At 61.4% G+C, this 57,540-nt stretch carries 55 protein-coding genes and 4 tRNA genes (1 of these 59 only partly in view); 53 read left to right on the top strand and 6 right to left on the bottom strand.

Features of this window, described 5'->3' with window-relative positions:
- The 15 genes from DXX99_RS07975 to DXX99_RS07905 form a co-directional block, all read left to right on the top strand.
- On the top strand, positions 1–121 hold the final stretch of the coding sequence (locus DXX99_RS07975) for a hypothetical protein (RefSeq protein ID WP_115792967.1). Its footprint begins 665 nt before the window's first position; only the last 121 of its 786 coding nucleotides appear in the window; the start codon falls outside the window, past its left edge; the stop codon is at positions 119–121.
- Between the two features lie 3 nt (positions 122–124).
- Entirely contained in the window at positions 125–688 is a 564-nt protein-coding gene (locus DXX99_RS07970; protein WP_115792966.1) for a hypothetical protein, read from the top strand.
- A gap of 125 nt (positions 689–813) precedes the next feature.
- Complete coding sequence (locus tag DXX99_RS07965; protein WP_134642972.1) at positions 814–1,155, top strand: hypothetical protein; 342 nt, start codon at positions 814–816, stop codon at positions 1,153–1,155.
- A gap of 77 nt (positions 1,156–1,232) precedes the next feature.
- Positions 1,233–1,493 (top strand): hypothetical protein, encoded by a 261-nt coding sequence (locus DXX99_RS07960; RefSeq protein WP_134642971.1) that lies wholly within the window; start codon positions 1,233–1,235, stop codon positions 1,491–1,493.
- Positions 1,494–1,800: 307 nt separating this feature from the next.
- Positions 1,801–2,988: a copper amine oxidase N-terminal domain-containing protein gene (locus DXX99_RS07955; protein WP_165847775.1), complete on the top strand. Its 1,188-nt coding sequence runs from the start codon at positions 1,801–1,803 to the stop codon at positions 2,986–2,988.
- Positions 2,989–3,094: 106 nt separating this feature from the next.
- Complete coding sequence (locus tag DXX99_RS07950) at positions 3,095–4,999, top strand: hypothetical protein (RefSeq protein ID WP_134642970.1); 1,905 nt, start codon at positions 3,095–3,097, stop codon at positions 4,997–4,999.
- Positions 5,000–5,026: 27 nt separating this feature from the next.
- Positions 5,027–7,852 (top strand): hypothetical protein, encoded by a 2,826-nt coding sequence (locus DXX99_RS07945; protein WP_115792962.1) that lies wholly within the window; start codon positions 5,027–5,029, stop codon positions 7,850–7,852.
- A 130-nt stretch (positions 7,853–7,982) separates the two neighbouring features.
- Positions 7,983–9,557, top strand: coding sequence for a stalk domain-containing protein (locus DXX99_RS07940; RefSeq protein ID WP_115792961.1), 1,575 nt, complete (start codon positions 7,983–7,985; stop codon positions 9,555–9,557).
- A 170-nt stretch (positions 9,558–9,727) separates the two neighbouring features.
- A complete protein-coding gene (locus DXX99_RS07935) occupies positions 9,728–11,137 on the top strand; it encodes a stalk domain-containing protein (RefSeq protein ID WP_115792960.1) in 1,410 nt (469 codons plus the stop codon).
- 129 nt (positions 11,138–11,266) lie between these two features.
- On the top strand, positions 11,267–12,037 hold the full coding sequence (locus DXX99_RS07930; protein ID WP_134642969.1) for a hypothetical protein: 771 nt from the start codon (positions 11,267–11,269) through the stop codon (positions 12,035–12,037).
- A 33-nt stretch (positions 12,038–12,070) separates the two neighbouring features.
- On the top strand, positions 12,071–12,286 hold the full coding sequence (locus tag DXX99_RS07925; protein ID WP_115792958.1) for a hypothetical protein: 216 nt from the start codon (positions 12,071–12,073) through the stop codon (positions 12,284–12,286).
- A gap of 181 nt (positions 12,287–12,467) precedes the next feature.
- On the top strand, positions 12,468–13,085 hold the full coding sequence (locus DXX99_RS07920) for a hypothetical protein (protein WP_134642968.1): 618 nt from the start codon (positions 12,468–12,470) through the stop codon (positions 13,083–13,085).
- Positions 13,082–13,666, top strand: a complete 585-nt coding sequence (locus DXX99_RS07915; RefSeq protein WP_134642967.1) for a hypothetical protein — start codon at positions 13,082–13,084, stop codon at positions 13,664–13,666. The genes DXX99_RS07920 and DXX99_RS07915 overlap by 4 nt, the downstream gene beginning before the upstream one ends.
- Before the next feature lie 26 nt (positions 13,667–13,692).
- Positions 13,693–13,977 (top strand): DUF6922 domain-containing protein, encoded by a 285-nt coding sequence (locus DXX99_RS07910; RefSeq protein ID WP_115792955.1) that lies wholly within the window; start codon positions 13,693–13,695, stop codon positions 13,975–13,977.
- Positions 13,944–14,678, top strand: a complete 735-nt coding sequence (locus DXX99_RS07905) for a nucleotidyl transferase AbiEii/AbiGii toxin family protein (protein WP_240610872.1) — start codon at positions 13,944–13,946, stop codon at positions 14,676–14,678. The genes DXX99_RS07910 and DXX99_RS07905 overlap by 34 nt, the downstream gene beginning before the upstream one ends.
- A gap of 507 nt (positions 14,679–15,185) precedes the next feature.
- Here DXX99_RS07905 and DXX99_RS07895 read toward each other — a convergent pair.
- Complete coding sequence (locus DXX99_RS07895) at positions 15,186–15,458, bottom strand: hypothetical protein (protein WP_240610871.1); 273 nt, start codon at positions 15,456–15,458, stop codon at positions 15,186–15,188.
- A 72-nt stretch (positions 15,459–15,530) separates the two neighbouring features.
- Between DXX99_RS07895 and DXX99_RS07890 the strand changes: the two genes are divergently transcribed.
- From DXX99_RS07890 to DXX99_RS07820, 15 genes are all read left to right on the top strand, one after another.
- Positions 15,531–16,001, top strand: a complete 471-nt coding sequence (locus DXX99_RS07890) for a PDDEXK-like family protein (RefSeq protein WP_115792953.1) — start codon at positions 15,531–15,533, stop codon at positions 15,999–16,001.
- A 413-nt stretch (positions 16,002–16,414) separates the two neighbouring features.
- Complete coding sequence (locus tag DXX99_RS07885) at positions 16,415–17,641, top strand: DNA cytosine methyltransferase (RefSeq protein WP_205664670.1); 1,227 nt, start codon at positions 16,415–16,417, stop codon at positions 17,639–17,641.
- The gene (locus DXX99_RS07880; protein WP_165847774.1) at positions 17,638–18,384 is read left to right on the top strand and encodes an HhH-GPD family protein; all 747 of its coding nucleotides are present in this window, start codon (positions 17,638–17,640) and stop codon (positions 18,382–18,384) included. Before DXX99_RS07885 ends, DXX99_RS07880 begins: the two co-directional genes overlap by 4 nt.
- Complete coding sequence (locus tag DXX99_RS07875) at positions 18,368–19,294, top strand: PmeII family type II restriction endonuclease (protein ID WP_165847773.1); 927 nt, start codon at positions 18,368–18,370, stop codon at positions 19,292–19,294. Before DXX99_RS07880 ends, DXX99_RS07875 begins: the two co-directional genes overlap by 17 nt.
- A gap of 44 nt (positions 19,295–19,338) precedes the next feature.
- Complete coding sequence (locus DXX99_RS07870) at positions 19,339–19,878, top strand: hypothetical protein (protein ID WP_115792949.1); 540 nt, start codon at positions 19,339–19,341, stop codon at positions 19,876–19,878.
- 457 nt (positions 19,879–20,335) lie between these two features.
- A complete protein-coding gene (locus DXX99_RS07865; protein ID WP_115792948.1) occupies positions 20,336–20,548 on the top strand; it encodes a hypothetical protein in 213 nt (70 codons plus the stop codon).
- Between the two features lie 733 nt (positions 20,549–21,281).
- The gene (locus DXX99_RS11935; RefSeq protein ID WP_240610870.1) at positions 21,282–22,103 is read left to right on the top strand and encodes a thermonuclease family protein; all 822 of its coding nucleotides are present in this window, start codon (positions 21,282–21,284) and stop codon (positions 22,101–22,103) included.
- Positions 22,104–22,155: 52 nt separating this feature from the next.
- Positions 22,156–25,488, top strand: coding sequence for a type ISP restriction/modification enzyme (locus tag DXX99_RS07855; protein ID WP_115792946.1), 3,333 nt, complete (start codon positions 22,156–22,158; stop codon positions 25,486–25,488).
- A 333-nt stretch (positions 25,489–25,821) separates the two neighbouring features.
- Positions 25,822–25,953, top strand: a complete 132-nt coding sequence (locus tag DXX99_RS12025; protein ID WP_276308336.1) for a hypothetical protein — start codon at positions 25,822–25,824, stop codon at positions 25,951–25,953.
- A 320-nt stretch (positions 25,954–26,273) separates the two neighbouring features.
- Positions 26,274–26,459, top strand: a complete 186-nt coding sequence (locus DXX99_RS07845; RefSeq protein ID WP_115792944.1) for a helix-turn-helix domain-containing protein — start codon at positions 26,274–26,276, stop codon at positions 26,457–26,459.
- A gap of 125 nt (positions 26,460–26,584) precedes the next feature.
- Complete coding sequence (locus DXX99_RS07840; protein ID WP_240610869.1) at positions 26,585–27,712, top strand: tyrosine-type recombinase/integrase; 1,128 nt, start codon at positions 26,585–26,587, stop codon at positions 27,710–27,712.
- Between the two features lie 47 nt (positions 27,713–27,759).
- On the top strand, positions 27,760–29,892 hold the full coding sequence (locus DXX99_RS07835) for a RelA/SpoT family protein (RefSeq protein ID WP_115792981.1): 2,133 nt from the start codon (positions 27,760–27,762) through the stop codon (positions 29,890–29,892).
- Positions 29,893–29,896: 4 nt separating this feature from the next.
- The gene (gene dtd, locus DXX99_RS07830) at positions 29,897–30,343 is read left to right on the top strand and encodes a D-aminoacyl-tRNA deacylase (RefSeq protein WP_115792942.1); all 447 of its coding nucleotides are present in this window, start codon (positions 29,897–29,899) and stop codon (positions 30,341–30,343) included.
- Complete coding sequence (locus DXX99_RS07825) at positions 30,340–30,975, top strand: MBL fold metallo-hydrolase (RefSeq protein ID WP_115792941.1); 636 nt, start codon at positions 30,340–30,342, stop codon at positions 30,973–30,975. Before dtd ends, DXX99_RS07825 begins: the two co-directional genes overlap by 4 nt.
- The gene (locus DXX99_RS07820; protein ID WP_115792940.1) at positions 30,975–31,457 is read left to right on the top strand and encodes a flavin reductase family protein; all 483 of its coding nucleotides are present in this window, start codon (positions 30,975–30,977) and stop codon (positions 31,455–31,457) included. The genes DXX99_RS07825 and DXX99_RS07820 overlap by 1 nt, the downstream gene beginning before the upstream one ends.
- A 2-nt stretch (positions 31,458–31,459) precedes the next feature.
- Here the strand turns inward: DXX99_RS07820 and DXX99_RS07815 are convergent, their stop codons facing one another.
- From DXX99_RS07815 to DXX99_RS07805, 3 genes are read right to left on the bottom strand one after another with little or no spacing between them, the layout of a single operon-like run.
- Positions 31,460–33,367: a GltB/FmdC/FwdC-like GXGXG domain-containing protein gene (locus DXX99_RS07815; RefSeq protein WP_115792939.1), complete on the bottom strand. Its 1,908-nt coding sequence runs from the start codon at positions 33,365–33,367 to the stop codon at positions 31,460–31,462.
- A gap of 16 nt (positions 33,368–33,383) precedes the next feature.
- Positions 33,384–35,030, bottom strand: a complete 1,647-nt coding sequence (locus DXX99_RS07810; RefSeq protein ID WP_115792938.1) for a glutamate synthase-related protein — start codon at positions 35,028–35,030, stop codon at positions 33,384–33,386.
- Complete coding sequence (locus DXX99_RS07805; protein WP_115792937.1) at positions 34,994–36,124, bottom strand: class II glutamine amidotransferase domain-containing protein; 1,131 nt, start codon at positions 36,122–36,124, stop codon at positions 34,994–34,996. Before DXX99_RS07805 ends, DXX99_RS07810 begins: the two co-directional genes overlap by 37 nt.
- Before the next feature lie 185 nt (positions 36,125–36,309).
- On the opposite strand from DXX99_RS07805, the gene glnA reads away from it, so the two are divergent.
- Positions 36,310–37,644, top strand: coding sequence for a type I glutamate--ammonia ligase (glnA, locus tag DXX99_RS07800; RefSeq protein WP_115792936.1), 1,335 nt, complete (start codon positions 36,310–36,312; stop codon positions 37,642–37,644).
- Between the two features lie 94 nt (positions 37,645–37,738).
- The gene (locus tag DXX99_RS07795; protein WP_115792935.1) at positions 37,739–39,019 is read left to right on the top strand and encodes a double-cubane-cluster-containing anaerobic reductase; all 1,281 of its coding nucleotides are present in this window, start codon (positions 37,739–37,741) and stop codon (positions 39,017–39,019) included.
- Here DXX99_RS07795 and DXX99_RS07790 read toward each other — a convergent pair.
- Positions 39,016–39,852, bottom strand: coding sequence for an aminotransferase class IV (locus tag DXX99_RS07790; RefSeq protein ID WP_165847772.1), 837 nt, complete (start codon positions 39,850–39,852; stop codon positions 39,016–39,018). The genes DXX99_RS07795 and DXX99_RS07790 overlap by 4 nt on opposite strands.
- Entirely contained in the window at positions 39,819–41,315 is a 1,497-nt protein-coding gene (pabB, locus tag DXX99_RS07785; protein WP_115792933.1) for an aminodeoxychorismate synthase component I, read from the bottom strand. The genes DXX99_RS07790 and pabB overlap by 34 nt, the downstream gene beginning before the upstream one ends.
- A gap of 87 nt (positions 41,316–41,402) precedes the next feature.
- On the opposite strand from pabB, the gene DXX99_RS07780 reads away from it, so the two are divergent.
- The 21 genes from DXX99_RS07780 to DXX99_RS07680 all read left to right on the top strand — a co-directional run.
- Entirely contained in the window at positions 41,403–42,410 is a 1,008-nt protein-coding gene (locus DXX99_RS07780) for a sulfite exporter TauE/SafE family protein (RefSeq protein ID WP_240610868.1), read from the top strand.
- Between the two features lies 1 nt (position 42,411).
- Entirely contained in the window at positions 42,412–43,107 is a 696-nt protein-coding gene (locus tag DXX99_RS07775; protein ID WP_115792932.1) for an endonuclease III domain-containing protein, read from the top strand.
- Between the two features lie 41 nt (positions 43,108–43,148).
- Positions 43,149–43,676 (top strand): macro domain-containing protein, encoded by a 528-nt coding sequence (locus DXX99_RS07770; RefSeq protein ID WP_115792979.1) that lies wholly within the window; start codon positions 43,149–43,151, stop codon positions 43,674–43,676.
- 3 nt (positions 43,677–43,679) lie between these two features.
- The gene (locus DXX99_RS07765) at positions 43,680–45,830 is read left to right on the top strand and encodes a transglycosylase domain-containing protein (protein ID WP_115792931.1); all 2,151 of its coding nucleotides are present in this window, start codon (positions 43,680–43,682) and stop codon (positions 45,828–45,830) included.
- Positions 45,823–47,154 carry a DNA repair protein RadA gene (gene radA / locus DXX99_RS07760; RefSeq protein WP_115792930.1) on the top strand — a complete coding sequence of 444 codons (1,332 nt, stop codon included), beginning with the start codon at positions 45,823–45,825 and terminating at the stop codon, positions 47,152–47,154. The genes DXX99_RS07765 and radA overlap by 8 nt, the downstream gene beginning before the upstream one ends.
- A 22-nt stretch (positions 47,155–47,176) precedes the next feature.
- Positions 47,177–48,235 (top strand): DNA integrity scanning diadenylate cyclase DisA, encoded by a 1,059-nt coding sequence (gene disA / locus DXX99_RS07755; RefSeq protein ID WP_115792929.1) that lies wholly within the window; start codon positions 47,177–47,179, stop codon positions 48,233–48,235.
- A gap of 116 nt (positions 48,236–48,351) precedes the next feature.
- The gene (locus DXX99_RS07750; protein ID WP_115792928.1) at positions 48,352–48,831 is read left to right on the top strand and encodes a CarD family transcriptional regulator; all 480 of its coding nucleotides are present in this window, start codon (positions 48,352–48,354) and stop codon (positions 48,829–48,831) included.
- Between the two features lie 168 nt (positions 48,832–48,999).
- Positions 49,000–50,109, top strand: a complete 1,110-nt coding sequence (locus DXX99_RS07745) for a PIN/TRAM domain-containing protein (RefSeq protein WP_115792927.1) — start codon at positions 49,000–49,002, stop codon at positions 50,107–50,109.
- Positions 50,096–51,262, top strand: a complete 1,167-nt coding sequence (ispD, locus tag DXX99_RS12020) for a 2-C-methyl-D-erythritol 4-phosphate cytidylyltransferase (protein WP_115792926.1) — start codon at positions 50,096–50,098, stop codon at positions 51,260–51,262. The genes DXX99_RS07745 and ispD overlap by 14 nt, the downstream gene beginning before the upstream one ends.
- 68 nt (positions 51,263–51,330) lie before the next feature.
- A complete protein-coding gene (gene cysE / locus DXX99_RS07735) occupies positions 51,331–51,972 on the top strand; it encodes a serine O-acetyltransferase (protein WP_240610874.1) in 642 nt (213 codons plus the stop codon).
- Complete coding sequence (gene cysS, locus DXX99_RS07730; protein WP_165847779.1) at positions 51,972–53,393, top strand: cysteine--tRNA ligase; 1,422 nt, start codon at positions 51,972–51,974, stop codon at positions 53,391–53,393. The genes cysE and cysS overlap by 1 nt, the downstream gene beginning before the upstream one ends.
- A gap of 17 nt (positions 53,394–53,410) precedes the next feature.
- Positions 53,411–54,082: an FAD-dependent thymidylate synthase gene (gene thyX, locus DXX99_RS07725; RefSeq protein WP_115792923.1), complete on the top strand. Its 672-nt coding sequence runs from the start codon at positions 53,411–53,413 to the stop codon at positions 54,080–54,082.
- Positions 54,075–54,842, top strand: a complete 768-nt coding sequence (gene rlmB / locus DXX99_RS07720; RefSeq protein WP_115792922.1) for a 23S rRNA (guanosine(2251)-2'-O)-methyltransferase RlmB — start codon at positions 54,075–54,077, stop codon at positions 54,840–54,842. Before thyX ends, rlmB begins: the two co-directional genes overlap by 8 nt.
- A complete protein-coding gene (locus tag DXX99_RS07715) occupies positions 54,820–55,311 on the top strand; it encodes an NYN domain-containing protein (RefSeq protein ID WP_115792921.1) in 492 nt (163 codons plus the stop codon). Before rlmB ends, DXX99_RS07715 begins: the two co-directional genes overlap by 23 nt.
- A gap of 122 nt (positions 55,312–55,433) precedes the next feature.
- Positions 55,434–56,081, top strand: coding sequence for an RNA polymerase sporulation sigma factor SigH (gene sigH / locus DXX99_RS07710; protein WP_115792920.1), 648 nt, complete (start codon positions 55,434–55,436; stop codon positions 56,079–56,081).
- A gap of 48 nt (positions 56,082–56,129) precedes the next feature.
- A tRNA-Thr gene (locus DXX99_RS07705) sits at positions 56,130–56,205 on the top strand.
- Complete coding sequence (locus DXX99_RS07700; RefSeq protein ID WP_240610867.1) at positions 56,176–56,529, top strand: MoaD/ThiS family protein; 354 nt, start codon at positions 56,176–56,178, stop codon at positions 56,527–56,529. The genes DXX99_RS07705 and DXX99_RS07700 overlap by 30 nt, the downstream gene beginning before the upstream one ends.
- Positions 56,530–56,539: 10 nt before the next feature.
- A tRNA-Met gene (locus tag DXX99_RS07695) sits at positions 56,540–56,616 on the top strand.
- Between the two features lie 5 nt (positions 56,617–56,621).
- A tRNA-Thr gene (locus DXX99_RS07690) sits at positions 56,622–56,696 on the top strand.
- A 2-nt stretch (positions 56,697–56,698) separates the two neighbouring features.
- Positions 56,699–56,775, top strand: a tRNA-Met gene (locus DXX99_RS07685).
- Between the two features lie 154 nt (positions 56,776–56,929).
- Positions 56,930–57,540: GTP-binding protein (locus DXX99_RS07680; protein WP_115792919.1), on the top strand; the 611-nt coding region annotated here is incomplete at its 3' end.

Below are 57,540 nucleotides of genomic sequence, written 5' to 3'. Positions count from 1 at the left end.
GCAGGGGCTAGTAGCCTACCGGCAGGAGCTGCGGCGGAAGAGGGAGCGGGTGCGCTCCAGCCCCCTCTGGCGGTTGGCGGCCCGCGTCCTGGGGTGGCAACGAGGGAAAGGCAGGTGGTAGCGGTTGAGCGGGAAGAGAGCCTGGTGGCTGGCGTCCCTGCCCTGCCTGGGGGCGCTCCTGCCCCCGGCGGCCTGGGCCGTGGCCGAGCGCCTGGCCCGCCCGCACTGGGGTCCCGGGTGGTGGGCGCTGCCCGCTTCGTGCGGCCTGGGCCTGTGCCTCGGCCTGGCCCTGGCTGCCCCGGCGGCCAGGGCGCTCAGGCGGGCGGCGGCCAGCCGCGCGGAGACGGATTTACCCCGTCCGGGAGGGGCGGCGGGGAGGGAGGAGAGGCCCGACGTCGCCTCCCTGGTCTCCGAGCTCCGGGCGGCCCTGGACTCCCTGGCGGCGGAGAGGGAAGATGAACTCTCGCGGCTCAGGGAAGCGTCCGGGGACGCCCTGGCTTGCCTGGGAGAGGCCATCGTGAAGCTCGACGCGGCGAGGCACCTGGTCCTCTCGGCGGGCGTGGGGCTCCGCGAGGCCCTGGGCGGGGACACCGCCCGCCCGGCCCCGGCGGGCGGGAGTGCTGTGCAGGAAAACTCTGAAAGCGAGGGGGTCGGTGAAGGAGCATGCGCAGGGGAGTGCTTGTCCTGACCGTCCTGGCGGCGTTCCTCTTCGGCTGCGGCGCGGGGTTCGGCGGCGGCTACTGGCGCTACGTCTACGCGCCGCAGAAGGAGATGCGGGAGCTGGCGAGGAAGCAGCAGGAGGAACTGAACAGGATGGTCCGCCACGGCGAAGTGCAGGAAGTCAGGCCGGACAGCCTGAAGGTCAAGGTGGAGAAGGGCGGCGGGGACGTGGGCAAGGAGGTCACCGCCCGGACCACCGAGTTCACCTCGGTGCAGGTCGGCATGGGCTTCGTCAACCGCCCCGGGGAGAAGGTGGACCTGACGAGGTACTTCAGGCCCGGGGACAGGGTGGACATGCTCTACAGGGACGGCCAGGCCCTGGCCCTGCACCGGGACCTGAGGCCGGGCGAGCAGGAGCCCAGGCCGCCCGCAGCGCCCGGGCCGCAGGCGCCGGGCCCGCAGCAGCCCCAGCCGCAGGGCCAGGGCGGGCAGTAGTAGCAGAGGGGGCCGGGTGTTGGAACCCGGTCCCCCTTCTTTCTTTCGGAAGCTAGCGGGAAAGGCTGGTGCCTTCCTTGGAGTGGTGGGCAATCAAAGGTTTCCTCTCGGTCTTCGGCTTTGCGGCGTTCGCCGCGCTCAAGGCCTCCCTCATGGTGCGGGCGGCACGGGCCTTGGACCGGAGGGGCGCGGGCCTGCCCCGGCGGGCGCTGGCGTGGGCGGCGCTGGCGCTCTGCGGCGCGGGCCTGGCGTTCGACCTGGCGTGCGCCCTGCTCTTTGCGGCCGCCGTGGGGCTGGCACTGCTGGCCCGCCTTGCGCTGAGCATGGGGGTGCGTTAAAGAGCGAGCGGGCGGCAGGGGCAGGGAGAGGAAGGAGACTGCCAGGTTTTGCCGCCCTCCCCCTGTTTTCGGGGGGGACCAGGTTTCCCAGTTGTTGCTATCCCTGCCGCCGGTGTGCTACGATGAAGAGGTAAGTTAAGGTTAAAAGGTAAGGGAAGGTCAAAAAGGAAAGGCAGGTGGTGCGGGGCGGAGAGGTAGGCCGGTTTGGACACCGTTTTCCCGCACGCGTTTGCACAGGCCGGGCCGAACAGCCCGGGTAGTGGTGTTTTTGCGGCTTAAGATTAAGAAAGGTGAGGAGGTGGGTTCCGTGAAGAAGCCTCTGCTGTTTGCCCTCTTTTCCGCGCTCGTCTTAACCCTTTCTGCTTCTGCCCTCCCCGCCCTCGCGGGCACGGTGGCCGAGCCGGTCGCAAAGTTCGTGATCGACCAGCGTACCTACTGGGTGAGGGGCGAGCCCAGGCAGATGGACGTGGCGCCTTTTATCGAGAACGGGCGGACCTACGTCCCCGTCCGCTATCTCGGCTACGCGCTGGGGGTGCCGGAGAGTGGCATCGGCTGGGACCAGGCGGAGAGGAAGGCCACTCTTACCAAAGACGGTACCACCGTCGAACTGGTGGTGGGGCAGAGTTCCTACCGGGTCAACGGCCAGGAGAGGGGCATGGACGTCGCCCCTCTCCTGAAAGACGGGCGCGTGTTCCTGCCCGCCCGCTTCGTCGCGGAGGCCCTGGGTTACAAAGTGACCTGGGAGCCCTACTTCCGGCAGGTGGTCGTCCTGACGCCGGGGTACGAGGTTAGCATGGACCAGGCCAGGGCCGGGACCCTCCAGCCCCCGCCCGGGGCGGTGGCCCCCACCGGCTTCATCGACCGGTACGGCTACTCCTGGGGCTTCCCGTACCAGGCCAAGCGGATCGACTTCAGGATAGGCAGCCGCTATGCCACCGTCACCCGCCCGGACGGGAGCACCTACCAGCTCGACCTGGGGACGGAGTGCGTGGTGGTGACGAAGCCGATAACTGACCGGAGCATCATCCGCAAGTACCCGGAGGTCTACCCGGAGGGCACCTATGTAGTGATGCCTGAAGATAGCGAGTACACCACTGCCTTCTACATCCCCTTCATCCCCGTAGCCAGGGCCTTCGGCGTGCCGGAGCAAAATATCGTATGGGACGGGGAGCACCTGGCGGTGTTCGGGTACTACGGGGACGTGCGGAACTACTGCGTAATGACCCCGGGGAGCAAGGAAATCGTCTGCCTGGTGGTCCCATCAAAGGCTGACCCTAATGGGAAAGGCCCGGTGGTGGGAACCGGTCATCTGTACTTCCCGCTCTCCGTGAAGGACGGGGTGCCGATGCTGGGAGTAAACTCAGTCAATGATTTCTCGGCCTTGCTCTTTGCTCCCATGGGAGCCCCCGGTCTGATTAACGCTACGGGAGGGGGTAGCTTTGACTACGAAACGGGAACAGCTTTTATACTAGTCAAAGGACCTGCAAGGCAATAGCGGTCTGGGATATTAGGCCAAGCTGTAGCAGGCGCTGGGTTCGGGCCCAGCGCTTTTCTTTTTTAGGAAACCCCTTGCTAAAATTCTGTCGGAGGAGGTCGAAAAAGTGCTGTGGATAGCGAGGAGGACACTAGCCACAATTCTCGCCCTGTTGGTCTGTCTGGTTGTTTTAGTACCAGGCTCCTCTTCCTGGGCAGCAGACCCACAATGGACCGACCCATCAACACGCCCCACACCCCCCCTCTACGCCGGGCGGGAGTACACGCGCCAGCACTACGTGGAGTTCTACTACTCCGAGGACCTGGGGAAGACCTACAAGCCCCTCCCCGGCAGCCCGGGCTGGTGTTCGGTGTTTGATAAACCCGGCGAGTACCTGGGCTACACGGCGGTGGGGCCGGAGGACGAGGCCTTCGGCAGGCTCGACAAGTGGCTTGAAATGCTGGGCGTGCCGCAGAGCGGGGGCTACTACATCGTCTCCCCCGCTTACTGGAACACCGCTTCCTTCCCCGTGGCCCAGTACAGGCCGATCCCCAAGCCGGTGGCGCCCGACCCCGGCTCCGAGTGCCTGAAGCTCCCCGTGTCGGTGGTCCAGGACCCCACCGGCCTTGACCAGGGAGATACCGTCCAGGACCCCAAGTGCTTCAAGAACGGGGACGCTTCCGACCCCGGCTTCGTTGCGGGCGGGTACGACAGCTCCGGCAACGGCTGGAGGTGGTCCTGCACCCAGTCCGCCTGGGGCGGGAACCCGGCCGCCGAGGGCAGGCCCCCCATCCAACTGACGAAGGACTACATTTCGCTCATGTGGCAGGCCAGGGAGACCACCTGGGCGCAGATAAAGTTCAGCTACCGGTACAACCTGGTGGCGGTGGGCGTGGCTAAGGACGCCAGCGGGAAGGACACCTACGTCGCCACGTTCTACAACGAGTCGCCCTTCACCGTGAGGGGGGCCACCTTGCGGGCCTACGTGGTGCAGGACGGGAAGTGGCAGCTGGTGGCCAGCACCAGGACGGACATCGGCCCCCTGCCGCGCTCCGACGGGCAGGGGAACTTCCTGCCGGTGTACATCGCCCCCAGCTACGGCCCCGGCGTGACCGGCGGCCCCCCGCAGAGCATCGATTCAAATGTGATTAAGTGGACCTTCGAGGTCCCGCCCCCGGCCGGGGAGTACAGGCTGGCGGTCTCGGTGAACCTGGCCTTCACCGAGAGCGGCACGATGGTGCCCGAACCGATGGTCACCGTGCCCGCCTACAGGAACACCACCTACGGCGAGCCGCTGACGGGCACCAAGATGGAGGTGGCCTGCGATCCCTATGTAGCCCAGATACACGGGCGCAGCGCCTCTGACCCCTACGCCGACAACTGGGTGGAGCAGGGCTTCGTGGGCGTCACCCCGCCCCCCGGCGGCGGTGGAGGAGGGGAACTCAAGAGGGACGACCTCGCGGTGACGGGCGTGCAGGTCCTCGACGCCGCGACGGGGCAGCCCGTCTCCAGCCCCCAGCCGGCCCAGAACCTGAAGGTGAGGGCCTCCTTCGCCTCGTCCTTCGACGTGGGGGGCTGGGCGAAGATCAGGCTCTACAAGTACCAGGCGGAGTTCGGGCGGCTCGACGAGGTCCGGAGCGAGAGCGTCTACTTCGAGCCGCGCGGCGCCTGCACCAGGGAGTGGGACATCGGCAACGTCGGGACCGGCCAGTACAAGTTCATAGCCACCATCGACCTCTACAACACCGGCAACGACCCCTCGACCGGGTGGAAGCCGGAGAAGTTCGACGGGAAGTACGAGGAGAGCACCTACGACAACAACAAGAGGGAGGCGGGCGTCACCGGGACGGAGGGCACGCCGAGGGAGCCGTCCCCCGTGCAGAGAAGCCAGTCCGTGTGGTACCCGCCGCTGACCTGGAAGGAGAGGCCGATCTACGAGGAGTACACCGAGCCCGTGTACGGCTGGAAGAAGGTACCCTTCTCCAGGGAGAAGGTGGAAGAGGGCAAGCCTGCGGTGCGGCTGGTAGAGTAGCCTTTTTCGGAAAGGAGGTCGATCGGGTTGAAGGGATTAAAGTCGATCGGGTTGGAGGGATTGAAATTGAAAGGGAGGAGAAAGGCGTTCGCCGTGCTGCTGCTGGCCAGCCTGGTGCTCTCCCTGTCCGCCTTCCCCTCCCCGCTGCCCGCCGCCGGGGAGCAGCGGCAGTGGGCCGAGCTGGTGACCGGTGTGGACGGGGCGGGCAACGTCGTCAAGACCAGGGTCTACGGGTACTACGCCGAGGCCAACGGGACCCAGGTCTTCGTCGTCTGCGACCCGCGGACGGGCGAGGAGACCGGCGAGGCCTACGTGCCGGGGGCCAAGGTCGGGGAGAGGAAGGCCAAGAAGCTCGTCGGCTACGAGAGGAAGCAAGACCTCGACTGGGACCACCCGAAGGAGGTCAAACCGGTCAGCGTGACCCTCATGGCACCGAACGTCCCAACGGGCTGGGAGTGGGACTTGGAGCACTACAAGCAGACGGGGAACCTCTGGAAGAAGAGCGGTTACCAGTTCGGCTGGCCGATGGACTACTCCTACGCCAGGCTGGTGCCGGGCTCCGACCCGGACTACTGGCTGGTGGTCGCCGCCGTGCAGAACCCCAACCCGTTCCCGGTGGAAGCGGAGCTCTATACCAGCATAGATGGGTGGAGGTCTACCTGGTGGGGCTTAGAAAGGGAAATCCGCTACCAGGGCAGGATCCCCCTGGGGCCCAACGAGACGAAGTACGTGCTCCTGAACAGGGGGCGCCAGGGCTTCGTCTTGGCAGACAGGGCCCCGACGGCGAACCGTGGGGTGTGGTGCCCGGGCTTCTCGAGCGCACGCTACCAGACCTACATTACCTCGGTCAACGACCCCGAGTACCCCGGCCTGCTGAGGACGGGGGACAAGCAGGGCTTCTATGTGCCCTACGTCACGTGGAGCGGCACAAACCCGGTGGTTCTGCCTCTCATCCCGATGCGGCTGGCCTTTTGGTTCTGCTGCACCGGGATAGACCGCAGGGGGTGGGTGGGCTGGGGCTACTGCACCCCAGGTTACAGGGGCTGGCCCGAAGTCTACGGGCACGCCGAACACGACCCAGCAACGGGGGAGTGGTCTATCCGGTTTGAATTTTCCTACTACTCGGACAAGCCCCAGTGGATGTCAGATGAGGAGTGGCAGCGGCACCTCGCCCTGCTCAGGGACAATGCCACGACCACCCTCAGGAGGCTCTTCCAGACTTGGTATCCAAAGGTGCCTTTTTGGTGCAGCTGGTGGAGCCCTAGAGAGGAGTTAATCGCAGATGCAAAGACAGGGGAGACCTTCGGATCACAGGATAAAGGGTCTTATGAAAAGATCAGCAGGCTCGATTTCTATGTGAGATTCTGCGCGCTGGAACCCGAACCCCCGCGCATGCCCCCGCCGGGGATAAACGTGCGCTACGGCGGCTGGCGGTATACCACCGAGGGTGCGTGGAGTGACGGGTTCGACCTCCCCGCGCCGGTGCTGGTCGGCTTCAGGGCGGGCGACTACCGCTGGCAGGACGAGGAAGCCCCCGAGTTTAACTTCACACACTACAGTGTGCAGTGCCGCGGTGGCGACACGGACTCGGCGGTGGTGCCCAGGGGGACCGCCATGCCCCCGTACGTGACGCGGACCGACCCGCGCTACTACGACCCCGAGGGGTGGATGTACTGGCTGCCCGTGCTCCGGGCGGAGCCCGTCTTCACGGACAAGTTCACTTTCGTGGCCACCCAAGGGAATGCGGGTTACCTGAAGAAGGAAGCCATACCGGGCTACCTCCTGTTTGTCGATGCCGAGGGGAGGCCCGTTCCGAGCATCGTCAACCGCCCCACCGGGGCGCGGGCCGAATGGGAGGGTGTGGCCTACCTGAGCGAAGAGAACCAGTGGGGGAACCTGTGGCGGGTCCGGCGGTCCTGGTCCTGGGACCCCGGCTACGGCTGGCGGCTCCTGGGCGAGCAGAGGGAGCCCGTGTACCCGTCCTGGTGGAACTCCCGGCAGGCGGGCAAGGCCACCTGGCGGGTGACCCTCGAGTACGACCAGGCCGTGCAGGTCGCAAACCCCATGGACGTCCCCGTGGCATATGGGTCTTCGTGGAGTTGGCGGGAGGATAAGCCTGCCGGGGCGCCGCGGTTCTACTGGCCCGGGGCCGAAGGGCTGAGGGCGGCCCTGGCTCCCCTCTCGGCGTGGGAAGGGGGAAGCCCCACTCTCGCTGCGGGCATCGACCCCGTGATTCCCGCGGCGGGAGTCGTGAGGGTCGGGGCGAAGGAGACCGCTTGGGTGGCCTCTGCCCACAAGGCTGCCATCGCCTCGTTCAAACGGAACTCCTGGAACCCGCTTGAAGACGAGAGGGCGGTGCTTGCCGCCCTCGAGTCCCAGGCCCTCCGCGGGCAACTCTCTGCACCCGGGGAGGCGGCCTTCGTGGACGGGTGCCACTTCGCCATAACCCCCACGTTCAAGCCCGGTTCGCCTGGGGTAATCAGCGGTGCCAAGAGGGTCCTCGTCCACCAGCGCTACAAGTGGGACAGCGAGTGGCAGTGGTACGTGTGGGACGAGCTTAGGGCGGACGTCTACGGCTTCCCCTCTTACTGGCAGGGCGGCTGGTGGGACCGCGACAACCTGACCCTCTGCTCCTACACCTCTTGCGGGTACAACCCGACGTCCGGCCTGGTGGTCCGGGCGGGCGACGAGGCGTTCGCGGCGGCGCTGCTCCGTACCCGGTCGGAGTCTTCCATCTGGGTCCGCCCCCTCGGCGGTATGTGGAACCCCTACGAGACGAGGGTCACCGGGCCGTGGCGCGTCTTCGACTCCGGAACTGGCCGGTTGCTGCCGCCCCCCTATCCCAGGGACTAGGAGGGGCCGGGGGCACGGGAACAGATTTCCCCGTGCCCCTCTTTTTTCCAACCCTGCGGCAGGAAAACCAGGCCTCCCACCGAATATTCTTCCTAGCACAACAAACCAAGGCCAGAGGGGGGAGACTTCCTTGTTCCTGCGGGGAAAGCCGGTTCTGGTCGCCGTGTTGCTGGTCCTGTTCTCCCTGGTGGCGGGGTCCGGTGCTGCCCCCGCCGGTGCCGGGGAGGGTCCGGCCTTCCGGGAGGTGTTGAAGGGGCGGGTCACCGGGCTCTGGGTGTCGCCCGGCTTCGCCCGGGACGGTACGGTTTTCGCCGCTGTCGAACCATGGCCGGGGGCAGGGGCTTCCCTGTACCGCAGCACGGACGGCGGCGTGACCTGGACCGAGGTGAAGTGGCTCATCGACAACACCTACCGGGAGCCGGGGGAAGTAGCCTCCGTCCACGACCTGGTGTTCCTCCCCGGTGGCGCGCTGCTGCTGTCCGGCACCCTCAGCTCCGGCAGGGAGTTCCTCTGCCGCAGCGCGGACGGCGGCACCCGGTGGGAGACGGTCGGGGAGTGGGAAGCGTCCGGGACCGGCCCCGGCGCACTACTCGACCTGGAAGCCACCGGCGGTAGCCTGCTCGGGACCTTCAAGCTGCCGCGGCAGGACCTGACCGTGCTCAGGGTCTCCCACGACGGCGGGAAGACCTGGGGCGATGTGCGTTCGGGCGCGGCTGGTTACGATGGGGGTTTGGTCGCCTTCGGGCCGGACACCTGGGCCGCCGTACTGGATGGCGGTAAGGTGGCCGTCACGCTCGACGGGGGCAAGACCTGGCGCGATGCGGGCATCCAACTGTCCGGCGCGCCTGTAGGAGAGCCGCGTGTACCCGGCCAGCCCGTCCAGATAGCCTGGGGCCGCATTGCGGGCTGTACCGGGCCTGACGGTGCGAAGACTGCGGTCGCGTGCGGCCCGGGGGCAACGGCCCAGGTCTTCGTCTCGCGGGACCTGTTGCGCTGGGAGCGGGTCGACCAGACCCGTTTCGCCAGCAGGGCGCTCTGCGTGGCCGTTGCCCCCGGCGGGCTGATCTTCGCGGGCACACCGGACGGCTGCGTGCTGGCCTCCGAGGACTACGGCGCTACCTGGAAGCCCCTCACCGGCAGCCTCTCCGGCGAGGTGCTCGACATCGGGTACGCCCCGACCGGGGGCTCCGTGGTGGTGCCCGCGGCGGCCGAGTCCGGGCTGTACCGGCTGGAGTACCAGGGGCAACCGGCCGGCGGGGCTGCGGAACAGCAGCCGGCGAGCGAGGAGAAGGGGCAGCCTTCCGGGGGCACCCCGGCCCCGCCCGTGGCCAGGTTCGTCATCGGGCAGGCCTCCTGCTGGGCGGGCGGCAAGGAGCTTAACATGGACGTGGCGCCCTTCATCGAGGACGGGCGGACCTACGTCCCCGTCCGCTACCTCGGCTACGCCCTGGGCGTGCCGAAGGAAGGGATCAAGTGGGACCAGGCCCTCCGAAAGGCCACCCTCACCAAGGACGGCGCCACCGTCGAGCTGGTGGTGGGGGAGCCCACCGTCTGGGTGAACGGCCAGGCCAGGCAGGTGGATGTCGCCCCGCTCCTGAAGGGCGGGCGCGTGTTCCTGCCCGCCCGCTTCGTCGCGGAGGCCTTCGGCTACAGAGTGGACTGGGACCCGGAGAAGCAAGAGGTGAGCGTTTCGGTTAAGACGTGATACCTTCTCCCCGAAACTGCTTTCTTTGAGGTTGCCCCATGGCCCGGCAGACCCACGCCGGGCCTTCCTCTTTCCCAGGGGTGGCCTTTCGCTGGCCGGAGAGGTGGCAGGAAACCCGGTGTGGCCGGGCGAATTTCCTCGGGAAAAACCCATTCCGGAGGTGGCAGTGCGTGGGAAAAAAGGCGAGATTCCTCCTCCAAGGGAGTGTTTTGCTGGTGCTCCTTCTCCTCTTGCCCCCCGGTTTCGCCGGGGCGCAGCCGGTGGAGTGCGTGGAGCGCGTGGTGTGCGGGAAGAAGCTCTACCTGGTGAGGGTGGACGCCACCGACCCCCGCGTGCAGGTCTTCCCGGTCCTGGCGCAGGGGCGCACGGGCAGGGCCGAGAGCCTGGCCTCCATGGCCGGGAGGGCGGGCGCGGTGGCGGCGGTCAACGGCACCTTCTTCAACGCCTACTCCGATTTAACTTCCTGGGGGGCGCTCGCCGACGCCGGGCGCGTCTACCGGCTAGGCTCCGGCTCCGGCGCCCTGAGCCTGGGGCCGGGGGGGCTCGTGGAGGTGGCCCGCCCCGACTCGCACGTGGAGGGGCGGATCGATGGCAAGGACGACTGGAAGCACTGGTGGTACGCCTGGGATGTAAACTGCAACTTTGAAGACCCGGAGGCGATAGTGGTCTTCACCCCGCAGTTCGGCCAGGAGATGCGGGCTCCCACGGCGGCGACGGTGGTGGTGCGCAACGGCGTGGTGGTGGGAGTGGGGAGCGGGCCCTGCCCCGTCCCGGAGGACGGGTACGTCATAGGGTTCGGCCCGGCGGCAGCGGGCAAGTACCTCGACCGCTTCTACCCCGGTGCCAGGGTGGAGTGGTGGCCGGTGTGGGAGGAAAAGGGGGGTGGGAAGCTTAACTGGGCCGGCAGGACGGTGGTCCAGGGAGGCCCCCTCCTCCTGAAGGACGGGGAGGTGGCCCTCGATGAAGAACTCGACGGTCTCTGCCGGGAGCCAAAGTTTTCCTGCCCCGGCTCCTGGAGCTTCATCGGCTCCGACTCTGAGGGGAGGCTGGTGCTGGGGTCGGTACTGGGGGCGGCTTCCCTGTGGGACATGGCCCGCGTCCTGCAACAGGCAGGGCTTAAAGACGCCGTCTGCCTCGACGGCAACGCTTCCTGCGGGCTGTGGTACAGGGGGCGCTACCTGGTGGCCCCGGGGCGGGAGCTCTCCAACTGCGTGGCCGTCCGGCTGGCCGACCCCTGGGTGGGCGTGTACGTGGAGGGGAGCGAGCTGGCTTCCGACGCCCGCCCCTTCGTGTGGGGAGGCAGGACGCTGGTCCCCGTGCGCCCGCTGGCCCGGGCTGCCGGCTGGCAGGTGGACTGGGACGGGCAGAAGGTCACCCTCCGGTCGGGCGGCAGGACGGTGACCCTCACCCCCGGCTCCCCCGAAGCCCTGGTGGACGGGAGGAGCGTCGGCCTGGACGTGCCCGCGGCCCTGGTCCCGCCGGGGCGCCTCTTCGTGCCCCTGCGCTTTGTGGCCGAGAGCCTGGGCTTTGCAGTGGAGTGGCAGGAGGGGAAGGTGGAGCTCCGCCGTGCCGGGGCGTGACAGCTCCCCCGGGAGCTGCCGCACCGGGAAGAGGAGACGCCCGGCCCGAGGAAAAGGGCCGGGCGTTTTTCCTTTTTCTTTCCGGGGGTGGTCTGCTTGGCCTTCCGGTCACTGAAAAGCTGGCCGCTGTTGCTTTTCGTGTCTCTCGCCCTGCTCCTCCTGCACCCGGGCGGAGCGCGGGCATCGGTGGTGGAGTCCGCCTACGGCCCCATCATCTACGCCTGGTCGGACGCCGTGGCAGTAGTGGGAGACAGGGTGCTGCCGGAGCTCTCCGTGGTACGCCCCTCTCCGGAAACGCTCTCCACCGCAGAAAACGGGCGGTGGGCCTCCGACGCCGACGCGGGGGCGTGGTCCCCGGGAGTAGTGGAAAGGACCGACGCCCTGTTCGGGGAGCTGGCCTCCCTGGGGGTCCCCAGAGAGGCCCTGGGGGGCCTGCGGGCCTGCGTCCTGCCCGCCTTCTCCCTGAGGCTCCCCGGCCAGGCGTGCGGCTCCGCCTGGGGCGCCGCGGGGGCCTACTTCCCCGGCACCGGCCCGCCCCTGGTGGCCGTGGCCGGGCTGGGCCTGGACCCGGAGCGCGTGCTCCTGCACGAAATCGGGCACTGCCTGGCCGACAGGCTCCTGGGCACGGCGGGCTACGACTGGAGTTGCATCAACGGGAAGGGCAGGGAGTACCTGCAACTGCGGGGCTACCCGGCTTCGAGGCCCCTCGGCCTGCGGGGGCAGGTGGGGCTCCCCCACGACTGCCGGGTTGCCGAGTGGTTCGCAGAGGACTTCCTAGCCTGGTACGCCTCCCGCACCGGGAGGGCGTGGGGCGTTTTCTCTTGGGACCCGGAGTACCGGGCGCCGGGCGAAGAGGTCTTCGCCTGGTTCGACGGGCTCTTCGCCCGGCGGCGGTGGTAAAATGTTTTCAGCGGCAGTCTTGGGGGAAAAACCGTGAAGGTGGTTGGCAAGAGAAACCCGGAGGAGGCGCCCCCCTTCGCGGAGTACTGGGGCGGCTTCGTGGAACTCGCCCTGGCGCTCAGCGGCGGCGGTTTCCCCGTGCCGCGCGGGGTGTGGCGCTTTTCCACCTACGAGGAGGAGAAGGAGTGGGAAGACCGGATGCTGTTGGGGGAGGCCCCAGGAGCAGGCCCCCAACGAAAGAAGACCTGAAGGAAACCCGCCGCCGCTTCCGGGAGTTAGGCGTGCGGTATGTGCTGGTCGGGGGGCTGGTTTGCCCGGAGAGGTGGCCTCCCTTCTACCCCGACCCGGTGTAGCGGGGGAGAGACGGCAGTCCCTCTTCTAGCCACGGTAGCCTTCGTTTCGGTAAAATACGAAACGAAGGGGATTTTTTATGGGGAGAACCGAAATGACGGCGAAGGAGCAGGTGTGGAGGCACGTGCTGGCAGAATCGCGGGAGCGGGGGAGGGCGGAGTTCCGGCAGAAGGACGTGGCGGGGGAGCTGGGCCTCTCCGTCTCCACGGTGCACGCCGCGCTGGAGGTGCCCCGGAGGGCGGGCGCCGTGGAGGTGTGGGGGAGGGGCTTCCGCCTGGTGGACTGGCGGAAGCTGCTGACCGTCTGGGCCGTGTTCCGGAACCTGGAGAAGGACGTCGTCTGGGAGGCGCGGCTCAGGTACCCGGCGGACAGGGTGGAGGGGGACATGGTGCCGCAGGCCCGGTTCTCCGGGGCCTCCGCCTTCAAGTTCCGGTACGGCTACGCCCCGGCGGACTACGACGAGGTGCTGGTCTACCTGGAGGAAGAGCACCTGCCGGAGCTGGAGGGGAGGTTCCGAGTCCACATCCGACCGGCGGGGGAGACGCTCCTGCGCGTCCTGCGGCCCGACCCCCGCCTGCCCCGCAGGGTCCCGCCGGAGCAGGTGTACGTGGACCTGTGGCAGTCGCACCCCTGGTGGACGGCGGAGTTCCTGCGGTACCTGGAGGAGGAACTCGGAAAGGAGCGTGCGGGGCGTTGAGCGAGATGTATCATGACGAAATCGTGGAAAGGAGCTGGAGGACGCTCCTGGAGTTGCGGAAGAGGTACGATTTCGTCCTGATCGGGGGCTGGGCGGCCTGGGTGTACACGCAAAAGGAGAAATCAAAGGATATCGACATCGTAGTCGATTTCCCCGAGTTGGCGAAAATGAGGCGGGAACTTTTTCCTTCCAGAAACGGGCGTCTTAAGAGATATGAAGTCAATGTGGATGGTTTTGATGTAGACATCTATGTTCCGTACTTTTCCACCACGCTCTTCCTGCCCCCGGAGTTCGTGATCCGCAACGCCGTACTCCGGGGCGGTTTCCGCGTCCCCGAGGTGGAAGTCCTTTTCCTCTTGAAGTACGGGGCATGGAAGGAAAGGAAGCAGTCCCTCAAGGGAGAGAAGGACTACCGCGACTTGCTCTCCCTCGCTCCCCTGGTGGACCGGGAACGCTTGATGCGGCTGGTGCGGGAGCACGGGAAAGCAGGGGCACCGGAGATTGCCCGGGACATTTCCACACTCTTGAAGTATCCCGGGCATCCTCCAAAAGGGAGACGTCCCCGCTGTCCCAAACTCTGAACGGCGTCCGGGAGGGGTGGGGCAGTATGGCTCCTGTGCCGGAGCGCTTTAGGACCATCTTCTGGGACGTCCGGCCCGGGGACCTGGACGTCAGGGAGCACAAGAAGTTCATCATAGAGCGGGTGCTGGAGTTCGGCGACGAGGACGCCTACCGGTGGATGTTCGCCACCTACACGGACGAGGAGATCGTGGAGGTGGCGAAGGCCAGCAGGCGGATCTCCCCGCGCACCGCCACCATGCTGGCCAACTTCTACAAGGTCCCGGAGGAGGAGTTCGCTTGTTTGCGGAATGCGTCTCGCCCGAGGCCCTAGAGATTTTGAGAACTCTGGGAAAAAGAGAAGTCCTCTGGTCTGCGGGGTTCTACCTGGCGGGCGGCACGGGCCTCGCACTGCAGCTCGGCCACCGGATATCGGAGGACCTGGATTTCTTTTCCGAACGAGACTTCGACCCGGAGGCCACAGCCCACAAAATCGCCGGGATCCTGCCGGTGCAGGTCCAGAGCGTTTCAGAAGGCACACTCCACCTGATTTGCAACAAGACGAGGGTAAGCTTGCTGCACTATCCTTACAAAGTAGTCTTTCCTTTCCTCTGCTTTGAAGGTTGTCCGGTGGCCGACTACCGGGACATCGCGGCAATGAAGCTCTTTGCCGTGGGGCAGCGCGGGTTCAGGAAGGACTTTGTCGACCTCTACTTTTCCCTCTGCAAGTCCCTGAGCCTGGACGAGTTGAAACAGATTATCGACCGGAAATGTGTCAATGTGCGCTACAACTGGGTCCATCTGGTCAGGAGTCTCGGTTACTTCGCCGATGCCGAAAAAGACCCCATGCCCGAGCTGGTGACCCCGCATGGGCCCCGGAAAATGACCCTGGAGGAGTGGGAGGAAGTAAAACGCTTCTTTCTGGGGCTCCAGGAGAAAGCCCTTTCCGAAATGCGACACCATGGGGTTTGCCCGAAAGGGGTAGAGGCTTCGAAAAGGCCAGAAGGAAAAAAATCTCGCCGGAAAAAGCTCTAGCTGAAACCCGCTGGCTCGAAGACGGGCCGTCCTCCCGGTCCTTGTCCCGTCCTGGCGGTCCGGCCCCGGGGCCGGGTTTTTTCTTCTTTTTGGATGAGGGAGGTCTGGTTCAAGAAGGTTTGGTAGACTTGTGGCAGGCGTTGGAAAATTGTGACCCCCAAAAGGGTGGCCTTATGCATTTTGCCCGGCTCTGCGCGGCCCGGCGGATGCAGGATACCCCTGCGGGTGCTGACCAGGCGGGGGGAAGGTCCCCGCCCGCACCCCGCTGGATGCCCTGCTCTACGAGAACGGCAGGCGCGAAAGGCACGAGGCCGTGCCCGGCCCGGTGGCAGACCCGGAGGAGGAGGTGGAGCTCCGGGAGGCGCTGGAAGGGCCGTGGCCGGGCTGACGGCCCAGGAAAGGCTGGTCCTGGGGCTGAGAGCAAAAGGCATCGCTATCTCCAAAAAGCTGGGCAACGCCTGGCAGAAGGCAAAGTGGTAGGGAGTACCTGCTGGAGAAGTGCGGCCGTCAGCGTTCCGACCGTTTGCGGCCAAGGCCCAGGCGCGAAGCTACCTCCCCGGTTGACAGGAGCCTTCCCTCCGGGGCCCCCAGTTGCCCCGCCAGCCGTCGGGCAGCCAGCGCGGTAAGGTAAAGTTCTTCCGCTTCTTCTTCGGATGGCTCTTCTTTCAGGCACTGCCGGATGCTTTCGGCCAATCGCCGGAATTCCCGTTCAAGGGCTTCGTATTCTTTCGCGAATTCCGGGTCCCGGACCAGGTGGCCTTTGATTCCCTTCCAGTCCAAACGGTTTCCCCCCGGTTGAGCGGTTTTTTTTTTGATTGTACCACACGCCAGAATTGCGAGGGGTGGTTTTCTGTGGGTAGGAACTACAGGCGCGGCTACCTGGCGGAACTGAGGGCAAAGGGGGAGCTGGAGAAGGAGGGCTACCTGGTGCTCAGGACCGCCGGGAGCAAGGGCCCGTTCGACCTGGTGGCCGTCCGGAAAGACGGGGTGCGGCTCATCCAGGTCAAGCGGTGCAGGGACGGGGACGGCATCAGGCCCGGCGACCTGCGGGCGCTGGGGGCGCTCCCCGTGCCGCCCGGCACCACGAAGGAGCTCTGGGTCTGGCGGGACGGGGAGGGCTTCGTGCGGAGGGAAACTCTGGGCGGCGGGGACCACAGTGTCCCCACCCTGGCGGAGTCCCTGGAGAGGTGCGCCGTCCTGGAGTGCGTGCCGAGGCTCCGGGAAGGCGGCGGGGAGGAGGGGGCACTCGTGGCCTGCGGCACGGCGGACTGCCCCCTGGAGCGGGCGCGGCGGGCTTTGGGTGCAAAGGGGCCACGCGCGTGACCCTCTCCGGGGACCCCGGGGGCCCCGGGCCGGGAGCCCGGGGCTTCTTCTTTTTCCGGAAACCGTGTGGGGAGAGGGCGGTCCGGACTGACCGAGCTAGCGTGCATTATAAGCTTTTTAGCGAAGCACGGGGTCAAGGCCCGGCGCATCACCGGGGAGCTCTACGAGATCGTGACCCCCGCCGGGGCCTTCTTACGGTACAGCCCCAGGCAGGCGAAGCAGGGGCCCCATGCCTCCCTCGCTTTCTTGGTGGCCTCCTGCCCTATGCGGGCGGGCAGGGCGGTGCCAACCGATAACAAGGACTGCCCTTTTTTTGTGGATAAAGGGGTAGGAATCCAGGGGAAAAGGGGCGAATATAGCTGTAGCTGTAGATGCCGGACGGGTCACCGTCCAGATTAAGGAGGTGGGTGCCTGTGGGTCTCCCCGTAGTAAGCCTCTTCACCGGGGCCGGTGGGCTCGACCTGGGGATGGAGCGAGCGGGGTTCGAGACCCGGGTCGCCGTCGAGGTGGCCCCGTACTGCCAGGAGACCCTGGCCCTAAACAGGGCCAGGGGCTACTGGCCCCACCTGCGGGCCGTGTTCGGCGACATAAGGGAGGTCAGGCCCGCCGAACTGCTGCGGGCAGCCGGGCTCGCCCCGGGGGAGGCGTTCCTGGTGACCGGGGGGCCCCCCTGCCAGGCGTTCAGCACCGCCGGGAAGAGGCTCTCCGTACAGGACCCGCGGGGGGGCCTCCTGTTCAGCTACATCGAGGTGGTAAGGGCGGTCCGGCCGCGCTTCTTCGTCTTCGAGAACGTGAGGGGCATCCTGTCGGCGGCCATAAGGCACCGCCCCCTGGCCGAGCGTGGGGACAAGTCCCGCCCGCTGGCCCCAGAGGAGGAGCTCGGCTCCCTGCTGCGGCGGGTAGTCCTCCCCCTCCTGCGGGAGGGACTGGGTTACGAGGTGGTCTACGGGGTGCTCAACGCCGCTGACTACGGTGTCCCCCAGGACAGGCAGCGCGTGTTCTTCATAGGGAGCAGGGACTGGGAGCTCGGGAGCAGCGGGTACCTGGAACACGGGGCTGAGATGCCCATAGCCCTACTGTTCCCCCCGACGCACAGCAGGGACGGTTCCGGCGGGCTCCCGAGGTGGCGGACGCTAGCGGACGCCCTGGAGGGGCTGGAGGACAGGGAGCCCGAGTACATACCCTATAGCCCGGCGCGGGCGGCCGTATTCGCCCTCGTCCCGCCGGGGTGCAACTGGCGGTACCTGCGCGACAGGTACGGCGAGGAGTTCGCACAGAGGGTGCTCGGGGGAGCCTACAGGTCTTCCGGGGGGCGGGTCGGGTTCTGGCGGAGGCTGGCCTGGGACAGGCCGTGCCCGACGCTGGTGGCCAACCCCGTCCAGAAGGGCACAGGCCTCTGCCACCCGGAGGAGACGCGGCCGCTGAGCGTGCGGGAGTACGCGAGGGTCCAGCAGTTCCCCGACGACTACGTCTTCGCTGGCACCACGGCACAGAAGTACACCCAGATAGGGAACGCCGTGCCGGTCGGCCTGGCCGAGTACCTGGGCCGCAGGCTGAGGGAACTGGCCGAGGGGACCCACCCGGTGCGGGCACGGCGGGGTGGCGCGCAGGGGTGGGTGCAGGGGGTGCTGTTCGCGTGAGCGGGACACCGCCCGTCCCCCGGGGGGAGGTGCCCGCCAGGCTCCTGGCCTGGTGGGAGGGGCACCGCAGGCACTTCCCGTGGCGGGAGCCCGGCCTCTCCCCCTTCGCCGTCCTGCTGGCGGAAGTCCTGCTGAAGCGGACCACGGCCACCGCCGCCGCACGCGTGTACCCCGTCCTCCTCGCCAGGTACCCCAATGCCCACGCGCTCGCCTCTGCACCCCCAGGGGAGTTAGAGGTGATCCTCTCGGGAGTGGGACTGCAGCGGCAGAGGGCACGGGGCCTGAAGGAGATGGCCTCCTACCTCTGCGCCAACGCGGGCGGGGAGGTGCCCCGGGACTTGGGGGAGTTGCTGAGGGTACCCCACATCGGCCCGTACACGGCGCGGGCCGTCCTGGTATTCGCCTTTGGTGAGCCCCTGGGCCTGGTGGACTCGAACACCGTCCGCGTCTTCCAGAGGCTCTTTGGGGGTACGGCCCCGCAGGGCAGGGGTCTCCGGGCATACCAGGGCCTCGCCGACTCCCTGGTGCCCCCCGATAGGCCGAGGGAGTACAACTGGGCATTCATGGACTTTGCGGCCCTCGTCTGCCGCCCCGGGGCGCCACAGTGCGGTACCTGTCCCCTCGGGCACGTCTGCGCCACCCGTACGGCGGCACCAGGCGGTAGCCCTGACCAGCGGGGGTTGTGCGGGGGAGACCGGCCCCCACACGGCGGGAGGGATCAGGAGAGTGGCTACAGGGATTGACCGGGTGTTCCTGGAGGAGCTGTTGCGGGACGTAAAGGGGATCAGCAAGGCATCGGCCAGGCGGTTGGTCGAGGCATACCCCTCCCTGGTACACGTCCTCAAGGATTCCGAGGAAGTGGTAAAGCAAAAGGTGGGACAGTTGAGTCTGAGGCGGGTACGGGACATCCGCAGGTTCCTCACCGGGAGAGTGGGCCTCGACCCGGACCTCCCCGATGCCGAGAACACCGAGAGGCTACGCCAGTACCTCATAAGGCGGGAGCTGAGGGCGATAGCGGAGAAAAAGTACGAACTCCTCGGCAGTATTAAGTTCGAGGAGCTGAGTTTTAACCCGTTCCTCCTGCGGCTACTCGGGCTGAAGACCCCGAATGAGATAGCCGAGTTTATGGTGGCAGAGAGGGTAGAGCGCAGTCTCGTGACCTCGTACGGGACCCACATCCAGAGGATCGCCCAGATAGTGGCCGGGCGCGGCACTGGGGTGGAGGGGGCTGACGTGTGCAAGGAGGAGGGGGGCAGGAGGTACTACATACAGGTCAAGGCGGGCCCCTACACGGTGAACAAGGACATCTCGAAACAGGTGAGCGACTTACTCACGAGTGCCACACGCCGGAACTCCGGGTCGGCCGCACTGCTGGGCATGACCTACGGCAGCAAGGAAAAGGTCAGTTCCATCGTGCGCCGGTACTCCAGGGTCGATTGGCTCGTCGGGCGGGAGTTCTGGGGCTTCATCTCGGGCGACCCTGACTATGCCTCCAAGCTGTTCAAACTCGCGGCCGAGGTGGCCGCAGAAGTGCAGAGGGAGAAGGGGCCGTTCCCGATCAGGGAGAAAGTCCGGGAGATCGCTGGGAGGATCAGGGAAGAGTACGGGAAAGGCAGGCAGATGTGGGAGAAGTTGTTCGACGACAACATGTGACCCGTGTCCGCGGAACTGCGGGTATCGGGGCAGGGGGGGTTCTAGTGGCTATACACGACACGGAGGACAAGGAGTGGTGGGTGATCTACGGGGAAAAGTTGGAGTACAAGTTCATTAGGGTAGTAGCACCGAGGATCGGGCTGCTCGCCGTTAGGAATCCGGAAAAAGAGCGCGACCCAAAGGCCCCCGACCTCTTGATCGATGAGGACTACAAACTGGCAGACCTCAAGACGCAGCACACCCCCTTCTTCCGGGCGGGTGAACTCTACCGGATCGACCCCCGGTACGCTGTCACGTTCAACAGGAGCGACTATGAGTACTACCGTGACAAGTATCCAGGTGTCCATGTCATCTTTTGGGTGGACTGGCAGGAGACGGAAAAGTCGATCGGGGGGAGGCTCTACCGCGTGGAACCGCTTACTGGCGTGTGGCGCTGCACTCTGGATCACATCGGGGCAATGGTCAGGGCAGGCAAGGCCCCACTACACGAGTACGAGCGGCGGAGGGGCGATGACAGGGGCAACGCAAGGGACAGTTATGTACTCGACCTACGGGAGATGATCTGTCTGTGGCGTCGGCCCTGAGAGCGTTGCGGGAGATCCGGTGAAGCTACGGAAAGAAATCCTGTAGCTGAAGCTACTTACCAGCCCTGGTGGGCCGGAGAGGCCAAGCTCAGGCACGAAGGGTTGAGACTGGCGGCCCTCCGTAACGGGAGCAAAGGGGCCACGCGCGTGACTCCTTACGAGGACCCCAGGGACCCCGGGCCAGAAGCCCGGGGTCTTTTTTTTTGGAACTGTGCAGGGAGAGGGCGGTCCGGACTGACCGGACTGGCGCGCGCCACGAGCTCCCTGGCGGGGCACGGGGCCGAGGCCCGGCGCGTCGCCGGGGGGTTCTACGAGATCGTGACTCCTGCCGAGTCTTTCTTCACCACGGCGGAGAAGCTGCTGGAGGCGTTCGGCGGCGTGGAGACCGCAGACACCGGCTGGGGCTGGCTTTCCCGCCTGGAAGCCTTGAAGAATGCGAACGGGAAGGAGGGAAACCTTGAACTTACAGGAAGTGTTCGGTTTCCTGAAAGAAAGGGGCTACAGGGTCAGGCCCTGCGTGGGCAACGGCTGGTACGAGATAGCTTCCCCGGACCCGGAAGAGGGGGAGGTGCTGGTAAAAGAGAAGGACCTGCTCGCGGCGTTTAGAGCTGGCGAGCCGGAGCGGTTCTGGGAGTGGCTGAGGAAAACACGGCTTTGTAGGGAGCCATAAGTGAGGAAGCTTGTTGTTTGCTGGGATACTCTTCCCAACCGGAGAAGCTGAAGACTTTCCGGGCGCCTGAGACTCAGCCTTCTCCGGTTAGTGTTTAAAAAGGAGCACGGGGCACTGCCGGTCGGCACGTAGCCTTCCGGTTGCCCCGTACTCCCCCATGGATTTCGGCGGCACCGTTCCTCCCACGCCAGGCAAAACCAGACGAGACTCCGGTTTTCAACCCAGGTGGTGCAGGTTCATCGCTCCCTTCCTTGCCGGGGAACGGCTCCGGGAGCTCCCCGGGAACGGAACGGCCGGCCCCCGCCGGACGACCATGTAGGACACCGGCCTCTGGTGCAGAGTTTACAGGAATCGGTTTTGCCGGTCAACTACCAGAAGGAAACACCGGATTCCGTACTCTCATCCGAGAAAGTCCGGTAAATTGGTTAGCTGCTAACAACCCTGATGGTGCCATTAGAAGCTAATCTCCGCCGGGGGCTGCTTTTCCTGCTTCCCCGGCAGGAAAAACCGGGAGTCTGAAAATGGCGGTGTCCTGCTTCGCGCTGCTCCTGGCTTGTCTGATGGTCCTGTCGGTATTCCTTTCCTACCTGGAGGATTGAGAGAACGGTTACCAACCCGGCCACCTCCAGGTGTCGGGTAGCTGGTACCTGAGGCAGCAGGTTTTGCCGGGGAAAAGAGGAAGAGGGCGATGCAGGGGAGAATAGATTCTCAAAAATCCCAGGGGGTGGCACCCTTGCGGGGTAACTCGAGCTGGCAAAGTTTTGCCTGCCTGCTGTTACTGGTTTTCGCCTTCTTCCTGCTCGCGGGCTGCGGCGGGCAACCCCAGGCCACTCCGAGCAAGGACCAGACGGCCCAGGCAGTTCGAGAGCAGCCCGCTAGCCAGGCGTCCTCTCAGACCGGTTCGCCGGAGCAGTCGGCCAAAGCGGGGATCCGGGTGGTTGAGGCCCTGGTCACCTCCGTCTCCGACGGCGACACGGTGCACGTGAAGCTCGACGGCCGGGACGAGCGGGTGCGGATGATCGGCGTCAACTGCCCGGAAGTAAGCCACCCCGACCTGGGCATAAAGGAGCAGCCCTACGGCCGGAAAGCCAAGGAGTACACCACGAAGCAGCTCCTGGGAAAGAAGGTCTGGCTGGAGTTCGACATCCAGCAGAGAGACAAGTACGGCAGGCTTTTGGCCTACGTGTGGCTTGAACTGCCTGCTTCCGGCTCCGAGGATGAGGTCCGGGCTAAAATGTTCAATGCCCGGCTCCTGCTGGACGGGTACGCCCAGGTCATGACCGTGCCTCCGAACGTGAAGTATTCCGACCTGTTTGTCAAGTTCCAGCGGGAGGCGAGGGAGCAGGGGAAGGGGCTGTGGGGCCTGGCTCCGGCCGCACCTTCGACCGGTAAAGGCGGGGAGACCGGGTACATCGGCAACGCCAGGAGTAAAGTTTTTCACCGTCCGGACTGCGAGTGGGCGCAGAAGATAGCCCCGCACAACCGGGTGGAGTTCGGGAGCAGGGAGGAGGCCCTGGAGGCGGGGTACAGGCCGTGCAAGGTGTGCAATCCGTAAGGAAGTTACTGTATCGGTTCTCCTGGTCTCGGGCAGGAAAAGTTCTAGAGGAATGCCTTGGGTAAAAGAAGGTGTTGTGAGCGGTGCCCGCACGGATGGTCAGGCAAAACCGCGAAATAAAAGAACTCTTCCGGGCGAAAATCCGGAAAAGATCGGGCGAGGGGTGGTGACGGTGGGTATACCTCTGAACGAGACGTGCAAGGAGTACTTGAAAAAACTGCGGGAAATCGTAGCGATCCCGCAGGCGACGTGTGAGCAGTCTCTGTATTCAGTCCTTGAGGAAATGCTGCGGACGGTTGCTGAGCAGTTGGGGCACCACGTTCAGATCATCTCCGAACCCAAACGTGTTAAGGTGGGCAAACCCGATTTCACTGTGATCCGCGGTGGCCTGCCCATTGGCTATATAGAAGCAGAACCTTTTGGGGCGAACCTTGATGCGCTTTCGGGTCGTGCTAGAGAACAGAACGAGCGTTTCGCTAAGAACCTGGACAACTTCCTCCAAACGAACTTTCTAGAGTTTCGCTTGTTTCTCGATGGCGAACTAGTTAACAGGGCTGTTTTGCCTACACCACCCCCAAAAGGAATTATCTCCGTGACAGACCGGGAGGTCGACCAGCTTAAGCTGCTTCTCAATCGTTTTTTTGAAGGGCAACTTCCTGCTACAAGTACACCGAAGGAGCTAGCCGTTCACCTTGCCCGTCGCACCCGCCAACTCCGCAACGAGATTCTAGAGGCCCTCGTGGGAGAAGACACCACCGAGTTACACGAGATCTACGAGGCTTTCAAAGAAGTCTTATTACCCGACCTGGACAAAAAGGAATTTGCCGACCTGTATGCCCAAACGATAACTTACGGCCTGTTTGCTGCGCGCTGCACAGTGAAGGACGGTAACGAATTTACCCGCTCGGTGGCTGCCGATCTCATTCCCAAGACAAATCCCTTTCTGCGCAAACTGTTCCAGCACGTTGCTGCTCACGATCTGGATGAGCGCATTGCCTGGATCGCCGACGACATAACAGCTTTCCTGAGACGTGTTGAGATAACACCGATCCTGCGCGATTTTGGTAAGCGCACAGGCAAAGAAGACCCCGTTGTACACTTTTACGAAACTTTCCTGGCAGAGTATGATCCTGAAATTCGCGAGATTCGAGGTGTTTACTATACCCCTGAACCTGTCATCAACTATATTGTCCGTTCGGTTGACTACCTGCTCAAAACCCGTCTCGACAGGCCCGCAGGCCTGGTAGACGGATCGGTACTAGTTCTCGATCCCGCCTGCGGAACGGGTGGCTTTTTATCCGCCGTTATCGACCTGGTACAGAAGAAGGTAGCAGAGATTTACGGCAAGGGCATCTGGAAGGACTACGTGAAGGACAAGCTTCTTCCGCGCCTTTTTGGATTCGAGCTAATGGTTGCTCCCTACGCCATTGCGCACCTCAAACTTGGTTTGCAGCTCCAGGAGACGGGGTGCGACTTTCAAGGCGGCCAGCGCATTAGGATCTATCTGACCAACACTCTCGAAGAAGCCATCCGGCGTTCCGAACTGCTCTTTGGTAAGTTTATTACTGTTGAAGCGAGCGAAGCCGCTGCCGTAAAACGGGACAAACCCATTCTGGTTGTTGTTGGCAATCCACCGTACTCGGGGCATTCTGCCAACCGCAGCTGGAAGTGGGTGACACGCGATGATAGGCAGGTAAAAGAGCCGACCTGGATTGGTAGATTGGTAGAAGACTACAAGTACCTTGACGGCAAGCCGCTGGGAGAAAGGAACCCTAAGTGGTTACAAGACGATTACGTCAAGTTTATCCGGTTTGCCCAGTGGCGTATTGACCAGACGGGCGAAGGTATTGTCGGGTTCATCACCAACCACGCCTACCTAGACAACCCGACCTTCCGAGGGATGCGCTGGCATTTGATGCAGAGCTTTAGCGAGCTTTACATACTCAACTTACATGGCAATGCCCGTAAGAAGGAAAAAGCTCCGGACGGGAGCAAAGACGAGAACGTTTTCGATATCCAGCAAGGTGTTGCCATTCTTCTTGCGGTAAAAAAGCGCGAGAAGCAGACGGGCTGTAGAGTCTTTTACGCCGATCTGTGGGGAAGCCGGGATAGCAAGTATCAGAAACTAAACGAAGCGCTCATAAGCACAACGGAGTGGACGGAACTGAAACCCCAGCCGCCGTTCTACCTTTTCACACCGTTGAAAGGGGAAAACCTCAAGGACGATTGGGAAAGGTACTGGAGTATTGCCGATATTTTCTTCCGCTACAGCGTGGGCATCGTCACGGCACGCGATAAGCTGACCATCCATTTTGCCCCCGATGAGGTATGGGAAACAGTTGTTGACTTCGTTAGTCTCGAACCTGAGGTGGCACGAGCAAAATTCAGCCTGGGGAGTGATGCTCGCGACTGGAGGATAGAAAAAGCACAGGAAGACTTGCGAAGAATGGGCGTCCCGAACGTGAAAGCTAGACAGCACATCATTCCCTTACTTTATCGTCCTTTTGACATTCGCTTCACTTTCTTTACGGGGAAATCGCGCGGTTTTCACTGTTATCCTAGAACCGAAGTAATGCAGCACATGCTGGTTGGAGAGAATGTAGCTCTTCTGGTTCCACGGCGCGTAGAATATGCCGGGGAATGGCGGCACGTATTTGTGACCAACACGGTTTCAGAACATGTTGCGGTATCGCTCAAAACTATCGACTATCACTTTCCTCTCTACCTTTTTCATGCCAGCGGCCACTTAGACGACCTTCTTGCTTACTCAAACTCTGTGATACACAGAGGACGGCAGCCGAACCTAAAACCGTCCTTTTTACAAAAGTTAGCAGAAACTCTTCAATTACCACAAGAAGAGCCATACGGCCTTCCCGAGACGATCGCTGCCGAAGACATTTTAGGCTACATTTACGCCATCCTGCACAGCACCGTTTATAGAGAACAGTACTCCGAGTTCCTGCGATTGGACTTTCCCCGGATTCCTCTAACGGGCGACCTCGATCTTTTCCGTGATCTGGCAGAGCTAGGTAAGCAGCTAGTTGCACTGCACCTACTTGACGAAAAAGCAGCGCCCGTCCTGCAAAATCCTATTTGTAAGTTCCCTGTTCCCGACAGCAACAGGGTGGAGCTGGTGCGATACAACGGAGCAGAAAAACGAGTTCTCATCAACGACACACAGTTCTTCGAGAACGTGCCGGAAGAAGCGTGGGAGTTCTGGGTTGGCAGTTACCAGGTCTGCAAGAGGTGGCTTGAGGAGCGCGAAAGAAGAGTGCTGACGTTGGATGAGATTTTAAGATACCAGCGCATCGTAACTGCCATTGTTGAAACAACACGCTTGATGGAAGCCATCGATGAGCGAATTCCTTCATTCCCGCTACCTTAGCCTGGCCCTTTTTCTCTACCTGACTAGCCAGACTTTTTTGCCCCGGATCCCGCCCGGTACCGGGGACGGGTTTCCCACTTCGCCTGGGCAGCCGGGCAGGACTGTGACCGTGGTCAGGCGTCACAGCCGGGTGTGACGCCCGTCACACTTTCGCCCGGTCGGGGCCGGGAAGACCGGTTCCCGGCCTTTTTTTTTTCTTCAGGAGCGCCAGGGAAAGGAGGGAAGGAGCGTGCGCCTGTCGCCTGGAGAGCGGGAAGTGATCGTCCGCTGGAGCGAGGACCGGGAGGAGGGGCTGAGCGTCTACACCGCCTCCCCCGGCTCGCCCGGCAGCTCGTGAGGAAGGGGCTCGCCCCCGCCCACGAGTACGCCGACGGGGACGGGGCCTACGCCTGGGAGTTCGAGCTGCCGCGCACCAGGGAAGGGTGGCTGGCACTCAGGTCGGCGCTAAACTGCGTCTTCCGCTGACTTTCCGGTTGACGAAATCCGGAGCTTTTCCGAGCAACAGTGAAAACCAAAGAGAAAGGAGAACCACACATTCACTTTTTCGCCCTTTGCCCCGCTTAACCGGACGAAACGGCTAAAATCAAGTCCTGGACTTTCGAAAATTGTACGTTCTGGAAGGGCAAAGAGGTGGGGGGATAATCTATATATCCCCCACCTTTTTGCCCCAGGCCTGAAAAACACCCCTGGAGCAAATACCGGAAGACGCGCTTAAAAACAGGCTCTCTCTCCGCCTACCCCAACGGGTATTTTCAGATCTCACGCGAAAAAAGGGGGTGAGCGGCTTGGCCTTGCCGGACATGCTCACCGTCAAGGAAGTGGCGAAGCTCCTGCGAATGCCCACCAAGACAGTCTTCGAGCACTGCCGCACTGGGAAGATACCCTGCGTCAAGATCGGTAGGACGGTGAGGGTGCCGAAGAAGCTGCTGCTGGAGAGGCTGGGCCTGAAGGAAGAGTTCTTCTCCTCCTGAAGGGAAGGGCCGCCGCGGGGTAGAAAACTTACCTTGCCCCGCGCGGCCCTTCACCTTTTTTCGGGAGGTGAAGTGCCCTGCGCGGCCACATAAGAAGACGTGGGAAAGACTCCTGGCAAATAGTAATGTACCTTGGCAAGTCGGAAGACGGCAGGAAGCTCTACCGCTCCCAGACCGTCCACGGCTCCAGGCAGGACGCCGAGAGGGTCCTGGCGGAGCTGCTGGTGAAGGCCCACCGGGGAGAGCTTGGCCGGGCGCCGAGGGGCCTGACGGTGGCCGGGCTTTTGGACGCCTGGCTGGAGGCCCACAGGCGGGCGTGGAGGCCCGGCACGCTGAGCCTGAGGCGGACGGCGGCGAGCGCGTGGAAGAAGCTCATCGGCCACGTCGAGGCGGAGAAGCTGGGGCCCGCCGACGTGGAGATCGCCCTGGCGGAGATCGGGGAAAGGTACGCGCCCGGGACGGCGCGCATCTTCTTCGCGGCGCTGAGGCAGGCGCTGAAGTGGGGCAGGAAGAGGAAGCTGATCTACCAGGACCCGACCGAGGGAGTACCCGCCCCCAGGGAGGAAGGGAAGGAAAGGCTCCCCTGGTCTGAAGAGGAAGTCCGGCGCTTCCTGGAGTACCTGGAAGCGTGCGGGGAGAGGAAGGCGTACAAGGCGCTCTTCCGGCTCCTGCTGGCGACCGGCATGAGGCTCGGGGAGGCCCAGGCGCTCAGGTGGCAGGACGTGGACTTCAGGGCGGGGACGGTCCACGTCAGGCGCACCTACTCCCACGCCGGCAGGTGCTTCCACGAGCCCAAGACGAAGCACTCCAGGCGGAAGGTGGCGGTCGACCCGGAGACCATGCTCTGGCTCAGAGAGGTGAAAAAGGAGCAGGCCGAGGAGAGGCTGAAGGCGGGGGGAGAGTGGGCCGACAGGGAGGGCCTGGTCTTCACCTCCAGGAAGGGCGGGGTGCTGAAGCAGGAGACGGTCTGGCACGTGTTCAGGCGGCTCTGCCGGGGGGCGGGCGTGAGGACGATACGCGTGCACGACCTGCGGCACACCCACGCCAGCCTGCTCCTGCGGCAGAACGTGCACCCGAAGGTGGTGCAGGAGCGCCTGGGCCACTCTTCGGTCAAGGTCACGCTGGACCTCTACTCGCACCTCCTACCGGACGCCCAGGAGCCCGCCGTGAGGGCGGTGGAGCGGGTCCTGGACCGCCGGATTGACAGGAGATTGACAGGGGGGACCGGGAAGCCAGGAGAAAAAGGGAACTGAGGGGCACTCAGGCTTCAACTGTGATATAATTGACCCTGGTGGGAGCTATGAAGCTCTATGAGGAATTGCTGGCGCAAGTTAAGGCCTACAATCCAGGGGTAAATGAGGCTTTGCTCAGGAAAGCTTTCGATTTTGCCCGAGCCAAGCACGAGGGGCAGCGGCGTTTTTCCGGTGAGCCCTTTCTTTCCCATCCGGTGGCGGTGGCCTGTATCTTGGCGGAGCTGGAGCTGGACACGGAGACTATAGTGGCAGGACTTTTGCACGACGTAGTAGAGGATACCGGAACCACTTTAGAGGAAATAACGCGCGAGTTCGGGGCGGAGATAGCTGTTCTGGTGGACGGAGTCACTAAGCTTTCTCGCCTGCAGTTTCGCTCCCAGGAGGAGCAGCAGGCGGAAAACCTCCGGAAGATGTTCGTGGCCATGGCCAAAGATGTGCGGGTGGTGCTCATCAAGCTGGCCGACCGGCTGCACAACCTCAGGACTCTGCAGTACCTCCCGCCGGAAAAGCAGCGGGCCATAGCCAAAGAGACCCTGGAGATCTTTGCTCCCCTGGCGCACCGCCTGGGGATTTATCGTCTGAAGTGGGAGTTGGAGGATCTGGCTTTTCGCTACCTGGAGCCCGAGCGCTATCGCGAACTGGCAGCCAGGGTGGCCAAGACGCGGGCGGCGCGGGAGGAGTACACCCGGCAAGTGATCGCCATCCTGCAGAAGCGCTTGGAAGAGGCGGGGATAAAAGCAGAGCTTATGGGCCGTCCCAAGAACCTCTACAGCATCTATCAGAAGATGCTGCGCGACGGCAAGGAGTACAGCGAGATTTACGACCGCACTGGCATACGGGCGCTGGTGGAGACGGTGCGGGACTGCTACGCCGTCCTGGGAGTGGTGCATACCCTCTGGAAGCCGGTACCGGGACGCTTTAAAGACTACATAGCCATGCCCAAAGAGAACATGTACCAGTCCTTGCACACCACCGTGATCGGGCCTCAGGGAGAGCCGGTGGAAGTGCAGATCCGGACTTACGAGATGCACCGGACGGCCGAGTACGGCATCGCCGCCCACTGGCGCTACAAAGAAGGGCAGACGCGCGACAAGGAGCTGGAGGCCAAGTTCGCCTGGCTCCGCGAGCTCTTAGAGTGGGTCCAGGAGATGCGGGACGCGCGGGAGTTCATGGAGCGGCTGAAGATCGATGTCTTCTCCGACGTAGTCTTCGTCTTCACCCCCAAGGGGGACGTGGTAGAGCTCCCTGCGGGGGCCGTTCCCCTGGACTTCGCCTACCGCATCCACACCGAGGTGGGGCACCGCTACAAAGGGGCCAAGGTGAACGGACGGCTGGTACCCCTGGACTACCAACTCAAGACGGGGGATATAGTGGAGATCATCACCGGCCCCAAGCCCAATCCCAGCCGTGACTGGCTCAACGTGGTGCGCACCTCGCAGGCCCGCTCCCGCATCCGGCAGTGGTTCAAGCGGGAGTTCCGGGAGGAAGCTAAGGTACTGGGGCGGGATCTCTTGGAGAAGGAAGCCCGCCGGCTGGGCCTGCCCCTAGAGGAACTAAAGGAGGAGAAGCTTTTGGAGCAGGCCCGCCGCTTCAACCTCCAGACTGTAGAGGACCTTTACGTGGCTCTGGCCCAGGGTGCGGTCACTCCTTCTTCCGTCCTTCGCGCGGACCTTAAGGAGAAAGAGAAGGCCACTCCCCCAGCCGAAACCCGAGCCAAGAGGCGCTCCAACGGGCACTGCCCCGGAGTGCGAGTGGTAGGAGCAGACAACGTCCTGGTGCGCCTGGCTCACTGCTGTCACCCCATACCCGGCGACCCCATCATCGGCTACATCACCCGGGGAAGGGGGATTTCGGTCCACCACCGCGACTGCCGTAACGTGGCGGTGTGGCAGGAAAAAGAAAAAGAGCGGCTGGTGGAAGTGTTCTGGGAAGAAGGGGTGGAGACGCCTTTTGATGTGCGCCTGGAGATTTCGGCGGTAGATCGGGCGGGGCTTTTGGGAGACGTCATGGAGGTCCTGGCCGACATGAAGATCAGCGCCTCCTGGGTAGAAGCGCGAGGGAATAGGCGCACGGCCACCATCGAGTTTACCGCCCGCGTGCGCAACAAAGAGCAACTCGACTACCTCATGCGGAAAATTTCCCGGGTGAAAGACGTATTTGAGGTGCGACGGGTGGTGTGAAGCTTTGCGGGCGCTGGTGCAGCGGGTGGCGCGGGGAGCGGTCTGGGTAGAGGGAAAAAAGATCGCTAGTATCGGGCGGGGCCTGGTGGTCCTCCTGGGGATCAAAAAAGGAGACACCCCCAACGATGCCCGGTACCTGGCGGAGAAGGTGGCCCACTTGCGCATCTTCGAGGACGAGGAGGGGAAGCTCAACCTTTCTCTCAAAGAGGTGGGAGGAGAGGCGCTGGTGGTCTCTCAGTTTACCCTCTACGGTGACTGCCGGCGGGGGAGGCGGCCCAGCTTCTCCGAAGCGGCACCGGCAGAAGAAGCCGAACCCCTTTACCGGGCCTTCTTGGCCGCTTTGCGAGAGCAGGGGGTTCCGGTAGCCGAGGGGAAGTTTCAGGCCCACATGCTGGTGGAAATCTACAACGACGGCCCGGTAACCTTGCTTTTAGAAGGGGAAGGGAAATGAGGATCATCGTTCTGGTGGTAGGCGAGCTCCAAACCAACACCTACCTGGTGGGCTGTCCTTCGACTGGGGAGGCTCTGATCATCGATCCTGGTGCCGAAGGGGGGCGGATCCTGGCGGCGGCTTCCCGGGCGGGCTTGCGTCCCACCCTTATCTGCCTCACCCACGGCCACGCCGACCACATAGGGGCGGTGGCAGAGATAAGGCGGGCGCTTAACCTACCGGTACTCATTCACGCGGAAGACGCTCATATGCTCACCGATCCCCAGGCCAACCTTTCCGTCTGGTTAGGGAGAGGATTCGCAGTAGGCGAGCCCGACCGTTGCCTGCACGACGGTGAGGAGATAACCTGCGGGAAGCTCCAGTTTCAGGTGCTGCACACGCCGGGGCACACGCCGGGAAGCATATGCCTTTACGCTCCGGGCGTGCTTTTCAGCGGGGATACCCTTTTTGCGGGTTCAGTGGGGCGTACCGACTTTCCGGGAGGCGACTGGAAGAAGCTTTTGCACTCGGTGCGCACCAAGCTTTTGGTTTTGCCCGACGAGACAGTGGTATACCCCGGGCATGGCGCTTCTACCACCATAGGTGAGGAAAGGGAGCAAAATCCCTTCTTAACGGGAGAGGAGATGGGTTAATGGAAGGAAAGAAGGCTTTGCGGCTGCTCCCCTGGCCGGTCACTCTTATAGGTACCTACCACGAGGGGCGGCATAACCTTATGACCGCTTCCTGGGTGATGCAGGTGTCCTTCCGTCCCCCACTATTGATGGTTTCCATAGCGCCGGAGAGGTACACCTATGAGCTTTTGACCAAGAGCGGAGAGTTTGTGGTAAGCATTTTGGCCGCCGATCAGATGGAGATAGCCAACTTCTGCGGCACCCACTCCGGCCGGGACACGGATAAGGTAAAGGCTCTGGGGCTGAAAACCAAGCCGGCCACGCAGGTCCGGGTCCCTCTCCTGGAGGACTGCGTGGCCAACCTGGAGTGTCGCTTGGTCTCCTTGCACCCCGCCGGGGATCACGTGATCTGCGTGGGGGAAGTGGTAGGAGGGTCGGTGGAACGGGGGGAGGCTTCTCCCCTGCTCCTTCTCGACTGGCAGCCGGGCGCCTTGTGCAAATAAGTTCATACCGGCTCCTGATTGGGCCGGAGCTCCCAGACGCCGCAGGGGCAGGCGTCAGCGCAGAAGCCGCAGCCTATGCACCGCTGCGGGTCGGCCTCGTACCGCCAGCCGTTGCCCTCCTGGCGCCGGGTGATGGCCTGTTGAGGGCAGATGTTAAGGCATATGCCGCAGTCGCGGCAGATGCCACAGGAAGCACAGGCCGAAGCGCTTTCTTCCAGCGTACCAAAACCGGTGCGGTCCGGGTGAAAGTAGGCTAGTTTCACCCGCCTGAGTTCGAGCGTAGGCTTAGGCCCCTCAGGTAGAGTGGAGCCGGAGAGCCAAACGGCTACTTCCTGCGCCACCCGACGCCCTTGCCCTACCAAGGCGGGGATGCCGGCGGGGGCCAGCACCTCCCCTACGGCGAAGAGGGGGGGTTCGATCTTCCTTCCACCCAAAAGGCTTGCCCCCTCCTTCCCCGTGGCCACCACCGCCGCTTCGTATTCCTCCAACAGTTCGTCGAGATGTTCGGGCTGAACCTCGCGGTGGTCTATGGGCAGGACCTGGCGTACCCTTGCCAAGTCTGCTTCCAGGGCTTGTCTTGCTTCCCCCTTCAGGTGCCTGAGCTTCCCTCCCAGCTCCCCTTTTTCGAAGATCCGGACCTCATGCCCCATGAGGCGCAGGTGCCAGGCGGCGGCGATGCCCGCCGGTCCGCTCCCCACCACCGCCACCCGTCTCCCGGTAGGTGGCGGAAGAGGGGGGAGGGAGGCCTTTAAGCTTTCTTTTCCGAGCTGCTTCATGTCGGGAGGGACGAGCCCTCCTACCTTCCGCGTGCAGGTGCGCATACAGAAGTTGGGACAGAGGTAGCCGCAGACGGTGGCAGGGAAGGGGGTGGAGTAGAGGGCCAAGCTCAGGGCCTCTTCCTTTTTGCCTTCTCGCAGCAGCTGCCAGCGCTCCGCCACTGGGATGCCGGTAGGGCAGGCAGCTTGGCAGGGGGGAAGGTAAGAGCGGTTGGCCCATACGGGTACAAACCGCCGCCACTTCCCGGTGGCAATCACCGGGATGGGCTGGCGCTCCACTTTTATAAGATCCCCGAGCAACCCTCCCTCCCCCAGTTCTTTGTCCCAAACCTTTTCGCGGAAATCACTCATGGGGCGGCGGGGCCGCGAGCGCCTTTCCTGGGGAGAAAGGGCGACTATGAGCTGCCACTCCTCCCGGCGGGCCAGGAGGGGATAAAGTTCAGGACGCCGGATGTTTTCCAGGAAGCGGCGCAGGTTGGCTTCCAGCCACTCCCAGTCGGCGTCGCTCAAGGGCACGATGCGGGCATCGGCCTGGCTTATGCCCTGGTGCGGGCCGCGGAAGAAAATCTTTCCGCCCACCATGCCCACACAGGGGCGGAAGCCCAGGACGTTTTCCGGGTTCTGCGGCTGGTAGCCGCAGATAACCGCAATTCCTCCGGCCATGAACTCGGCAAAATAATCCCCCACCGACCCTAGCACCCAGAGCTCGGGGGGATCGAAGCGGGGGTTGTGTTTGGTCATGGTCATGCCCCGGGCCCCGATGCTTCCCGCCACGTAGATCTTCCCCTGGGCCATGGCGTTGCCGACGCCGTTGGCGGCGTGGCCGTGCACGATGATTTCAGCCCCTACGTTGAGCCAGCCCACATCATCGGAGGCCGGCCCCATCACCTCTATGCGGGTGTTGGGGAAGCCCATGGCTCCCACCCTCTGCCCCGGGGAGCCGTAGATGCGCACTAGTATCTTCTCTTCACCTGCTCTCCACAGGCGCCCTCCGATGCCGTGCTGGCCGTAAGCCTCAATTTCTAGGTGGCGGTAGCCCGCCGCTACGGCCGCCTGGATTTTCTCCTCCAGCAAGCGCGAGTCGAGACGGCGGCCGTTTTCCATTCCTGCAATACGGCAAACTTTTTCTGTCATCCGGCTATCTCTCCCGTCAAATCACGTACTTTATCTGCAGCCTTTCGGCCGCATGGTAATCGTCGATGCCCAAAGCGTCGGACATGCCTATGGGCAGCGAGGTCGAGCGTCCCAAAGCGGCCACGATCTTTTTGAGCTCCATGTCAAAGCTCAGGAAGACATCGACCACTCTTTCCGCCACCCTATCCGGATCAAGGCGGCGGTAAAGGCGCGGGTCTTGCGAGGTTATCCCTTTGGGGCAGATGCCCACGTTGCAAACGTTGCACCGGTCGGATTCCGATCCCAGGCAGCCCGCGGCCGCTTGCAGGATATAGCGCCCTATCTGCACCGCGCTCGCTCCCAGCATAAAGAGGGCGGCAGCGTTGGCGGCCAGGTTGCCGTGCTTCCCTATTCCTCCGGCAGCTATGAGCGGTATCTCGTTTTGCTTTCCCAGCTTGACCAGGTTTAAGTAGCAATCACGGATGTTGCTGGCGATGGGGTGTCCCATGTGGTTAAGCGACACCTCGTAAGCGGCACCGGTGGCCCCGTCTTCCCCGTCTATGCACAGGGCCGCAGCGTAGGGGTTGCGCGTGAGGTTGTTGAGCACGGCCAGGGCGGTAGAGGTCCCGGATATCTTGGGGTAGACGGGCACGCGAAAGCCCCACGCCATGGCCAGTGACTGGATCATCTTGGCCACCGACTCCTCGATGGAGTAAAGGGTCTGGTGGGTAGGGGGGCTGGGCAAGCTCACCCGCGGCGGCACGCCTCTGATGGCGGCGATGAGTTCGTTGACCTTGTGCCACAGCAAGAGACCCCCGTCCCCAGGCTTGGCCCCCTGCCCGTACTTGATCTCTATGGCGCAGGGATCTTCTTTCATCTCCGGGATGGCCCGCACGATTTCATCCCAGCCGAAATAACCGCTGGCGATCTGCAGGATGATGTACTTGATGAAGCGCGAGCGCAGAAGGCGAGGCGGGCATCCCCCCTCTCCGGTAGAAATTCTGACGGGCAGACCGAGTTCCTCGTTTAGGTAAGCCACGCCCATCATAAGCCCCTCCCACATGGTAGGGGAAAGGGCGCCTAAGGACATCCCTCCTATCATCAGGGGGTAAATCTCCCTTACCGGTGGGGTCCATCCCTCTTCCCTATAAAGCCTTAACTCCTCCTCCGGCGGCAAAATTCTTCCCAGGAGGGTGCGCAGCTCAAACTCGTGGCGGAGGGCATCCAGGGCCGGATCGGTCAGCATAGATATACGGACGAACTTGATCCGGTCAAGAGTCCCCGGTGCCGGGTCGTTGCGCCGCCCGCCGCGCCGCCTGGGCTGTCCTCCCTGGTTGAAGTGGAAGCGCAGCTTATCCTCCTCGTCGTTGCGGTAAGGCAGTATGGCCCCGTTGGGGCAAACCTGGGCGCACATGCCGCAACCGGTGCAGGCATGGGCGGGCTCGGTCCTTTGCCTTATCCCGTAGTACACCCGGTAAAGGCCAGAGGGAGCTTCCTTGGCGGGCGCGTCCAGGAGAGGGGAAAAGACGACCCGCTGGCGGTGCACCCCGAGCTCTATGGCCTTAACAGGGCAAACGGCGGTGCAGCGCCCGCACAAGGCGCACTTGTCCTTGTCCCAGTAGATGAGCCAGCGCAGATCCTTCAGGCCTAGTGAAGAGGGGGTAAGGGTTCCATCTGGGAGCATCGTCTCACCTCCCGTCGGTCGGGATAAACGATGACGGTGTCGAGGTGCATGGGCTGGAAATCCTGGCTCTTGTCCCGGTCGGGAGCGGCGAAGTCCAGCCCGCACATCTCGGAGCACAGAACGTAAAACCCCGGTCTTCCTCCCACCACGCCGGGACGGAGCTTCTTGCGGTCTTGCACCATGAAGACCGTCTTATCGGGCAGGCAACCGATCACGCAGTTGGGCCCGTCTATGGTGAGCGGACGACAGGCCAGCTTGAGCCGACGCAGGAGTTCCCGGTTAGGGTGCCGCTTTATCTCTTCGTCGGTTAGCGGTGTGATGAGGTGCTTGTAGTACTCCAGCTTTAGTCCCAGCTTTTTGAGAGCGTAGTGGAGAATGTGAGTAAAGACCTCGGAGTCGGACTGATAGCCGGTATAGCCGGGGAAGCCCCGGGAAAGGAGAAACTCCCTTATGGGAACAAAGGCCGTATTCTCCCCGTTAGTCATGGTGGCTATCCCCTGGATAAAAAAGGGGTGACAGGCGTAAAGGTTTATGGCGTAGTTTGTGTTCTGTCTTCCCTGGGCCATTATTACCCGTGCCTGCAACTCTTTCCGGTCGAGTCGCAAGTACTCACCTACCAGCAAGGGGTCGCCCACTTCCTTGATCATGATCACGTCCGGCCAAAAGCTGAAGACAATGATATCCTCTTTCTCTTCACCCATCCAGCGGAGTTGCAGGCGCGTCATCATGAGGCGAAACTCCTTTTCTTCTTGGTCCAGATTTTCCCAGCCATCTGGGTACTCGTAAACTTGGATAAGATAAAAATCTCTCTTGGGAGTTCCTGGGGGAGGCTCCTTGTCGGTAGTTATTACCACCCGGTATAAGGGCCAAAAACCCAGCGCGTTCATGAAGTCGTTGAGGCGCCGGAGTCCGTCTTTAGTAAAAATTCCTGAGAGGATAGGCTTGTCCTTGAGTTCTGCGAAGGGGCCGGTGAGATCGGTGAGAAAAAGCCCTACACCGGAGCCGTCATGCCCCTCCCGCATGACATCCAGCGCCCCAAGGGCCAGCATGGGGGACTGAGGTTCGTCGCTAGTCACGCAAAAAAGCCGGCACACCCTACTCACCTCTCGCCAAGGGTAATAAATATTATAACACCTCACGTTGCCTGAAAGTTGGTTGAATCACAAAAGAAAGTTTTTTCGTGGGATCTTTGAAGGCGAGGGGTCAGCGTGGTATTATTTATCGAAAGCGCGGGAAGTCATTTGGTTTATTTTAGAGGTTAGGGGGAAGGTTTAAAGATATGGAAGAACTTATGAAAAGAGAAGAGGTTCTTCGTCGGGCCAGGGAGGAAGGGGTTAAGTTCATAAGGCTCCAGTTCACGGACATACTTGGGGTTCTTAAGAACGTAGCTATTCCTATCGACCAACTGGAAAAAGCTCTGAACGGGGAACTCATGTTTGACGGCTCATCCATCGAAGGCTTCGTGCGGATAGAGGAGTCGGACATGTACCTCCGTCCTGACCCCCGCACCTTCGTCATTTTGCCCTGGCGGCCGCGGGACGGGGCGGTGGCCCGGCTTATCTGCGACGTTTACAATCCCGACGGTACTCCCTTTGAAGGCGATCCCCGCTACGCTTTGAAGCGGGTACTGGAAGAGGCAGCGGAACTAGGTTATACTTGCAATGCTGGGCCGGAGCTAGAGTTCTTCCTTTTTCATCTGGACGAGAAAGGGCAGCCCACCACCATCACCCACGATCGGGCCAGCTACTTCGACCTTAGCCCTGTCGACCTCGGGGAGGAGGCGCGCCGGGAGATAATCCTGACCCTGGAGAAGATGGGCTTTGAAATCGAGGCTTCGCACCACGAGGTAGCACCGGGGCAGCACGAAATCGATTTCAAGTACTCAGATGCTTTGGACGTGGCCGACAAGATCATGACTTTTAAGATGGTGGTGCGGGTGGTTGCCCAGCGCCACGGTCTGCACGCCACCTTTATGCCCAAGCCCCTTTATGGCGTTAACGGGTCGGGCATGCACACTAACCTGTCCCTCTCCCGCAACGGTGAGAACGCCTTTTACGATCCGGATAAGCCCTTGCAGCTGAGCGAGGTGGCCTACTACTTTATCGGTGGTATAATTAGACATATCAAGGCTATAACGGCGGTGGCCAATCCCACCGTCAACTCCTACAAGCGCCTAGTGCCCGGGTACGAGGCGCCAGTTTATATCGCCTGGTCTTGCCGTAACCGCAGCCCGCTTATAAGGATTCCGGCCAAGCGCGGCCCCTCTACCCGCATAGAGCTGCGCAGCCCCGATCCTTCCTGCAATCCCTACCTCGCCCTGGCGGCCATCATCAAGGCCGGGCTCGACGGGATAAAGAACAAGATCGAGCCGCCGCCGCCGGTGGACAGAAATATCTACGAGTTGAGCGCCGAAGAACGCAAGGTTCTGGGAATCGACTGCCTGCCCGGATCCCTCATTGAAGCCTTGCAAGAGTTAGAAAAAGACGAGGTGATTAAGGAAGCCCTCGGGCCCCACATTTACGAGAAGTTCATGGAAGCGAAGCTCAAGGAGTGGCACGAGTACTCTATACGTGTGCACCCCTGGGAGATCGAAACCTACCTGGTGCGCTACTAAACCTTAGGGGGCTTAAAGCCCCCTAAGTTATTGACTTTCTTATAACGTAAAGCTAACTTCATCATGAAAGGATTTTAAGCTAGGGGGTTACGACATGCCCGATTACGAGTCCTTGTGGAGCGGGCTGGGGATCGATTTGAAGCCTCATACCGAGTTGCTCGAGGCCCTGTTACCTCTCTACCAGGAGGTTTACCTTTCTCAGAAAAACCGTCCCCGGGGCATGGAGTATTTCGATTTCGTCGTCGGTGAAATTCACGGCCTGCGGGTGCAGGAACTCAACGACTTCCGCCGGCAGGGTGGCAAAGTGGTGGGGACCTTCTGTATATACGTGCCGGAGGAGCTCGTGCTGGCGGCGGGGGGAGTTTATGTCGGCCTTTGCGCCGGGGTGGAGGTGGGTACGGCGCAGGTGGAAGCCGTGCTTCCTCGCAACATCTGCCCCTTAATCAAGTCCTTCATGGGCTTCAAGCTTGCCCGTCTCTGCCCCTACTTCGAGTCCTGCGATCTTTTGGTCGGGGAGACCACCTGTGACGGCAAAAAGAAAACTTTCGAGATTCTGGCCGACTACGCTCCCGTCCACGTGATGGAGGTACCTCAGAAGAAGGAAGCGCCGGATCAGGAACTCTGGCTCGCGGAAATAAAGAAGCTGGTAGCCCGGCTGGAAGAGCTTACTGGCAAGAAGGTGACTTATGAGAGCCTGCGGAAGGCTATATGGCAGCTCAACGCCAAGCGAAGGGCGCTTAGGCGTCTGGCCGAGTTGCGCCGGGCCGACCCGCCGCCCATAAGCGGACTGGACGCCCTGCTCATTTTCCAGATCGCCTTTTACGACGACGTAGAGCGGTTCACGGAAAAGGTCAACGCCCTCTGCGATGAACTGGAGGAGAGGATACATCAGGGTGTGGGGGTGGTTCCGCCCGGAACCCCGCGGCTTCTGGTGACCGGCACTCCCATGGCCATACCCAACTGGAAACTGCCCCATCTCGCTGAGACCAGCGGGGCGGTGATCGTGGCTGAGGAGCTTTGCACTGGATACCGTTACTTCCAGAATCTTACCGAAGAGGAAGGCGGTTCTCTGGAAGAGCTCTTAGTCAACGTGGCCAGGCGGCATCTGGCTCCCCACTGTGCCTGTTTCACCCCCAACGGCGGGCGCTTGGAAGACATTGAGAGGTTAATCCAGGAGTACCGAGTGGACGGGGTGATAAGCTACATTCTTTCCTTCTGCGACCCCTACGCGGTGGAGCACTACCAGGTGGAAAAGTTCTTGAAGGCCCAAGGAGTGCCAGTGCTGAAGGCGGAGACCGACTACAGCATGCAGGACGCCGGGCAGCTCAAGACCCGCATAGAGGCCTTCGTGGAGATGCTCAGGCAGAAAGCTTAATCCGGCAGGATCCTAGCTTCTAAAGCCCTGGAGATTTCTTCCGTGAACCTTCCCGGTCGGCCCGTGCCTACGGGTCGGCCTTCGACTTTCACCAGCGGCATTACCAGCATTAAAGAGTTAGTGAGGAAAGCCTCTTCCGCTTCCAGGAGCTCCGCCGGAGTCACCGGACGCTCTGCGGCCTCACAGCCCAGCTCCCGGCAGATCTCTATCACTTTCTGGCGAATGATGCCCGGCAGCACCCCCTGATCCAGCGAGGGAGTAATCACCTTGCCCTTCTTTACGAGGAACACATTGCTGCGGCTTCCTTCGGCCACTAGGCCTCTGGTGTTGAGAAGGAGTGCTTCTTCCCATCCCCTTTTCCTGGCCTCCCTCCAGGCCAGCAGGTTCTCCAGATAGCTAATGGTTTTAAACTGGGTGAGGGGGGAGTGCTCGTTGCGCCTGACCTTAGACCAACCGGCACCAAACCCTTTCCGGTAGTCCTGGGGGGAATAAGGCAGGGGCCGTGGCCTTATCAGCAAGTTGCCGGGCTTGGCTCCCGGTTCCGGCCCGGCGGATAGGGTGAGGCGCAGCGCCCCTTCGGAAAGATTGTTGATCCTTATCACTTCTCTTGCTCCTTCTTCTATTTCCTCCCAGCGGAGGGGGAGAGGCAGGTTAAAGTAACGCCGCCCTTCTTCTAGGCGCTGCCGGTGCTCCGGCCAAAGAACCGGTTTCCCCCGGAAGACGAGTACCGTCTCGAAGAGACCGAAACCGTAAAGCCAGCCCTGATCTTCACTTTCTACCTTGGCTTTTTCCAAGGGGATCAGGCTCCCGTTGAAGAACACGGTTGCTCCCAAGGCTGTCCTTCCTCCTTTCCAGGCTTTTCCAGCACCAATGAACGGAAGACCTTTTCCTCATCAAACCCCATGGCCCTGACCAGGGCCCGGGCTTTGTCCAGGGTTTCTAGGTATTCGGCGTAGGGGTCGGAGTCGCTGGTGATACCTCCGCCCACCTGAAAATAAACGCGCTCTTTCCGGAAGATTAGGGTGCGGATGACGATGCTTAGATCAGCGTTGCCGTCAAAGCCCAGGTAGCCTATGGAACCGGTGTAAATCCCCCGACGCACGGGCTCCAGCTCCTCGATGATCTCCATGGCCCGTATCTTGGGGGCTCCGGTGATGGACCCGCCGGGAAAGGCGGCTTTTATCAGGTCGACGAGGTCCTTTCCCGGCGCCAACTCGCCTTGAACCGTGGCCACCAGATGGAATACCGTGGCGTACTCCTCCAGGCGAAAGAGCTCGGGTACCCGCACGCTCCCCGGGCGGCAGACCTTACCTAGGTCGTTGCGTTCCAGATCCACGATCATTGTGAGTTCAGCTCGGTCTTTCTCTGAATGCCACAGCTCTTCTCTCATCCGGGCATCGTTTACGGGATCGGAACCCCGCGGCCGGGTACCTTTTATGGGACGTGTCTCCACCCGCCCATTGCGCACCTGGAGAAACCTTTCCGGTGAAGCGGAGACTATCTGCCATTCTCCCAGGTTCAGGTAAGCGGCCATGGGGGCGGGGTTGATCGCGCGCAAGCGTAGGTAGACCTCCCTGGGGTCAAAAAGGCGGGGAAGGGAGAAACGCTGCGAGAGGTTGACCTGAAAGATATCCCCGGCGGCTATGTACTCCTTGGCCCTTATCACTGCTTCACAGTAACTGGAAGCGTCGAAGTGGGCGTACAAAGGGCACTCTTGGGCCGGTAGAGGACGGGGAGGAGGTAAGGGGGTAATATTGCGAATTAATTCACTAAGCTCGGCGGCGCGGGCCAAGGCGCGCTTTTGGGCCTGGCGAGGTTCTTTCTCTGGTAGCCCGGTGGCTACCAGGAAAACTTCTCGGCTGAGTTCGTCCACCACTAAGGCGGTATCGTAGAAGCCCAGGTAAAAATCAGGGGTAGAAAGATCGTCTAGTGCTCTAGAAGGCAATCTTTCCAGTTGCCGGCCCAGGTCGTAGCTTATAAAACCCGCTGCTCCGCCACAGAAGGGGAGTGGGCAGCCGCCGGAAGGATACTGATAGTGCCGCAGCAAGTTTCGCAGAAGCTCCAGGGGATTTCCTTCCTCCGTCCACTCCCTTCCTTCTTCGTCCCTCAAGACCAGTTTTTGTCCCTTGGCCTGAACCTGCAGAAAAGGCTTAGTCATTATGAAGGAATAGCGGCTGAAGCCGGGAACGACCAGGGCGCTTTCTAATAAAATGCTCATGGGCAGGTGGGCTAAAGGGGCAAAGATCTCCGCCCCTCTTGCCTTCACAGGCAAGGGCATGATGAGAGGGTTGGGCATCTTTCCTGACACCTCTTGTGTGACCTTATGGCGAAATTATAATACCTGCGGCTGGCTAATTGACGGGAGTAGAAGGGAGAGCCTAAAATGAAGCTCAGGAAAGAGATAACTTTAACAAGCAAGGTGGTTCCCGTGCGCTTCCCGGTGGCCGGCATAGACGTCTCCCCTTGGCTTCCTCCCCTGGTCTCCCTGGCGGTAGCTACCTTAACCACACCGGCAGGCGTTTCGGGAGCTTTTTTGTTACTTCCCTTCCAAGTGAGTGTTTTAGGATTCACCAGTCCTGCTGTAAGTCCTACCAATCTAGTTTACAACCTCGTGGCCATTCCGGGAGGGCTGTGGCGCTACATCCGGGAGGGACGCATGGTCTGGCCCCTGACCTGGGTGGTCGTCGCGGGAACCTTGCCGGGCGTCTTTGCGGGAGCTATTATACGCTTGAACTACCTCCCCAATCCCCGCGCCTTCAAGTTTTTCGTGGGTCTGGTGCTGCTCTACCTGGGCGGCCGCCTCCTTTACGAGCTCACGGGGCGCTATAGCCGCGGCAGGGAGCGCCTGCGCTCTCTGGAGGCCAAGTTCAGGGAGAGGGCGCTGGCGGCCCGGAGGGAAGGGAAGCGGGTGGCGGCGGGCTTGTCGGGGGAGGCAGTGGTGCGCACCTGTACTTTTAACTGGAGGCAGGTGGAGTACGAGTTCTGGGGAGAAAGGTTCAGTTTTAACGTTCCCACCCTTTTCCTGGTAGCGCTGGTGGTGGGAATAGTTGGCGGTATTTATGGTATAGGCGGAGGGGCCATCATAGCTCCCTTTTGCTGCGCCGTTTTCGCCCTGCCGGCCTACACGGTGGCCGGGGCTGCCCTGGCCGGAACCTTCCTTACTTCCATAGTAGGGGTGGTTTACTACACCATCTTGGCCCCCCTCTACCCGCAGATGGCGGTTAAACCCGACTGGCTTCTGGGCTTCCTTTTTGGTATAGGGGGACTTACAGGGACCAACCTGGGAGCAAGGCTACAGAAATTCCTTCCGGAACAGGTTATAAGAGGAATCTTGGGCATCCTGGTGCTTTTCTTGGCACTAAGTTACATATACCAGTTCTTAAGAGGCTGAAATGAGTAGTTTGATCTCGCCCTACTGCGAGCTTAAAGGTGAGGAGATTCTTGCCGGATTGCGGGGGATAGCGGTTGACCCCCGCGATTTCGTAGCTTACTGGGTCTATCTTTCTACCCGCGACCCTTTTGCGGTCCTGGTGGCCACCCTTCTGAGCCAGCACTCTACTGACCGCAAGGCCCTTGAGGTTTACCGCCGGCTCGTTCAGGTCGTTAAAAACCTTTCCCCTGCCTCCTTCCTTAATTGCGAGGAGCAGGAATTGGCCGAAATCTTGCGCCCGGCGGGGCTGCACCGGCGCAAGGCGGAGCTCTTGCGCGCTTTGGCCCGGGAGGTAGTCGATTTCGACCTTAAAGCCCTTGGCAATCTTCCCACCTTCGAGGCCCGCCGGCGACTCTTAAAGCTCCCCGGCGTGGGACCCAAAACGGCGGACGTTTTGCTTCTGCACCTGGGTCACCCCCTTTTCCCGGTGGACACCCACATTGCCCGCATAACCAACCGACTTTCCTGGGCCAAAGGCTCACGCTACGAGGAGATACAGAAGGTCTGGATGGAGCTTTTTTCTCCTAAGGATTACCAGGAGGTTCATCTGCGCCTCATCCAGTGGGGTCGGGAGGTCTGCCGGGCCAGAACCCCCCGCTGTTTTACCTGTTTTTTAAGGATATGTTGTTCTTTTGCGAAAGAGGAGGGGCGGACTTAGAAACAGCTTTTGGTATAATGGGTGTTAGGGGTGAAGGCGGCATGAAGAAAAAGGTAGGAGACTTGACCATCGAGTGCGTCCAGGGTGACATCACCCGGCAGGAAGGGTTTGACGCGGTGGTCAATGCCGCCAACGCTTGGCTTAAGCCTGGTGGCGGAGTGGCAGGGGCCATTCACCGGGCGGCAGGGCCGGAGCTGGAAGAAGAGTGTCGTTCTTTAGCCCCCATTTCACCGGGAGAGGCGGTTATAACCGGGGCATATCGCCTGCCCAACCGCTATGTCATCCACTGCTTGGGGCCGCGCTACGGGGTGGACGAACCTGCGGCGGAGCTCCTAGCCGCCTGTTACCGCAACGCTCTCCGGCTGGCGGAGGAAAAGGGGCTTGCCTCCGTAGCTTTTCCAGCCATATCTACCGGCGCCTTCGGTTACCCCCTGCGGGAGGCAGCGCGGGTGGCCGTGAAAACGGTGGCGGAGCTGGCACCCAGTCTGCAAAGCGTCAAGCGGGTGCGCTTCGTCCTGCACGGAGAAGAAGCTTTCCAGGCTTTTAGCCAGGCTTTGGAGGAACTCTGATAGATGTGGAGGTTTAGTTGGGTGCGCTTGGTGGGCTGGTTAGTAGCCCTCTTTATACTTTTAGGCATGGGTTGGGGCGGCTACGAGGTTTACGCAGCCATAAGAGACCTCCCCCCCTGGCAGATAGACTCGGTGCCTCTGGTGGCTCCCAGCACCCTTTACGCGGCCGACGGTACCCCCTTCGCTTCTCTTGGCCGCGGGACTTTCATCCCGGTAACTGAGAAAGAAATCCCGCTTGTCGTCAAACAAGCCTTCGTGGCAGCGGAGGACAATCGCTTTTATCAGCACCACGGTATTGACATCTGGGGCATATTGAGGGCGGCTTGGTACGACCTTTTAAACCGCAAAATAGTCCAGGGGGGGAGCACCATAACCCAGCAACTGGCCAAAAACGCTTTTCTTACCCCTTCGCGCACATTCAAACGCAAAATCCAGGAGGTCTTCCTGGCCATACAACTGGAGCGCCACTACACCAAAGACGAGATCCTGACCTTTTACCTCAACCGCATCTATTTCGGTGAGGGGGCCTGGGGAATAGGGGCGGCGGCCAAGACTTATTTCGATAAAAAAGTGGAGGATCTGACGCCGGCCGAGGCGGCCATGCTGGCGGGTCTGGTGCGCGCTCCCAGCTACTACGACCCCTTCCGCAACCCCGAAGGGGCTCTGGCGCGGCGCAATACAGTGCTGCAGCAGATGGAGGAGTGCGGCTTTCTCACGCCGGAGCAGGTAGCCAAGGCCAAGGCCGAGCCTCTGGGGCTTAAGCGAGGTCTTATCTACAAACCGAAGTGTCCTTATCCCGACTTTGTGGACTACGTCATCGCCACGGTGGGGGAGCGCTTTGGCGAGTCGGCCCTCTTTCGCGGGGGGCTTAAGATCTACACCACCCTGGACATAAGGGCGCAGAGGGCGGCGGAGGCGGCGGTCAGAAACAACGCTTTTTACCCGACTACAGTGCGTGACTCTCAGGGGTTGCTTCAACCCCAGGCAGCGGTGGTGTTACTCGACCCCAACACGGGGGCCATAAGAGCCATGGTGGGCGGCAGGGAGCACGTGGTTAGCCGGCAATTCAACCGTGCTTACCAGGCTTACCGCCAGCCCGGCTCGGCCATTAAACCTATACTCGACTACGCCCCGGCCATAGAGTATCTGGGGATGAGCCCCAGTTCGGTGGTGGTGGATGAGCCGGTACGCTTTGGTTCCTACGAGCCGCGCAACTACGACGGGCGCTACCGGGGTCCTATAACTCTGCAGGACGCCTTGGCTTATTCAGTTAACGTGGTGGCGGTAAAGCTTCTGCACATGGTGGGATTGGAGCGGGCGGCGGCCTTCGCTGATAAGCTGGGCATAAAGGTCGATCCAACCAAGGACGGACTGGCAGCGGCACTGGGAGGGCTGTATCACGGGGTGTCGCCGCTGCAGATGGCTGCGGCTTACGCTGCCTTTGCCAACGGGGGCTATTACGTGCATCCCTTTGCGGTGACCAAAATCGTTCAGCCCGACGGCTCGATACTGGCCGAGTACCATCCCGAGCTCAGACCGGTAATGAAGCCCACGACGGCGGCGGCCATAGCCACCATGCTCAAAGCGGCTGTCCAGTACGGCACCGGCACCAAGGCTCGGATAGATGATCTGGCGGCCGGCAAGACGGGGACTACCGACGAGGGCAAGGACCTGTGGTTCTGCGGCTGGGTTCCCCGCATGGTAGGGGTGGTCTGGATAGGGTGGGATATGAACCGTCCCATGCCCGGCGCCTATGGGGGAGATTACTGCGCCAGGATGTGGCGGCAGATAATGGTACAGGCTCTGGACTTGCAGCCTACCTCTACTGTAGCTCCGCCCCCGCCGGCACCGTCGGTGCCTTCTACTGCTCCGACCGAGCCCCCGAATTCCACCGCTACTCCAGCGCCGTCTGCTCCGGAAAAGCCGTCACCTACTCCTGAAAAGCCGACCGCTCCTACCACTCCTACCTCCCCGGCACCTGCTGTGCCGGGTCAACCCGGACAGCCGGCTCAGCCTGTGCAGCCGGGTCAGCCCGAGCAGCCCAAGCAGCCAGAGCAACCAGGGCAGCCAAAGCAGCCGGGGCAGTCCGAGCAGCCGACGCAGCCGCCACCAAAGTTACCTACGACCATCCAGGGAGCGAGCGGTCATGGCTAAAGAACGGTTCCAGTGCCTGATTTGCGGCTACCAGAGTACGCGCTGGCTGGGGCGCTGCCCAGAATGCGGGAACTGGGACTCTTTCTCTACCGGTACTACCAAAGATTTTGACAAGGGATCGGCTGCTGTTTACTCTCTGCAGGAGATAGAAGGTGAGGAAGAGCGCTTACGGGTGGGGATAGAGGAGTTTGACCGGGTACTGGGTGGGGGGATAGTCCCGGGTTCCCTCATTCTGGTAGGGGGAGACCCGGGTATAGGCAAATCTACCCTACTCCTGCAGATAGCTTCCCAACTCGGCAGATACGGACAGGTCCTCTACGTCTCTGGGGAAGAGTCGGTGCGCCAAGTGGCATCAAGGGCGCGGCGTCTGCAACTGGAAGCCGCCTCTCTGTTGCTGGCCTCGATCACCGATGTGGAAGTGATCAAGGAGCAGATAGAACGACTGCGACCCTGCGCTGTAGTGGTGGACTCCATCCAAACCCTGGTGCATCCCCGGGTGCAAGCGATCCCAGGGAGCGTGGCTCAGGTGCGGGAGTGCATCGGGGTGTTGCAAGGGCTGGCCAAAGGCCTGAACCTCCCCATCCTGGTGATAGGACATGTAACCAAGGAGGGCATTCTGGCGGGGCCGCGTCTGCTCGAACACGTCGTGGACGTGGTGCTTTACCTGGAGGGAGACCGTTATCAATCCTACCGCCTCCTGAGGGGAGTGAAGAACCGCTACGGTGCCACGCATGAGATAGGGGTCTTCACTATGACCGAGCGGGGAATGATGCCCGTGGTCAACCCTTCGGCTCTTTTTCTGGCTGGGAGTCAGGCCGACAGCTCGGTAGGGGCGGCGGTGGCGCCTACCTTGGAGGGGACACGCCCTTTGCTGGTGGAGATTCAGGCCTTGGTAAGCACCAGCTACTACTCTTTGCCCCGGCGCATGACCACCGGGCTCGATTTCAACCGGACCCTTTTGCTCCTGGCAGTTCTGGAAAAGCGGCTGGGACTGCGTCTGAGTTCTTGCGATGTATACCTGAACGTGGTAGGGGGGATGAAGCTAATAGACCCGGGAGCCGATCTGGCGGTGGCGCTGGCCGTCGTTTCTAGTTACCGGGAGCTCCCCTTACCCCGGGACGTGGTGGTAGTAGGCGAGGTGGGGCTAACGGGAGAGGTTCGCCCCGTGCGCCTTTTGGAGTTGAGGCTTAGGGAGGCGGCCAAGCTGGGTTTTTCCCGAGCGGTAGTGGGAAGGGATAACTGCTGCCGGTCTTTGCCGGAAAAGTTTACCCTGATCCCGGTGGCTTCCTTGGGAGAGGCTGTAGAGGTTCTCTGGCAGGGGTAACCGCTTTCGAAGGGGGAAGTCGATGGACGACCAGCTACTCAAAGTCTTGCGTCAGGTTGCGCCTGGGACTCCTTTGCGGGAAGGCCTGGAGAATATCCTGCGGGCCAAAAGTGGGGCTTTGATCGTGGTGGGGGATAACGAGCGCGTGCGGGCGATCGCCGAAGGGGGATTTGTCATCAATGCCGAGTTTACCCCGGCGCGCCTTTACGAGCTGGCCAAGATGGACGGAGCCATCATCCTGAGCGAAGACGCTAAACGGATAGTAGCAGCCAACACCCAACTGGTGCCCGATTTGAGCATCCCTTCCTCGGAAACCGGTATTCGTCACCGCACGGCCGAGAGGGTGGCCAAGCAGACAGGAGCCTTGGTGATTTCCATTTCTCAGCGCCGGGGTATCATCACCATCTACAAGGGGAACTTGAGATATGTGCTCAAGGAGCTGGAGGTCGTCCTGGCTAAGGCCAACCAGGCAGTGCAAACCCTGGAAAAATACCGTTCCATCCTTAACCAGACCATGGTCAACCTCACGGTGCTGGAGTTTGAGGACGCCGTTACGCTTTACGAGGTGACCAAGGCCATACAACGGACCGAGATGACGCTCAGAGTGGTTCGGGAGATCGAGCGTTACATCTGTGAGCTAGGGAGTGAAGGGCGCCTTATCGTCATGCAGGTGGAGGAACTGGCTTCGAACATAGAGGAAGAAGGGCTCCTGGTGATCCAGGACTACGCGGTGGTCGAGGATAAGACTCCCAAGGAGATACTTGGCATGATCGGGAGCTGGCCGGCCGAGGATCTGCTGGATCTAACCCTCATAGCTAGGGCTCTGGGGTATTCCGGCGGCCCCAGGGTTTTGGAGCAAGGGGTTTCTCCGCGTGGCTACCGGATACTGCACCGGATTCCCCGCCTTCCTTCCCCGGTGATAGAGAACATCGTTCGGACGTTTGGCAACCTCAGCCGCATACTCCAAGCCTCCATCGAGGAGTTGGACGATGTGGAGGGTATCGGCGAGGCGCGGGCCCGCATGATCAAAGAAGGGCTGAGGCGCTACTGGAACCAGATCGTCCAGGAGCGCTATCGCTAAAAATATTTGGTTGACAGTTAAATCGTGGCGTGGTACAATAAACCTTTTCTTGACAAGGAGGAGAAATTGTGATAAAATTTATTATGCTTTAAAATCGGGAGCTTGGGGGTGGGGCGTTGTTCAAGGTCGGCGACAAGGTGGTATACCCGATGCACGGGGCCGGGATTATAGAGGCTATCGAGGAGAAAGAAATTCTGGGGCAGAGGCGCGAGTACTATGTCCTTCGCTTCCCTATAGGGAACAACATGAAGGTAATGGTTCCCATTGATAACTGCCAGGAGATAGGGCTGAGGCGGGTGATTGACAAGAGCGAGGTACAGAACGTACTCAAACTCCTCCGCTCTTCCTGTACTGCCATGCCTGCCAACTGGAACCACCGTTACCGGGCCAATCTGGAGAAGATCAAAAGCGGCAACATCTACGCTGTGGCCGAAGTGGTGCGGAACCTAGCGCGTCGGGAGCGCGAGCGCGGCCTTTCCTCGGGCGAGAAGCGTATGTTAGAAAACGCCAAGCAGATTCTGATTAGCGAACTGGTGCTGGCAATGGAGATGAAAGAGGAAGAGGCGCGTCAGCTGTTGGACCGTGCTTTTGCTTAAAGAGGGCGGAGAACAGGCCGCCGTTGTTTTTAAGGAATTCCCCTTCTGCTGGAGGAGGGGAATTCCTTATTTTTAAGGCTGGAATTTTAAGGAGGCTAGCTTGAACGGCAACCCGGAAGCCAATATAATGAAGGCAAAGCTGCTTTTGCCCGGATAGGAGGTGAAGATGTGGCGCGGAGGGTAGCCTTTTTTATTTTGACCCTGGCTTTCGCTGCTGGCGGAGCTCTTTTGGCCTTTTTTCTCTTGAATTTCTGGTCTTTCCCGCTCATTTGGCGCATCGGCGTGGTAGCGGCGGGCGGAGGCATCGGCTTCCTGGTGGGCGCGTTCCTGTCTCCCCGGCTGATAGAAGTGGTGGTATGGCTTACCTGCCGCTGGGAACAGTACCTACAAAGGATGCCCCTTTCGGACTTATTAGCCGGTATAGTAGGACTTATTCTCGGACTTCTCATTATCAACCTTTTTGCTCCGGTGCTGAGTGCTCTGGGTTGGGCGGGCAAGATTATCTGGCTTGGCGCTGCTGGGCTTACCGGTTATCTGGGTTTTTCCTTGGGGGTCAAGAAGAGGGAAGAGTTCTGGGGCCTCATTTCTTCTCTCCCACGCCCGGGCAAAGAGAGAGGGGGCAGGGCTTCAGCAGGGTCCGGTTCCCTTAAGCTCTTGGACACCAGCGCTATAATCGACGGGCGCATAGCGGATCTTTGCGCCAGCGGCTTCTTGGAGGGGACCCTGGTGGTTCCCTTGTTCGTGTTGGAGGAGCTACAGCACATTGCCGATTCGGGGGACACGCTCAGGCGCAACCGGGGCCGGCGGGGATTGGACATCCTGAACCGGATCAAGAAGGAAACAGGGGTTAAGGTGCAGATTTGCGAACAGGCGGTGGACGGGGGAGAGGGGCTGCCGGTTGACGCCAAGCTTGTGCGCCTGGCCAAAAAACTGGGGGCCAAGCTGGTGACCACCGACTACAACCTGCACAAGGTGGCAGAACTGCAAGGAATCAAGGTACTGAACATCAACGAGCTGGCCCAGGCTCTGCGTCCCGTAGTCTTGCCCGGCGAAGAAATGTCGATTCACCTAGTAAAAGATGGCAAAGAGCCGGGCCAAGGGGTGGGCTACCTGGAGGACGGGACGATGGTAGTGGTGGAGGGGGGGAAGAAGCATATAGGGCAGACGATCCGTGTTACCGTCACCAGCGTGCTGCAAACGTCGGCCGGACGGATGATTTTTGCCAAGCCAAAGGCTGAGGGAGAGACGGGGTTTGGCGGGGTGAATGCCATTGGTTGAGGCAGGGGTAGTGGTGGTGGCGGCGGGGCAGAGCCGCCGCATGGGGGAAGGGCCTAAAAAGCAGTTCCGCCGCCTTCTGAACCTCCCCGTGTTCGCCTGGTCTTTAGAAGTGTGTGAGAAGGTGGACTTAATCAGAGAAGTGGTGCTGGTGGTTCCTCCAGGGGAGGAGGATTTTTGCCTGGAACTAGTAAAAGGTAGATATTCCAAGCTCAAAGCAGTGGTACCCGGCGGCGAGCACCGGCAGGACTCGGTCTTTGCCGGTCTTCTTCATCTTTCCCCCTTGCCTGTGGTGGTGGTGCACGACGGGGCGCGCCCTCTGGTGACCCCAGCCTTGATGGAGGAGGTTATCAGAACGGCAGCAGAGTGGGGTGGATCCGTTGCTGCCGTACCTGCGCGGGATACCGTAAAGCGGGTCGATGCGGAAGGAAGAGTAGTAGAAACCCTGCCGCGCGAGGAAATATACTTGGCGCAAACTCCCCAGGCTTTCCGCTACGAACTTCTTCTGCAGGCGCACCGGCGGGCCAAGGAGGAGAACTACTACGCTACCGACGACGCCGCGCTGGTGGAGAGGGAGGGGGTTAAGGTCAAGGTGGTTCCGGGGAGCTATACCAATCTCAAGATCACCACTCCGGAAGATCTGGAGCTGGCCCGGGCCTTGGTGGGCGGAAACGACCCCGGCCTACGAATAGGCATAGGCTACGATGTCCATCCGCTGGTGGAGGGAAGACCCCTCATTTTGGGCGGAGTGCAAATAGAAGCGCCGCTGGGGCTTGCAGGGCACTCCGATGCCGATGTACTCTGCCACGCCTTGATGGACGCCTTGCTGGGCGCCGTGGGCAAAGAGGACATAGGCCACTTTTTCCCCCCGAGCGATCCGGCCTATTGGGGGGCCAGAAGCCTTGATCTACTGGCCCGCGTGTGCATGTGGGTGAAGGAGGCCGGCTTCCGGGTGGTGAACGTGGACACGGTGGTGCTGGCCGAGCGCCCCCGTCTTGCTCCTTACGTTCCTGCTATTAAGGCCAATCTGGCCCGGGTTCTGGAAGTTTCGGAAAGCAGGGTGGGGGTAAAGGCCACTACTACGGAGGGACTGGGCTTTGTGGGCCGGGGGGAAGGGATGGCGGCCCACGCGGTGGTCCTGCTGGCCTTGGTATAATACCTCTTGGGGGAGTTGGAGCAGTGGGGCTACGCAGTCTATACCAGTACATCAAGGAAGACATCCAGATGGTCTTCGAGCGAGATCCGGCGGCTAAAAGCGTGTGGGAGGTCATTTTCTGCTATCCCGGGCTTCACGCCGTTTGGTTCCATCGCATAGCCCACTGGTTTTACCGCCGGCGTTTTTACTTTATAGCTCGGTTCATTTCCCACTTCGCCCGTTTCCTCACGGGGATAGAGATTCATCCAGGCGCTAAAATAGGGAGGCGCTTCTTCATCGACCACGGTGCCGGCGTGGTTATAGGAGAAACGACGGAAATAGGGGACGACGTCACCATTTATCAGGGAGTAACCCTGGGAGGAACGGGCAAGGAGAAGGGTAAGCGCCACCCCACTATAGGGAACAACGTGGTCATAAGCGCCGGGGCCAAGGTACTGGGCTCTTTCACCGTGGGAGACAATTCCAAGATCGGAGCCGGGTCTGTGGTCTTGAAGCCCGTGCCGCCCAACTGCACGGTGGTGGGGGTACCAGGGAGGATAGTGGTCAGAAACGGCAAGCGCGTAGAGGAGAAGCCCGACCTGCGGCACGACCTCCTACCCGACCCGATCTCTGAGGCCTTGGGCCGGCTGGAGGCAAAGATCGCTCGGCTTGAGGAGCGCATCAGAGAACTGGAGGCGAAACTCGCTGAGGAGGAGGCGCAAAAGGCGTGATACAGGTCTATAACACCCTGACCAAGCGCAAAGAACCCTTTGTCCCCCGCGAGCCGGGCCGGGTGCGGATGTACGTCTGTGGCCCCACCACTTACAACTACATCCACCTGGGCAATGCGCGGGCCCTGGTGGTTTTCGACACCGTCAGGCGGTACTTGGAGTACCGAGGTTTTAGAGTTTTTTTTGTGCAAAACTTCACCGATATCGACGATAAGATTATAAAAAGGGCCGCGGAGGAGAAAATGGACCCGCGAGAGCTGGCCCTCAAGTACATCGAGGCCTACTTCGAAGATGCTGACCAGATAAACATCAAGAGAGCCGATGTGCATCCCCGCGTGTCCGACCACCTGCCGGAGATTATCGAACTTATCTCTCTCCTGATTGACAAGGGGTTTGCCTATGTGGCTGAGGGCGACGTCTATTTCGCCGTAAGGAAATTTCCCGAGTACGGCAAGCTTTCCGGACGGCAGCTTTCGGAGTTAAGAGCAGGTGCCCGCGTGGAACCGGGGGAAAACAAGAAAGACCCTCTGGATTTTGCCCTGTGGAAAAAGGCCAAACCCGGCGAGCCTTCGTGGTCCAGCCCCTGGGGTGAAGGCCGTCCCGGCTGGCACATCGAGTGTTCGGCCATGGCTTTGAAGTATCTGGGGCCGGAGCTCGATATCCACGGCGGGGGTAGCGACCTCATTTTCCCCCACCACGAGAACGAGATCGCCCAGTCCGAAGCGGCCACCGGCCGCCCTTTTGCCCGTTACTGGCTACACAACGGCTTCATCACCGTAAAAGAGGAGAAGATGTCCAAATCTCTGGGCAATATTTTTCTTTTGCGCGAGGTAATGGAAGCTTACCCACCCTCGGCCGTGCGCCTCTTTCTCCTGAGCACCCATTACCGTAGCCCCCTGGCCTACACACCGGAGTACCTGGAAGGAGCGGCCAAGGCTCTAAGCCGCCTGCGCTCTTCCTGGCTCTTCCTTCTGGAAGCGCAGAACCAGGCGGAGGAGTTTTCCGGCGGTGCGGAGCAACTGGCGCGGCTGGACGAGTGGGAGCAAGACTTTGCCGCGGCCATGGACGACGACTTCAACACAGCCCGAGCCCTAGCCCTCTTCTTCGATCTGGCCCACGAGATCAACTCCTGGGCCGAACTTCGCCCGCTACCGCCGGCGCCGGTACTACGTCGGGCTCTTTCCCTCTGGGTCGCCTTCAACCGCGTGTTAGGGCTTTTCCCCGAGCGGCGGGGATTGCCGGTGGTCGAACAGGAGCGGACGGAGGTTATAGAGGATCTGGTGAAACTTCTGGTGGAAATTCGTCAGGAGGCGCGGCAGCGCAAGGACTGGGCAACAGCCGACCGCATCCGCGAAGAGTTGAAAAACCTGGGCATTATTTTGGAAGACACCCCGGCGGGGACCCGCTGGCGCTGGGCTTAAAGGAAGGGGAGAAAGCTATGAAGGTGACTCTAATCGCCCACACGCCGGAGCCGGAAAAGGTCATAGCTTTCGCCGCCAGGCGCTGCTACTCGGCCCTGCCGAACGACGAGCTCTGGGAGAAGGTGAAGGCGGGCGATTACCGCGACTTCCTGCGCAAGCTCATAAGGCGCGGGCACCTGACCCCGGTCGAGCACGCCAGCTTCACCTTCGCCGTGGAAGGGGTATCTAGAGCGTGCCTGGCCCAGATAACCCGCCACCGCATAGCCTCCTTCTCGGTGCAGTCCCAGCGCTACGTCAAGGGTTTTAACTTCGTGGTCCCGCCGGCGGTCGCGGAGCGGGGCAAGGAAGGGGAATTTCTGGCCGCCATGGAGGAGTGCAGGCGCTCTTACGAGAAGCTTCTGGAGTTTCTTCCGGCGGAGGACGCCCGCTTCGTTCTGCCCCAGGCGGCGGAGACCAAGTTCGTGGTCACCATGAACGCCAGGGAGCTTTTGCACTTCTTCTCCCTGCGGCTGTGCTTGCGGGCGCAGTGGGAGATAAGGCGGGTGGCGGAAAAGATGCTGGAGCTGGTGAAGCCCCTGGCTCCGGTGGTGTTCGAGAAGGCGGGGCCGCCCTGCCTGCGGGGGCCTTGCCCGGAGGGGGAAGAGGGGTGCGGGAAGCTGGAGGAGGTGCGCAGCAAGTATCTTGGATAAAAAGGAAAGCGGCACGGAGCTCGTCTACGGGCGCCACGCGGTGAAGGAGGCCTTACTGTCAGGTCGTTCCTTACACAAGATACTGGTGGCACGGGGGCTGGGTGGAGCCTTTTTTCACGAACTCAGAAACCTGGCTGCTTCGCGAAGCGTGCCGGTACAAGTAGTTCCTGCCGAAGCTCTGGACCGCTTAACGGCCCGTGGCGTCCACCAGGGGTGTGTGGCCCTGGTAAGCCCTTATAACTACGCGAGTCTAGACGAGATACTGGCTACCCGTCCCACTTGTCTCCTGGCTTTGGCCTACATCACCGATCCGCGCAACCTGGGAGCCATACTGCGCACGGCGGCCGCCGTGGGTGTAGAGGGCGCGATAATCCCTTCGCGCCGGGCGGCAGGTCTCACTGCGGAAGCGCTCAAAGCGGCGGCGGGAGGAGCGGAGCACGTCAAGGTGGCAAGGGTGACTAACCTGGCTCAAACCTTGCGGTACTTGAAGGAGCAGGGTTTCTGGGTCCTGGGGGCGGAAGCCGACGCTCCGGTGACCCTCTGGGAGGCGGAGTGGAACGAGCCACTGGTGGTGGTCATAGGAGGAGAGGACGCTGGTCTGGGGAAGGTAGTGCGGCGTGAGTGCGATCTTCTGGTGCGCATACCTACCACGGCGAAAATGCCTTGTCTTAACGCTTCGGTGGCGGCAGCGGTGATTCTCTACGAGATTCTGCGCCGCCGCCAGATGGAAGAAAAAAATGCAGGAGATAACCCTAATTGACGGCTACAATCTCATATACGCTTTGGAGATGGAAAAGAATAAGGCTGACCTGGCGCATGCTCGTGACTGCCTGGTTGAACTGCTGGAAGAGTATGCTGCTCTTACGGGAAAAGAGTTGATAGTGGTTTTCGACGCTTACCGGGTGAAGGGTGGGCAAGGCTCTTGCGAGGCGAGGCGGGGGGTAAGGGTGATATTCACCAGGGAAAGAGAAACTGCCGATACGGTGATAGAGCGGCTGGTGGGGGAGCTGACCGGCGAGTTTTTGGTGACCGTAGTGACCGGTGACTGGATGGAGCAAAGGCTGGTGTTGGGAGCAGGTGCTCTAAGAGTCACTCCCAGGGAATTTTGGAAACAGCTAAACCAAGTTTTCTCTTCCCGGGTTCGTGCTCAGTCACCCTCCTTCGGGCGGCTGGATGACTGCTTGCCCGAGTCTCTGCGCCAGAGATTTAGCGAATGGAAGTTCAAATAGGTCTGGAAAGGGAATCCGGTGGCTAAGTGGTTCTATTTTCGTTGACGCGCATCGATCAGTTAATTATAATGGGAAAGCAGCGGGGACAACCAGGTAAAGATAAAGGGTGGGGGCGATAGGTTTTGAGCCTGCGTGGCCCAAACCAGCAAGCGTGCCCTTGCTACGAGACGATGCAAGATGAAGAAGTAGTGGCTTACGCCCGCAAGGGAGACGTCAGGGCGCAGGAGTACCTTATAAACAAGTACAAAAACTTCGTGCGGGCGAAGGCGCGAGCCTATTTCCTGATAGGTGCCGACCGGGAAGACATCATCCAGGAAGGCATGATCGGTCTTTACAAGGCGATAAGGGATTTTAAGATGGACAAGCTTTCCTCCTTTAGGGCTTTTGCCGAACTTTGTATCACGCGGCAGATTATAACGGCTATCAAAACTGCTACCCGCCAGAAGCACATCCCCTTGAACTCCTATGTTTCCCTGAATAAGCCCATTTACGATGAGGACTCCGATCGGACCCTGCTCGATGTGGTCTCCGAAGCTAAGATCACCGACCCGGAAGAAGTGGTGATCAGCCGAGAGGAGTTCGACCACATCGAAGCCAAGATGGGAGAAATTCTGAGCAAGCTGGAATGGCAGGTACTGGTCTCGTATTTGGAAGGCAAGTCCTACCAGGAGATCGCCGAGGATCTGAACCGGCACGTCAAATCCATCGACAATGCCCTGCAGCGGGTCAAGCGCAAGCTGGAGCGCTACCTGGAACGTAAAGGCCACTAGGTTGACCTTCCCCGGCTCTCGTCCTAAAATTTTCACAGGAGCCTTTTCGCTGGGGTAGCTCAATCGGCAGAGCAGCTGACTTGTAATCAGCAGGTTGTGGGTTCGAGTCCCATCCCCAGCTCCATTTATAGTGGGAGTGATAGGCCTGCCGCAAATTGAGGTGAGGGCCTTTTCCTTTCTTTATCAGCTCTTCAAGGAGCGCGGGTGGAGCCAGCCTTACCTCTTTAAGGTTCCGGAGGGCTGCACGCTGGCTAAGCTTCTCGAAGCTCTGGGAATCCCGGCGGAGAAAGTGGAAGCGGTGCTGGTAAACGGAAAAGTGAGAGAGCTTGATTATAAACTCCAGGAAGGGGATCGCGTGGGGCTGGTTCCTCCCGGGACTCCCGGCCCTTACCGTGTACTACTCGGGTTCATGAAGGGTTGCGCGCGTGCCAAGGATCTGCTATTATAATAATTGAAATCGCGGGGTGGAGCAGCCAGGTAGCTCGTCGGGCTCATAACCCGAAGGTCGTAGGTTCAAATCCTACCCCCGCAACCAGAAAAGCCCATATAGCTCAGGGGTAGAGCGCATCCTTGGTAAGGATGAGGTCGCCGGTTCGAGCCCGGCTATGGGCTCCAGTGGCGGCGTAGCTCAAGTGGTTAGAGCATGCGGCTCATACCCGCAGTGTTCGGGGTTCGAGTCCCTGCGCCGCCACCAATTTCCCTGGAAGAAAATCCCGGGCCATCGCTGCCCGGGATTTTAAACTTTCTTTCTAGGCCAGGAGCAGGAATTCGCCTTTCAAGGGCGAATAATCAATTTTGGCTTTAACCATAATGGCAAGTGATACTCGGGTAGGCAAGGGAGGAATCCTATGGCCAAGGAGAAATTCGTTCGAACCAAACCGCACGTCAACGTAGGGACCATTGGGCACGTAGACCACGGCAAGACCACCTTAACGGCAGCCATCACCCTGGTGCTTTCCCGCCACGGTTTGGCCAAGTTCACCAAGTACGACGAGATCGACAAGGCGCCGGAAGAGCGGACGCGGGGCATCACCATCAACACGGCGCACGTGGAGTACGAGACCGAGAAGCGGCACTACGCTCACGTGGACTGCCCGGGTCACGCCGACTACGTGAAGAACATGATCACCGGGGCGGCGCAGATGGACGGAGCCATCCTGGTGGTGTCGGCGGCCGACGGTCCCATGCCGCAGACGCGGGAGCACATTCTGCTGGCGCGGCAGGTAGGGGTGCCTTACATTGTGGTCTTCCTCAACAAGGCGGACATGGTGGACGATCCCGAGCTTCTGGAGCTCGTGGAAATGGAAGTGCGGGAGCTTTTGAACACCTACGACTTCCCCGGGGACGAGGCTCCGGTAATCGTGGGTTCGGCTCTGAAGGCTCTGGAGTGCGGCTGCGGCCAGCGGGAGTGCCCCAACTGCGGCCCCATCTGGAAGCTTCTGGACGCCGTTGACGAGTA

Origin of the sequence: Ammonifex thiophilus, assembly GCF_003368535.1 — a bacterium.
GTDB lineage: Bacteria > Bacillota > Desulfotomaculia > Desulfotomaculales > Ammonificaceae > Ammonifex > Ammonifex thiophilus.
The sequence above is the reverse complement of the archived record's forward strand: the minus strand, read 5'-3'. Positions and strand labels throughout refer to the sequence as shown.

Excerpts from the sequence above, each read along its gene's own strand:
- DXX99_RS07965 (WP_134642972.1), top strand. The coding sequence starts at position 814 with ATGGTCCGCCACGGCGAAGTGCAGGAAGTCAGGCCGGACAGCCTGAAG.
- DXX99_RS07920 (WP_134642968.1), top strand. The coding sequence starts at position 12,468 with ATGGGGAGAACCGAAATGACGGCGAAGGAGCAGGTGTGGAGGCACGTG.
- DXX99_RS07910 (WP_115792955.1), top strand. The coding sequence starts at position 13,693 with ATGGCTCCTGTGCCGGAGCGCTTTAGGACCATCTTCTGGGACGTCCGG.
- DXX99_RS07855 (WP_115792946.1), top strand. The coding sequence starts at position 22,156 with ATGCCTTGGGTAAAAGAAGGTGTTGTGAGCGGTGCCCGCACGGATGGT.
- DXX99_RS07840 (WP_240610869.1), top strand. The coding sequence starts at position 26,585 with ATGTACCTTGGCAAGTCGGAAGACGGCAGGAAGCTCTACCGCTCCCAG.
- DXX99_RS07835 (WP_115792981.1), top strand. The coding sequence starts at position 27,760 with ATGAAGCTCTATGAGGAATTGCTGGCGCAAGTTAAGGCCTACAATCCA.
- DXX99_RS07825 (WP_115792941.1), top strand. The coding sequence starts at position 30,340 with ATGAGGATCATCGTTCTGGTGGTAGGCGAGCTCCAAACCAACACCTAC.
- DXX99_RS07820 (WP_115792940.1), top strand. The coding sequence starts at position 30,975 with ATGGAAGGAAAGAAGGCTTTGCGGCTGCTCCCCTGGCCGGTCACTCTT.
- DXX99_RS07815 (WP_115792939.1), bottom strand. The coding sequence starts at position 33,367 with ATGACAGAAAAAGTTTGCCGTATTGCAGGAATGGAAAACGGCCGCCGT.
- DXX99_RS07810 (WP_115792938.1), bottom strand. The coding sequence starts at position 35,030 with ATGCTCCCAGATGGAACCCTTACCCCCTCTTCACTAGGCCTGAAGGAT.
- glnA (WP_115792936.1), top strand. The coding sequence starts at position 36,310 with ATGGAAGAACTTATGAAAAGAGAAGAGGTTCTTCGTCGGGCCAGGGAG.
- DXX99_RS07795 (WP_115792935.1), top strand. The coding sequence starts at position 37,739 with ATGCCCGATTACGAGTCCTTGTGGAGCGGGCTGGGGATCGATTTGAAG.
- pabB (WP_115792933.1), bottom strand. The coding sequence starts at position 41,315 with ATGCCCAACCCTCTCATCATGCCCTTGCCTGTGAAGGCAAGAGGGGCG.
- DXX99_RS07780 (WP_240610868.1), top strand. The coding sequence starts at position 41,403 with ATGAAGCTCAGGAAAGAGATAACTTTAACAAGCAAGGTGGTTCCCGTG.
- DXX99_RS07775 (WP_115792932.1), top strand. The coding sequence starts at position 42,412 with ATGAGTAGTTTGATCTCGCCCTACTGCGAGCTTAAAGGTGAGGAGATT.
- DXX99_RS07770 (WP_115792979.1), top strand. The coding sequence starts at position 43,149 with ATGAAGAAAAAGGTAGGAGACTTGACCATCGAGTGCGTCCAGGGTGAC.
- DXX99_RS07765 (WP_115792931.1), top strand. The coding sequence starts at position 43,680 with ATGTGGAGGTTTAGTTGGGTGCGCTTGGTGGGCTGGTTAGTAGCCCTC.
- radA (WP_115792930.1), top strand. The coding sequence starts at position 45,823 with ATGGCTAAAGAACGGTTCCAGTGCCTGATTTGCGGCTACCAGAGTACG.
- disA (WP_115792929.1), top strand. The coding sequence starts at position 47,177 with ATGGACGACCAGCTACTCAAAGTCTTGCGTCAGGTTGCGCCTGGGACT.
- ispD (WP_115792926.1), top strand. The coding sequence starts at position 50,096 with ATGCCATTGGTTGAGGCAGGGGTAGTGGTGGTGGCGGCGGGGCAGAGC.
- cysE (WP_240610874.1), top strand. The coding sequence starts at position 51,331 with ATGGTCTTCGAGCGAGATCCGGCGGCTAAAAGCGTGTGGGAGGTCATT.
- thyX (WP_115792923.1), top strand. The coding sequence starts at position 53,411 with ATGAAGGTGACTCTAATCGCCCACACGCCGGAGCCGGAAAAGGTCATA.
- DXX99_RS07715 (WP_115792921.1), top strand. The coding sequence starts at position 54,820 with ATGCAGGAGATAACCCTAATTGACGGCTACAATCTCATATACGCTTTG.